Source organism: Kitasatospora sp. NPDC001603, from assembly GCF_040298365.1.
GTDB lineage: Bacteria > Actinomycetota > Actinomycetes > Streptomycetales > Streptomycetaceae > Kitasatospora.
In genome coordinates, this window is record NZ_JBEPAA010000032.1 from 1 (window position 1) to 57027 (window position 57027).

At 74.4% G+C, this 57027-nt stretch carries 45 protein-coding genes and 3 pseudogenes (1 of these 48 only partly in view); 20 read left to right on the top strand and 28 right to left on the bottom strand.

Annotation, left to right across the window (positions count from 1 at the left end; genetic code table 11):
• Window positions 1-80 precede the first annotated feature (80 nt).
• From ABT263_RS20625 to ABT263_RS20645, 5 genes are all read right to left on the bottom strand, one after another.
• Complete coding sequence (locus tag ABT263_RS20625) at window positions 81-437, bottom strand: hypothetical protein (RefSeq protein ID WP_352291954.1); 357 nt, start codon at window positions 435-437, stop codon at window positions 81-83.
• A gap of 132 nt (window positions 438-569) precedes the next feature.
• On the bottom strand, window positions 570-731 hold the full coding sequence (locus ABT263_RS20630; protein ID WP_352291956.1) for a hypothetical protein: 162 nt from the start codon (window positions 729-731) through the stop codon (window positions 570-572).
• A 286-nt stretch (window positions 732-1017) separates the two neighbouring features.
• Window positions 1018-2238, bottom strand: a complete 1221-nt coding sequence (locus tag ABT263_RS20635) for a cytochrome P450 (RefSeq protein WP_352291958.1) — start codon at window positions 2236-2238, stop codon at window positions 1018-1020.
• Window positions 2239-2501: 263 nt separating this feature from the next.
• Window positions 2502-2741 carry a ferredoxin gene (locus ABT263_RS20640; protein WP_352291960.1) on the bottom strand — a complete coding sequence of 80 codons (240 nt, stop codon included), beginning with the start codon at window positions 2739-2741 and terminating at the stop codon, window positions 2502-2504.
• A gap of 181 nt (window positions 2742-2922) precedes the next feature.
• Entirely contained in the window at window positions 2923-4491 is a 1569-nt protein-coding gene (locus ABT263_RS20645) for an ATP-dependent DNA ligase (RefSeq protein WP_352291962.1), read from the bottom strand.
• Window positions 4492-4813: 322 nt separating this feature from the next.
• Between ABT263_RS20645 and ABT263_RS20650 the strand changes: the two genes are divergently transcribed.
• The 3 genes from ABT263_RS20650 to ABT263_RS20660 all read left to right on the top strand — a co-directional run bounded on the left by ABT263_RS20650 (window position 4814) and on the right by ABT263_RS20660 (window position 7857).
• Complete coding sequence (locus ABT263_RS20650) at window positions 4814-4981, top strand: hypothetical protein (protein ID WP_352291964.1); 168 nt, start codon at window positions 4814-4816, stop codon at window positions 4979-4981.
• A 161-nt stretch (window positions 4982-5142) separates the two neighbouring features.
• Window positions 5143-6135, top strand: coding sequence for a CAP domain-containing protein (locus ABT263_RS20655; RefSeq protein WP_352291966.1), 993 nt, complete (start codon window positions 5143-5145; stop codon window positions 6133-6135).
• 123 nt (window positions 6136-6258) lie between these two features.
• The gene (locus ABT263_RS20660; protein ID WP_352291968.1) at window positions 6259-7857 is read left to right on the top strand and encodes a sigma-70 family RNA polymerase sigma factor; all 1599 of its coding nucleotides are present in this window, start codon (window positions 6259-6261) and stop codon (window positions 7855-7857) included.
• A 49-nt stretch (window positions 7858-7906) separates the two neighbouring features.
• Here the strand turns inward: ABT263_RS20660 and ABT263_RS20665 are convergent, their stop codons facing one another.
• Window positions 7907-8158, bottom strand: a complete 252-nt coding sequence (locus ABT263_RS20665; protein ID WP_352291970.1) for a hypothetical protein — start codon at window positions 8156-8158, stop codon at window positions 7907-7909.
• 50 nt (window positions 8159-8208) lie between these two features.
• Window positions 8209-8502, bottom strand: coding sequence for a hypothetical protein (locus ABT263_RS20670; RefSeq protein WP_352291972.1), 294 nt, complete (start codon window positions 8500-8502; stop codon window positions 8209-8211).
• A gap of 254 nt (window positions 8503-8756) precedes the next feature.
• On the opposite strand from ABT263_RS20670, the gene ABT263_RS20675 reads away from it, so the two are divergent.
• Window positions 8757-9857 (top strand): baeRF3 domain-containing protein, encoded by a 1101-nt coding sequence (locus ABT263_RS20675; RefSeq protein WP_352291974.1) that lies wholly within the window; start codon window positions 8757-8759, stop codon window positions 9855-9857.
• A gap of 481 nt (window positions 9858-10338) precedes the next feature.
• On the opposite strand, the gene ABT263_RS20680 is transcribed toward ABT263_RS20675, so the two are convergent.
• The 4 genes and pseudogenes from ABT263_RS20680 to ABT263_RS20695 form a co-directional block, all read right to left on the bottom strand.
• On the bottom strand, window positions 10339-11286 hold the full coding sequence (locus tag ABT263_RS20680) for a hypothetical protein (protein ID WP_352291976.1): 948 nt from the start codon (window positions 11284-11286) through the stop codon (window positions 10339-10341).
• Window positions 11273-11794: pseudogene (locus ABT263_RS20685) on the bottom strand (SigE family RNA polymerase sigma factor). The gene ABT263_RS20680 and the pseudogene ABT263_RS20685 overlap by 14 nt, the downstream one beginning before the upstream one ends.
• Before the next feature lie 463 nt (window positions 11795-12257).
• Window positions 12258-13778, bottom strand: a complete 1521-nt coding sequence (locus ABT263_RS20690) for a M1 family metallopeptidase (protein WP_502885832.1) — start codon at window positions 13776-13778, stop codon at window positions 12258-12260.
• A gap of 491 nt (window positions 13779-14269) precedes the next feature.
• Window positions 14270-14794, bottom strand: a complete 525-nt coding sequence (locus ABT263_RS20695; protein WP_352291978.1) for a GNAT family N-acetyltransferase — start codon at window positions 14792-14794, stop codon at window positions 14270-14272.
• Between the two features lie 210 nt (window positions 14795-15004).
• Between ABT263_RS20695 and ABT263_RS20700 the strand changes: the two genes are divergently transcribed.
• A complete protein-coding gene (locus tag ABT263_RS20700; RefSeq protein ID WP_352291980.1) occupies window positions 15005-15949 on the top strand; it encodes a polysaccharide deacetylase family protein in 945 nt (314 codons plus the stop codon).
• Window positions 15950-16009: 60 nt separating this feature from the next.
• Here ABT263_RS20700 and ABT263_RS20705 read toward each other — a convergent pair whose 3' ends face one another.
• Complete coding sequence (locus tag ABT263_RS20705; protein WP_352291981.1) at window positions 16010-16447, bottom strand: YchJ family protein; 438 nt, start codon at window positions 16445-16447, stop codon at window positions 16010-16012.
• A 608-nt stretch (window positions 16448-17055) separates the two neighbouring features.
• Between ABT263_RS20705 and ABT263_RS20710 the strand changes: the two genes are divergently transcribed.
• Both ABT263_RS20710 and ABT263_RS20715 read left to right on the top strand, forming a co-directional pair.
• Window positions 17056-22005 (top strand): non-ribosomal peptide synthetase, encoded by a 4950-nt coding sequence (locus ABT263_RS20710; RefSeq protein WP_352291982.1) that lies wholly within the window; start codon window positions 17056-17058, stop codon window positions 22003-22005.
• Entirely contained in the window at window positions 22002-27572 is a 5571-nt protein-coding gene (locus tag ABT263_RS20715) for a non-ribosomal peptide synthetase/MFS transporter (RefSeq protein WP_352291984.1), read from the top strand. The genes ABT263_RS20710 and ABT263_RS20715 overlap by 4 nt, the downstream gene beginning before the upstream one ends.
• A 55-nt stretch (window positions 27573-27627) precedes the next feature.
• Here the strand turns inward: ABT263_RS20715 and ABT263_RS20720 are convergent, their stop codons facing one another.
• Window positions 27628-28284, bottom strand: a complete 657-nt coding sequence (locus ABT263_RS20720) for an NADPH-dependent F420 reductase (protein WP_352291986.1) — start codon at window positions 28282-28284, stop codon at window positions 27628-27630.
• Between the two features lie 175 nt (window positions 28285-28459).
• On the opposite strand from ABT263_RS20720, the gene ABT263_RS20725 reads away from it, so the two are divergent.
• Entirely contained in the window at window positions 28460-30052 is a 1593-nt protein-coding gene (locus ABT263_RS20725; protein ID WP_352291988.1) for an outer membrane protein assembly factor BamB family protein, read from the top strand.
• 3 nt (window positions 30053-30055) lie between these two features.
• Here ABT263_RS20725 and ABT263_RS20730 read toward each other — a convergent pair whose 3' ends face one another.
• The 4 genes from ABT263_RS20730 to ABT263_RS20745 form a co-directional block, all read right to left on the bottom strand.
• On the bottom strand, window positions 30056-30388 hold the full coding sequence (locus ABT263_RS20730) for a hypothetical protein (protein ID WP_352291990.1): 333 nt from the start codon (window positions 30386-30388) through the stop codon (window positions 30056-30058).
• A gap of 72 nt (window positions 30389-30460) precedes the next feature.
• Window positions 30461-30775 carry an aldehyde dehydrogenase family protein gene (locus ABT263_RS20735; RefSeq protein WP_352292078.1) on the bottom strand — a complete coding sequence of 105 codons (315 nt, stop codon included), beginning with the start codon at window positions 30773-30775 and terminating at the stop codon, window positions 30461-30463.
• A gap of 110 nt (window positions 30776-30885) precedes the next feature.
• A complete protein-coding gene (locus ABT263_RS20740) occupies window positions 30886-31971 on the bottom strand; it encodes a polyprenyl synthetase family protein (RefSeq protein WP_352291992.1) in 1086 nt (361 codons plus the stop codon).
• The gene (locus ABT263_RS20745; RefSeq protein ID WP_352291994.1) at window positions 31968-32387 is read right to left on the bottom strand and encodes a hypothetical protein; all 420 of its coding nucleotides are present in this window, start codon (window positions 32385-32387) and stop codon (window positions 31968-31970) included. The genes ABT263_RS20740 and ABT263_RS20745 overlap by 4 nt, the downstream gene beginning before the upstream one ends.
• 423 nt (window positions 32388-32810) lie before the next feature.
• On the opposite strand from ABT263_RS20745, the gene ABT263_RS20750 reads away from it, so the two are divergent.
• Complete coding sequence (locus tag ABT263_RS20750) at window positions 32811-33215, top strand: cytochrome C oxidase subunit I (RefSeq protein WP_329485947.1); 405 nt, start codon at window positions 32811-32813, stop codon at window positions 33213-33215.
• Window positions 33216-33318: 103 nt separating this feature from the next.
• Here ABT263_RS20750 and qcrB read toward each other — a convergent pair whose 3' ends face one another.
• Window positions 33319-34971, bottom strand: a complete 1653-nt coding sequence (gene qcrB / locus ABT263_RS20755; protein ID WP_352291996.1) for a cytochrome bc1 complex cytochrome b subunit — start codon at window positions 34969-34971, stop codon at window positions 33319-33321.
• Between the two features lie 376 nt (window positions 34972-35347).
• On the opposite strand from qcrB, the gene ABT263_RS20760 reads away from it, so the two are divergent.
• From ABT263_RS20760 to ABT263_RS20785, 6 genes are all read left to right on the top strand, one after another.
• The gene (locus tag ABT263_RS20760) at window positions 35348-35755 is read left to right on the top strand and encodes a hypothetical protein (protein ID WP_352291998.1); all 408 of its coding nucleotides are present in this window, start codon (window positions 35348-35350) and stop codon (window positions 35753-35755) included.
• A 582-nt stretch (window positions 35756-36337) separates the two neighbouring features.
• Window positions 36338-37432: a sugar ABC transporter substrate-binding protein gene (locus tag ABT263_RS20765; RefSeq protein ID WP_352292000.1), complete on the top strand. Its 1095-nt coding sequence runs from the start codon at window positions 36338-36340 to the stop codon at window positions 37430-37432.
• Window positions 37433-37539: 107 nt separating this feature from the next.
• The gene (locus ABT263_RS20770; RefSeq protein WP_329485943.1) at window positions 37540-38328 is read left to right on the top strand and encodes an ATP-binding cassette domain-containing protein; all 789 of its coding nucleotides are present in this window, start codon (window positions 37540-37542) and stop codon (window positions 38326-38328) included.
• Window positions 38325-39587, top strand: coding sequence for a sugar ABC transporter permease (locus tag ABT263_RS20775; protein WP_329485941.1), 1263 nt, complete (start codon window positions 38325-38327; stop codon window positions 39585-39587). The genes ABT263_RS20770 and ABT263_RS20775 overlap by 4 nt, the downstream gene beginning before the upstream one ends.
• A gap of 199 nt (window positions 39588-39786) precedes the next feature.
• A complete protein-coding gene (locus tag ABT263_RS20780) occupies window positions 39787-40023 on the top strand; it encodes a hypothetical protein (RefSeq protein ID WP_352292002.1) in 237 nt (78 codons plus the stop codon).
• A gap of 184 nt (window positions 40024-40207) precedes the next feature.
• Window positions 40208-41605 (top strand): pyridoxal-phosphate dependent enzyme, encoded by a 1398-nt coding sequence (locus tag ABT263_RS20785; protein WP_352292004.1) that lies wholly within the window; start codon window positions 40208-40210, stop codon window positions 41603-41605.
• A 24-nt stretch (window positions 41606-41629) separates the two neighbouring features.
• Here ABT263_RS20785 and ABT263_RS20790 read toward each other — a convergent pair whose 3' ends face one another.
• The 4 genes from ABT263_RS20790 to ABT263_RS20805 form a co-directional block, all read right to left on the bottom strand.
• Entirely contained in the window at window positions 41630-43135 is a 1506-nt protein-coding gene (locus ABT263_RS20790; protein WP_352292006.1) for a GH1 family beta-glucosidase, read from the bottom strand.
• 85 nt (window positions 43136-43220) lie between these two features.
• Window positions 43221-44162, bottom strand: coding sequence for a carbohydrate ABC transporter permease (locus tag ABT263_RS20795; protein WP_352292008.1), 942 nt, complete (start codon window positions 44160-44162; stop codon window positions 43221-43223).
• A 1-nt stretch (window position 44163) separates the two neighbouring features.
• Entirely contained in the window at window positions 44164-45168 is a 1005-nt protein-coding gene (locus tag ABT263_RS20800; RefSeq protein ID WP_380383733.1) for a carbohydrate ABC transporter permease, read from the bottom strand.
• Between the two features lie 83 nt (window positions 45169-45251).
• Window positions 45252-46580: an ABC transporter substrate-binding protein gene (locus tag ABT263_RS20805; RefSeq protein ID WP_352292010.1), complete on the bottom strand. Its 1329-nt coding sequence runs from the start codon at window positions 46578-46580 to the stop codon at window positions 45252-45254.
• 660 nt (window positions 46581-47240) lie between these two features.
• On the opposite strand from ABT263_RS20805, the gene ABT263_RS20810 reads away from it, so the two are divergent.
• Window positions 47241-48302 carry a LacI family DNA-binding transcriptional regulator gene (locus tag ABT263_RS20810; RefSeq protein ID WP_352292012.1) on the top strand — a complete coding sequence of 354 codons (1062 nt, stop codon included), beginning with the start codon at window positions 47241-47243 and terminating at the stop codon, window positions 48300-48302.
• A gap of 182 nt (window positions 48303-48484) precedes the next feature.
• Here the strand turns inward: ABT263_RS20810 and ABT263_RS20815 are convergent, their stop codons facing one another.
• The 3 genes from ABT263_RS20815 to ABT263_RS20825 all read right to left on the bottom strand — a co-directional run bounded on the left by ABT263_RS20815 (window position 48485) and on the right by ABT263_RS20825 (window position 53382).
• Window positions 48485-50521 carry a glycoside hydrolase family 6 protein gene (locus ABT263_RS20815; protein ID WP_352292014.1) on the bottom strand — a complete coding sequence of 679 codons (2037 nt, stop codon included), beginning with the start codon at window positions 50519-50521 and terminating at the stop codon, window positions 48485-48487.
• A gap of 395 nt (window positions 50522-50916) precedes the next feature.
• Window positions 50917-52800: a cellulase family glycosylhydrolase gene (locus ABT263_RS20820; protein WP_502885831.1), complete on the bottom strand. Its 1884-nt coding sequence runs from the start codon at window positions 52798-52800 to the stop codon at window positions 50917-50919.
• 342 nt (window positions 52801-53142) lie between these two features.
• Window positions 53143-53382 (bottom strand): hypothetical protein, encoded by a 240-nt coding sequence (locus ABT263_RS20825; RefSeq protein WP_352292016.1) that lies wholly within the window; start codon window positions 53380-53382, stop codon window positions 53143-53145.
• A gap of 69 nt (window positions 53383-53451) precedes the next feature.
• On the opposite strand from ABT263_RS20825, the gene ABT263_RS20830 reads away from it, so the two are divergent.
• Window positions 53452-53964: an isochorismatase family protein gene (locus tag ABT263_RS20830; protein WP_352292018.1), complete on the top strand. Its 513-nt coding sequence runs from the start codon at window positions 53452-53454 to the stop codon at window positions 53962-53964.
• 183 nt (window positions 53965-54147) lie between these two features.
• Here ABT263_RS20830 and ABT263_RS20835 read toward each other — a convergent pair whose 3' ends face one another.
• Window positions 54148-54792 carry a class I SAM-dependent methyltransferase gene (locus ABT263_RS20835; protein WP_352292020.1) on the bottom strand — a complete coding sequence of 215 codons (645 nt, stop codon included), beginning with the start codon at window positions 54790-54792 and terminating at the stop codon, window positions 54148-54150.
• Between the two features lie 176 nt (window positions 54793-54968).
• Here ABT263_RS20835 and ABT263_RS20840 point away from each other — a divergent pair, with 176 nt between their 5' ends.
• The gene (locus tag ABT263_RS20840) at window positions 54969-55400 is read left to right on the top strand and encodes a VOC family protein (protein WP_329485931.1); all 432 of its coding nucleotides are present in this window, start codon (window positions 54969-54971) and stop codon (window positions 55398-55400) included.
• Window positions 55401-55469: 69 nt separating this feature from the next.
• Here ABT263_RS20840 and ABT263_RS20845 read toward each other — a convergent pair.
• Window positions 55470-55757: pseudogene (locus ABT263_RS20845) on the bottom strand (transposase family protein); the annotation flags it as partial.
• 11 nt (window positions 55758-55768) lie between these two features.
• Here ABT263_RS20845 and ABT263_RS38915 point away from each other — a divergent pair.
• A pseudogene (locus ABT263_RS38915) lies at window positions 55769-56002 on the top strand (barstar family protein); the annotation flags it as partial.
• A 66-nt stretch (window positions 56003-56068) separates the two neighbouring features.
• Here ABT263_RS38915 and ABT263_RS20850 read toward each other — a convergent pair.
• The gene (locus tag ABT263_RS20850; protein ID WP_352292022.1) at window positions 56069-56488 is read right to left on the bottom strand and encodes a MerR family transcriptional regulator; all 420 of its coding nucleotides are present in this window, start codon (window positions 56486-56488) and stop codon (window positions 56069-56071) included.
• Between the two features lie 52 nt (window positions 56489-56540).
• Between ABT263_RS20850 and ABT263_RS20855 the strand changes: the two genes are divergently transcribed.
• Window positions 56541-57027 carry the 5' portion of an SDR family NAD(P)-dependent oxidoreductase gene (locus tag ABT263_RS20855; protein ID WP_352292024.1) on the top strand. The gene runs 467 nt beyond the window's last position, so only the first 487 of its 954 coding nucleotides appear in the window; the start codon lies at window positions 56541-56543; the stop codon falls past the right edge of the window.

The window sequence follows — 57027 nt, forward strand, 5'->3', positions numbered from 1 at the left end:
GGCCGCCCGCCCCCCCCCCCCCGCGGCGCCCCCCCCCCCCCCCCCCGCCCCGCGCCCCCCCCCCCACCCCCGTGTGCGCCTCAGACGCCGGGCGCCTGCGGGGCGGAGGCCCCGCGCCCGGTCTTCACGGTGTTGACCATGGCCTGGTGGATCGCCCGCGCCGTGATCTCGTCCGTCGCCGGCACGGGGCTGCCGGCCACGGTGTACCAGTCCAGCGCCCCGGTGTACTGCACGGTCAGCCGGGCCTCGCCGTCCACCCACGTGGTGTGCACGGTGAGGTCGCCGGAGATCGGGCCGACCTCGGCGGTGGTGACTCCGCCCGGTCCGCTGATGATCGACTGAGTGGTCCAGGTGGCCCAGGACGCCCGCGGGTCCCCGGGCCTCCCGGTCGGCCGTCCGCCCTGCGCCGCTGATGCGCTCTGCTGCTGCTCGCTCATGCGCCCATCCTTCCCCGCCGGGCCGCCGCCGAGCGGGCAGCGACACCCGCGGTCGCTGAGGCCGCCCGTCCGGCGGGCGGCCTCGTGGAGATCCTTCGTCCTGGAAGGTCAGAGATCCTTCGTCCTGGAAGGTCAGCTGTACGCCTCGGGCTCCTCCAGAGGTGCGCCCTCCGCCTGCGAGGTGTCCTGCGCGTGCTGGTTCTGCATCGAGGTGATGCCCTCCTCGGGGTCGGCCGCGCGGATGTCCTCCTCCCGATCGACGCTCACCTCGGACCGTGCGCTCATATCGGTCATCGCGGGCTCCGTCTCCTCGGCCGGCCGGGGTCGCCCGAGAGCACCACAGCCTGCCGTGGTGCGGGCCGGCCGCCGGGCCGGGCTCCTGCTTCGCCCCTCCAGCCTGCCTCGGTGCCCGCGCCACGGCCAACCGAGCCCGGGAGCCCGTGCGCCGGGGCCGACCGGGCTCCGCGGTCGCGGCCGACCGGATCGGCCGCGACCGGACGGGTGCCTGCGTCACCCCTTCTGCCCGGCCGAGCCCGCGTCATGCCCGTTCCGGGGCGTGGATCCGCTCCGGTGGCGGGTCTCACCAGGCGATCGGCAGTGCCTTCAGGCCGTAGATGAACGCGTCCGAACGGAAGGTGAGCTCGCTCTCCGGCACGGCGAGCCGCAGCCCGGGCAGCCGGTGGAAGAGCGTGGCGAGGGCGATCTGGAGCTCCGCCCGGGCCAGCGGCTGGCCCAGGCACTGGTGCACGCCGAAGCCGAACGCGAGGTGGCGCCGGGCGTCCCGGTCCACGTCCAGCTCGTCGGCGGGGAGGTGGCCGGGGGCGCCGAAGAGCTCCTCGTCCCGGTTGGCGGTGGAGAGCATCGCGACCACCCCGTCGCCGGCCCGGATCCGGACGCCGCCCAGCTCGACGTCCTCCAGCGCCAGTCGGGGCAGCCCCATGTGGATGATGGTGAGGTGGCGCAGCAGCTCCTCGACCGCGCCGGGGACGGCCGCCGGGTCGGTCAGCCGCGCGGCCTGCGCGGGGTGGCGCAGCAGCAGGAGGGTGGAGAGTCCGATCATGTTGGCGGTGGTCTCGTGGCCGGCGACCAGCAGCAGCATGCCGGTGGCGGCGATCTCGCGGAGGCTGAGGTCGTCGCGGGCGGCGAGCCGGCTGAGGATGTCGTCGCCGGGGCGGCGCCGCTTCTGCGCGGCGAGGCCGCCGAGGTAGTCGAGCAGCTCGGTCTGGGCCCGGCGCACCTCGGCCTCCGCCACCGTGGTGCTGACCAGGACGCGGCTGAGTTCCTGGAACATCTGCCGGTCCTCGTACGGGACGCCCAGCAGCAGGCAGATCACCAGGGAGGGCACCGGCAGCGCGAAGTCGCCGACCAGGTCGGCGGGGGCACCGGACGCGGTCATGCGGTCGAGGGCCTCGTCGACGATCTGCTGGACCTCGGGGCGCATCGCCTCGACCCGCTTGACCAGGAAGTCCCCGGTGACCATGCGGCGCAGCCGGGAGTGCTCGGGGTCGTCGAGGCGGAGGAAGTTGGGGTTGGCGGCGAGGATCGCCCGCCGGCCGGGGGTGAAGGACGGGAACTCCGGACGGCGGACGTCCGCGCTGAAACGGCGGTCGGAGAGCAGCGAGCGGACCTCGTGGTAGCCGGTCACCAGCCAGCAGGAGGAGCCGTCCAGCAGCGCGGCGCGGGTGACGGTGCCCGCGCGGGCGGCCTCGGTGTAGACGGGGGGCGGGCTGAACGGGCAGACGCCGTCGTGCGGGGCGGGCAGCAGCGGGGCGGGGGCGGGGGCGGTGGGCGTGCTCGTCAAGGTGGGGTCTCCTCGCGTGGCGGAGCGATGGGCGGCAGGGCGGGCGGCAGCGGACGGGCGGCGGGCCCCGGGGGGTGGACACGCGGGCCCGTCCGGCGGCCGGGAACCGCACGCCGGGTGACGTGGGGAAGGCCGCCGTGGGCGGCGGCCGGTGGGGGCGCCGGACCGGTCGGGCCCGGCGGGTGGTCAAGGAGGGCGACGGACGCTCAAGGAGGCCGGCGGGCGGCCCGCGGCGGGCGGGAGCACCGGCCCGGCGGCGGGCCCTAACCGGCCGCGGGGCCCGTCTGCTCCCGGTCTCTCTCCGGAGCCTCCTCGGCGACGGTGATCGCGCCGCCCGGGCAGAGCTCGGAGGCCAGCCGCACGTCGGCGAACCGCGCCGGCGGCAGAACGGTCAGACGGAGCCTCACCAGGCCGTCGTGGTCGTCCTGTTCGAAGACCTCCGGCGCCGTGACGACGCACTGGCCGGAGCTGCAGCAGCGGTCCTGGTCGATGCTCACCTGCATGTACGGACACCTCTCAGTGGTGTGGCACCGGATCGCCCGGGCCGGCCGCCCCCCGCCGTCCACGCCAACGTAGCCGTCGCTCTGTCGCACACGAAGGGTGCGTCGCCATACTCGTGCAGAATGGCCGATTCCACACTCAACCCGAACAAAGCTCTGGCAAAGGCGGTTTGACCGACCGTCATCACCCTTCCGAGGCGGGGCCGGCCCCGCTGAGCCCCTCCGCCGCGGCGATCTCCCGGACGGTGGCCACGGTGTCCGCCTCGTCCGCGCTCTTGTCGGGCCGGTAGCGCAGCACCCGGGCGAACCGCAGGGCCAGCCCGGCGGGATAGCGGGGGCTGCGCTGGACGCCGTCGAAGGCGATCTCCACGACGAGTTCCGGCCGTACCCGCACGGTGTACGAGTCCCGTTCGACCTCCCGGGCGAGGAGTTCGGTGGTCTGGCGGGCGAGCGTCTCGTCGGTCAGGCCCTTGAAGGTCTTGCCGAGCATCACCCAGGGCCCGAGGCCGGGCTCGCCGGCGGCCCGGGCGCCGAGGTGCAGGTTGCTGAGGAAGCCGTGCCGTCGGCCGCTGCCCCACTCGGCGGCGAGCACCACGAGGTCCAGGGTGTGCCGGGGCTTGACCTTGATCCACCCGGCTCCGCGCCGGCCGGCCGCGTAGCCGGCCGCGGGGTCCTTGGCCAGCACGCCCTCGTGGCCCAGCGCCAGGGTGTCCCGGAAGAAGGCCAGGGCGGCCTCGCGGTCCGCCGTCCCGGTGCGCGCCACCCGCAGGGCGGCCGGCACCGACTCGTCGAGGGCCGCCCAGCGGTCCAGCCCAGGCCGGTCCACGAAGTCCACGCCGTCGCGGTGCAGCAGGTCGAAGAAGTAGGCGTTGAGCGGCACTTCGGCGCGCAGCCGGTCCGGGTCCTGCCGGGAGGCGGTCCGCGCGGCGGTCTCCTGGAACGGCCGGGGGCGGCCGTCGGGGCCGAGCGCGATCGCCTCGCCGTCCAGCACCGCCGAGCGGACCGGCAGGGCGAGGGCCGCCTCGACCACCTCGGGCACCCGGGCGGTGATGTCGTCCAGGCTCCGGGTGAACACCGCGACGTCCCGGCCGTCCCGGTGCACCTGGATCCGGATGCCGTCCAGCTTCCACTCCAGCGTGGCCGGGCCGATCCGGTCGAGCGCGGCGGCGACGTCCGGAGCCGAGGCGGCCAGCATCGGCCGGACCGGGCGGCCGACCTCCAGCCGGAACGCCTCCAGGGCGGGCACGCCGCCGGTCAGCGCGGCCTCGGCCACGGCGCGGGCCGAACCCCGGAACATCAGCGCCCGCCGCACCGCCGCCGCCGGGACGCCCGCGGCCTGGGCGACGGCGTCGGCCACCACCGCGTCCAGCGCGCCCTGGCGCAGCTCGCCCACCAGTACCGCCCGCAGGAACGCCTGCTCGACCTCGGTGGCCCGCCCGAACAGCTCGGCCAGCAGCCGCTGCCGCTCGGCCCTGGCGCCCGGGCCGTGCACCGCGGCGATGGCCTCCAGGGCCTGCTCGGTCTCCCGGACGCCCCAGGACGGCTCGGCGACGGCGGGCGGCAGGTCGCGCAGGGCCGCCGGTCCGATGCCGGTGCGCAACCGGTGGGCCTCTCCGGAGAGCAGGGCCACCGCCGCCGGGGCCTCGGCCGGGCCGAGTTCGCGCAGGCAGTCCGCCAGCAGCGTGGTCTTGGCCCGGCGACCGGGCTCGCCCGCCACGGCGCGGGAGGTCAGGGCCAGGTGCCGGAGCAGCATGGGGGCTCCTCGATGGGGGCTCGGCGCCGGTCGGACCCGAGAACCGGGCGGACCCGAGAACCGGCCGGACCCGAGCGCGGGCCGGAGGTCGTACCGGGGCCGACCGGGACGCGGGAGGCACGGATCGGACCGGCGAACGGATCGGGCGGGGAGGCTCCAGCATCCGCGACGCGGCCCGTTCCGGATCGCAGGACACGCCCCGGGCGCGGCCGGAGGGATTGCGCCACCGCGTAGCGCACCGGCCGGGCCTCGTGGCCGTACCGTCCAGTGGACGGGATCCGACGGCCCGTCATGCCCCGCGGACGTCCGGGTCGGCGCTGCGGTGGAGGCGCCGCTCGCCCGGCTCAGGGCGATCGCCGCCGGGCGCGGCCGGCACGCCGTCCGGTGGAGCACCGGCGACGACGGCCACCGGGCCCGCGGCACGGACGGCCAGGTCCCCATCCGGACCATGTTCGTGACCTACGCCATGGCGCCGGACGCCGCCGGCTGACAGGCTCCGGAAGCCTCGGTCCCCCCCGGTCCGACCGGCCCGATCGGTCCCAGGCCGGAGCATCGGAAATTCGTTCGTACTTTCTGTTATCGGCGCGCCGCCGGGGGGTCTCCCAGGTGTCGGCACCCGTACCGGCCGGCCCGAACAGGAAGTGTGCCCAGGTGAACAGCGAAGACAGGACGACGATCCTCCCCGCCGTCGGGGGCCCGGACGCCTCCGACGGCGGCCGCGCGGCACGGCGCGCGGCCGACCGCCACCGGGGGCGCGGCCGTCGGGGCCGCCGCCGTCGCAGCGTCGGCCCGGTGGTGGCCGTGGTCGCCGCGGTGGCGGGTACCGGGGTGATCGCCGCGCTGGCCGGCGCCGGGTACGGCTACTACCACGGGTCCGCCGACCGGGACGGGCAGTGGACGGTGGCCCTGGACCCGCAGATCGCGGCGGAGGCCGGGGACCACAACGGGATCCAGATCCCCGGGTCCGGTGTCATCGACCCGGCGCTGAAGCCCTCGCCCACCGACAGCCCCTCCGCCGCCGACCCGGCCCACGCCGCCACCGCGACTCCGGCGCCGTCCGACCCGGCCGCCGCGGGCCAGAGCCCCTCGGCCGGTGCCGCCGCGACGACCGCGTCCGCCCCGGCCACGGCCTCGGCGACCGCCAAGCCGACCTCCACCGCGAGCGCCGGCACCGCCCCGAAGGCCTCGACGAGCGCGGCCGCGACGCCGCCCCGGACCACCGCGGCCCCCGCGAGCGGCGCCCCCGCGGGTGGCACCTCGGCCCAGTACGTCCAGCAGGTCGTGGACCTGGTCAACGCCCAGCGCGCCCAGAACGGGTGCGGACCGCTCACCGCCGACTCCCGGCTGGCCACCGCCGCCCAAGGCCACAGCGAGGACATGGCGGCCCGCAACTACTTCGACCACGCCAGCCCCGAGGGTCGGCACGCGGACTACCGGATCGAGGCGACCGGCTACCGCTGGAGCAGCTGGGGCGAGAACATCGCCCGCGGTCAGAAGGACCCGGCCGCCGTGATGGACGCCTGGATGAACAGCCCCGGCCACCGCGCCAACATCCTGAACTGCTCCTTCAAGCAGATCGGCGTCGGTGTGAAGACCGGCTCCGGCGGCCCCTGGTGGACCCAGGTCTTCGCCTCCCCGTCCTGATCTCCGCGCCCCCGCTCGAACCCCCGTTTCCGAATCCGCGCGAATTGTTGTTATCTGAGCACTTCCCCGAGGTCTCCCAGGAGGCAACGGCGGACGGATGACGGCAAGACGGAGTGCGTACCCATGAACGTTGACGTGCAGAGCAGGACCGGGACGACCCTGGTGCTGGCGGCCCAGTCCGGCGACCGGCAGGCCCAGGAGGCGCTGGTCGCCGCCTGGTTGCCGCTGGTCTACAACGTCGCCGGCCGTGCGTTGAACGGCCACGCCGACGTCGACGACGTGGCCCAGGAGACCATGATCCGGGCGCTGGACGGCCTGGACGGGCTGCGCGACCCCGAATCCTTCCGCTCCTGGCTGGTCGCGATCACCATGAACCAGGTCCGCCGGCGCTTCACCGGCCAGCAGCAGAGCACCGTCGGCGGCCTCGACGAGGCGTGGGAGCTCGCCGACCCGCGGGCCGACTTCACCGACCTCACCATCCTGCGGCTGGGGCTGTCCGGCCAGCGCCGCGAGGTCGCCGAGGCCACCCGCTGGCTGGACCCGGACGACCGGGAGCTGCTCGCGCTCTGGTGGCTGGAGGCCTGCGGCGAACTCAGCCGGGCCGAACTCGCCGAGGCGCTCGACCTGACGCCGCAGCACACCGCGGTCCGGGTCCAGCGGATGAAGAAGCAACTGGAGGCGGGCCGGGTGGTGGTCCGCGCGCTCACCGCCTACCCGCGCTGCGCGGAGCTGGTCGAGCTGACGGCGGGCTGGGACGGCACCCCGGACTCGGTGTGGCGCAAGCGCATCGCCCGGCACATCCGGGGCTGCGCCGGCTGCGACGGGCTCGGCCGGGACCTCTTCCCCGCCGAGGGCCTGCTGGCCGGCCTGGCGCTGGTGCCGATCCCGCTGGACTCGCCCACCGGGCTGCAGCTCCAGGCCGCGGCCGCCGCGGCCGGCTCCCCGCCGCCGGGCTCCGCCGGCGGGCCGGGGGGCGGTGCCACGGGCTCCGGGGGAGCGTCCGGACCGGGGGGAGCGAAGGGCCGGTTCGGCCCGATCCGGCGCCGGACGGCCGTCGCGGGCGGTACGGCCGCGGTGCTGGCCGTCGCGACCCTCGCCCTGGTCTGGCCGCATCCGCGACCCGAGCACGCCGCGCCCGAACCGACCACCCCGAGCGCCGCGCCCGACACCCTGCCCGACAGCCTGCCGGTGCCCGCGATACCCGTGCAGTCCGTACCGGAACCGCCCGTCACCGAGACCCCGGCGGCCCCGCCGGCGCCGACCTCGACACCCACCGAGCCGCCGGTGGCCGTCACCCCGCCGCCGTCCCCGGTGACCGCGCGCCCGGCCACGCCGCCCAGCCCGGAGCGCCAGCTGGTCGACCTCGTCAACGCCGAGCGTGCCAAGGTCGGCTGCGCCCCGCTGCGGATCGACCCCAAGCTGCACGCGGCGGCGCAGAAGCACTCGGACGACATGGTGGCCCGGAGCTACTTCGACCACGTCAACCCCGACGGCGCCCGCGCGGACGCCCGGCTGTCGGCGGCCGGCTACCGCTGGTCCCAGTGGGGCGAGAACCTCGACCGGGGCCCGACCGCCCCCGCCACCGTGGTCTCCCGCTGGATGGACGGCGGGATCCACCAGTCGAACATGCTGGACTGCGGCTTCAAGGACGTGGGCATCGGCGTGACCACCGGGCCCGGCGGCCTCTACTGGACCCAGGACCTCGGCGCCCCGCTCGGCTGACCACCGAGCGCCGGTACCGCCGGGACGGCCGCTACCGCCCGGACCGGCGTCAGGACGGCAGGCCGATCAGGCCGTCCGCCTGACCGGTCACGTGACCGGTGGCCTCGCCGAGCACCCCGCCGGCGTCGCCGACCTGCCCCGGCAGGGCGTCCGGCGCGGCGTTCAGCGTGCCGCCCTGCTGGAGCGGGCCGGACAGGTCCCCCTGGCCGCCGATCGCGCCCGCGTGCGCGCTGGGAGCGGTGAGGGAGGCCACGACACCCACGGCGAGCGAGGCGACGGCGAGCAAGCTGCGCTTCTTCATGCCCCGCCCAACGACACTGCGCCACCCGGGTTACGGCCGGGCCGCCGGCTTCACCCGTCCTCGTCACGCGGGCGGGGGCCGAGTCCGGCGAGCGCGGCGTCGATCGGTACCAGCCGGGGGTGCTCCGGGCCGAGCCGGGCGGCCAGCACCGCCCGTGCCTCGACGAACAGCCCGCGGGTCCGCGCGTCCTGTCCGGCGGCCGCCACCACCCGGCCCAGCCGCCACCGGTTCTCCGCCCACGCGGGGTGGTCGTGGCCGTGCACCCGCCGGTGCAGCTCCGCCGCCTCGGCCGGCGCCCGCCGCGCGTCGCGCTCAGCGTAGGGGCTGGGCCCGCCGTACGGCATAACTATCCGCCGATCAGAGGGTTCTGATTACGACTCAGCTGAGCGGCGGATCCTCCGCGAGCGGGGGCGGGCCTCCCGGTGGGTCCGGTGCGCCCGGTCCCACCGTGGATACGGACACCTTTTCGGTGGCGGCGGGCATAGGAGCGGGTTTGGATGGGGAGGGGTGGAGAGGCAAATCCGGCAAAGCTGGCAAACCATAAGAGAATCTGATTCTGCCGAGCATGTCGAGGCAACCGCGACAAGAAGGGCATCCGATGCACGCAGCCGAGCTCACGCCTGCCGTCCTCGCCGAACTGCGCCGCCCCCGGCGCTACCCGGCCGTCTCCATCCTGCTGCCCACCCACCGAAGCGAGCCCGACAACGCCCAGGACCCGGTGCGCCTGCGCAATCTGATCGCGGAGGCCAAGAACCGGCTGCACGCGGACGAGGCCGTGTCCCGGGCGGACCGGCTGGACGTGGTGGAGCAGTTGGACCGGGCCCTGCGGGAGATCGACCTGGTGCACGCCGAGGACGGTCTGGCGATCTTCGTGGCGCCCGGCGAGCACCAGGTCTGGTCGCTGCCCCGGAGCGTCGCCGCCCGGGTGGTGTTCTCCGAGACCTTCCTGACCCGCAACCTCGTCTCCGCCTACGCGGCCGGCGCGCCGTACTGGGTGCTGACGGTCGCCGCCGACCGGGTCGCGCTGTTCGGCGGTACGGCGTCGCGGCTGGCCGAGCACACGGCGGGCGCCTTCCCCCTGGACCAGGTCGGCCCGGACTGGGACGTCGAGCGCAAGGAGCGGATCGGCGACGTGCCGAGCACCTTCCGCGACGAGGAGACCAGGCGCTTCCTGCGGGACGCGGACACCGCGCTGGCCGCGGTCCTGGAGGCCGACGCGCGCCCGCTGTACGTGCTCGGCGAGGCCGCCGCGCTCGCCCTGCTGGACGAGGTCGGCACCGCCGTGAAGCGGGCCGCCGCCCAGGTGCCGCGCGGCGGCCTGGGGCACGCCTCGGCCGCCGCCGTCGCCGAGGCCGTCCGCCCCATCGTCGCGAAGCAGGAGCAGCAGGCCGTCGCCGAACTCCACGCGCGGCTCGACTCGGCCCAGAGCGTCAAGGCGCTGGCCGCCGGCATCGACGAGGTCTGGCAGAACGTGAACGAGGGCCGGGCCGCGCTGCTGGCGGTCGAAGAGGACTACTGGGAGCCGGTGCGGGTCACGGACAGCCACCTGGTGCCCACCACCGCCGACGAGCCGGACGTCCGCGACGACATGGTCGACGAGATCGTCGAGCGCGCCCTGGACACCGGCGCCAAGGTGCAGTTCGTCCCCTCCGGCGAGCTCGCCGGCCGTGACCGGATCGCCGCCGTGCTGCGCTACTGACCACCGTCCGCCCCGGGCCCGGTCGGTCACCCCGGCCGGGCCCGGGGCTGTCTGCCGCCCGCGACCCGCGGTCCCGCCGCCGTCGGAGGACGGATGTCCGGCCCGCCGCCGAGGACGTCGAGGGGCGGGCGGCCGTCAGCGGGATCCTTCGCCCGGCGGCGGCGTTCCGGTCACCACCAGGGCCTGCCGGGCCGCTGCGGTGAGCCGCCCCGGTCGGGGGCCGGACCGGCGGCCCGGCAGGCCCGCCGGGGCCGGTTCGCGGGGTGTCGGCGGCGCCGGGTGCACCGGGGCGGGGGCTCGGCCGCGGCCCGGGTCGCCGGGGGTCCGGGCCGCGGCGGCGCGGACGGGGCGGCCGCCGGGCCCGCGGTGGCGGGCGCGCAGCCCAGTAGGAGCAGCATCAGGCCGACGAGGGTGCGACGGGGCAGGGCCATGGTGGGACCGCCTTCGGGATGCGGGGTGGGCGGAGCGGGGCCGGGCGCGTTCAGTCGACCAGGCTGCCGTCGGCGACCCCCGAGGCGCCGCCGGTGATCCGGACGGAGTCGACGATCTTCTGGACCAGGCCCAGGGTCCGGGTGGACGCGTGGTTCAGGCAGGCGGTCAGCTCGACCACCGCCACGGCGTCGCCCAGCGCGATGGTCCGGTGCCCGGTGAGCTGGCTGGTGCCGCCGCGGAGGCTGCACTCCTTGTCGATCGTGGAGTCCTGCACGGCCATCGTGGTCCCCGCGATCTTCCCGAGGTAGGCCGGGTCCCTGAGCAGGGTCATGCTGACGAGTGCGCCGTCGGTCGCCAGGGCGGTGAGGGGCGTGCAGTAGCCCGGCTCGGACGCGCACTCGGGCCCGCCCGCCAGCGGTTGGCTGGCCGTGTACCCGGTGGCGCGCAGCGGGTCGGGGGAGCGCACGACCAGGGTGGACCAGCCCGGCGGCACCCGGATGATCACACTATTGAGTTCCGGGTACCGGACGGCCTGCCAGTCGTCCTCGGCGACGGGCAGGGAGCTCGGGGAGACGCTCGGCGCCGGGCTCGCGCCCTCCGGTGGCAGGCTCGGCGACGGGGCCCCGTTCCCGGGTGCGTCGGCGGCCGGTCCGCCCGCCGAGGGGCGCAGGGCGGTGTGCGTCGGCGCGGGGGCGATGGCCGGGGCGGCGGCCAGCGCGGCGGCGAGCAGGCCCCCGGTCAGCCCGACCCCGAGCCCGGCCGCCCGGCGCCGGCGGCGGTTGCGGGCGGCGAGTTCGCGGATCCGGTCCATCCGGTCGGCGGGCGCGGGCAGGTGCGGGGCGGCCCGCTGCAGCAGCACGCGCAGCTCGTCCTCCACCTCGGCGTCCGCCATCGAGAGGCCGTCGGGGGCGCCGAGCACGGGGTCGCCGAAGCCGGGGTGTCCGGGCCAGGGGTGTCCGGGCCGGCGGTCGGGGCGGTCGGGGTCAGACCAGGTCACGGCGTCCCCCCTCCAGCAGCAGCTCCCGGGTGGGCATCTTGCCGCGCAGGGCCTGCAGCGCCCGGTGCGTCTGGCTCTTGACCGTGCCCGTGGTACAGCCGAGTGCCTCGGCGGTCTCCTCGACGCTCAGGTCCTCGAAGTACCGCAGCACGACCACCGCGCGCTGCCGCGGCGGGAGTGCCCGGACGGCGGCGGCCACCACCTCGCCGACCACCAGCTCCTCGAACGGGTCCGAGGTCACGGGCTGCTCCGGCAGTTCGCCGTGCGGCAGTTCCCCGTGCCAACGGCGCCGCCACCAGGAGACGTGCGAGTTCACCAGCACCCGCCGGACGTACGCCTCCGGCCGGTCGATCGCGATCTACTCCCACCGGGGCCAGACCTTGGCGAGCGCCGTCTGCAGCAGGTCCTCGGCGAGGTGCGGATCGCCGGTCAGCAGCCAGGCCATCCGCAGCAGGCGCGGGCTGCGGGCGGCGACGAACTCCTCGAAGTCCGGTGTCGCATCCCTCATCGTGCCGCCCCCGCCATGGTGCTCCCGTCGGTCCCGCCGTCATCGCCGGCCGTGGTGGCCGTGCCGTCGTCGTCCTACTCACGGCTGCTGAACGCGATGGGAGGTCGAACGGGTTGCCTGCCGGAAGGGCACATCTTCCAGCAGTGCGTCGCGGACCGGCGCCGCGGCCCCCGCCGGGCGTCGCGGGCGGGGCCTCGGCACCGTCCGGAGCGGGTCGGCGGGGCCGGCCACCGCGCGGAGCTTGGACGGCCCGCGAGCCGGCCGGAACTCGGCCGGGCGGCGGGCGGGCCGTGTGACCACGATGCGCCCGCGGACCCCCGTCGTACAGGGCGCGCGATGGGCGCCCGAGCGCACCGGACCGGCGCGCTCCGGCGTACGGCGGGGCGGTGGCGACGGTGGCTGGCCGGGAGGCGGGGAGGGGAGCCCGCCTTCCGGCCGGCCGGCACCCCGGAGGGGAACCGGCTCAGAGCGTCCCGCTGCCGCGCGTCGCCGGGGCGGACCGGTCGGCGGCGCGGTCGGTCGGCGTGACCGGCGTGACGGTCCAGTCCGGGTGGCCCGGCATGGCCGGGGTCCGGTCGCCGTAGAGCCACTCGGTGAGGAAGGCGGTGAGGTCCTGGCCGGACACCTCCGAGGCGGTCCGGATGTAGTCCGCGGTGGTGGCCGTGCCGTCCCGGTGCTGTCGGAGGAACGTTCGCTCGATCCGGTCGAAGGCGGCCGCCCCGACCCGCTCGCGCAGGGCGAACAGCACCAGGGCCCCGCCGGTGTACCGCTGGCTGTCGAAGAGGTCGGCGGCGGTCGGCGCGGCGACCGGGCCGGAGTCGTGGCGCCACTGGTCGCCCTTGGCGTACACGTCGCGCATCCGGTCGGTGAGGGTGGCGAAGCCGCCCGAGTCCGGCCAGCCGCGCTCGTAGCGGTACATCAGGCCGTAGAAGTCGGCGTGGCCCTCGTTCAGCCAGAGGTCCGCCCAGGTGCGCGGCGAGACGCTGTCGCCGAACCACGAGTGCACCAGCTCGTGCATCATGTGCGAGCCGATCAGGGGCTCGGGCTGGCGCAGGAAGTTCGGCTTGTAGAGGGTGAGGGTCTGCGTCTCCAGCCCGGTGAAGCCGAAGGCCGCCGGGTCGTCGGTGTTGGCGGGCAGCAGCCCGTACGTCTCGAACGGGAAAGCCCCGAGGTGCTGCTCGGCCCAGGTCAGCTGCCCCGGGGTGAGCGCGAGGGCGGGCTCCAGATCGGCGGCGCGCGCGGTCGGGACGACGTCTCGCAGGGGCAGCCCGTCCGGGCCGGTGCGCTCGCGCACCGTGTAGTCGCCGACCGACACCTGCACCAGCTCGGTGGCCATCGGCTCGCGCGAGACGTACCGGCGGGTGGTCTGCCCGCCGTCGCGCCGCTCGGTCGTGGTGAGCCGGCCGTTGGCCACCCCGTACAGGGCGTCCGGCGCGGTGACGGCGATGGTGAAGCGGGCCTTGTCGCTCGGGTGGTCGTTGCACGGGAACACGGTGTGCGCGCCGTCCGGCTGACCGGCGACCGCGAAACCGTCGGGGGTGGGGACCCAGCCGGTGTGCGGCAGCTTCGCGGCGGGGTCGGCCGAGTAGTCGACCGTCACCCGGAGCGTGGCGTCGCGGCGCACCGGACGGGCCGGGACGACGGTCAGCTTCTCGTCGTGCGCCCGGAACGCGGCCGGCCGGCCGTCGACCCGGACGGCGTGCACGTCCAGGCCGAGCGCGTCCAGCTCCAGGCTGGGCAGGGCGGTGAGCGCCCGCGCCGTCAGCACGGCGGTGCCGTCGACCGTGCGGCTGTCGGGGCGGTAGCGGAGGTCGAGGTCGTAGCCCTGCACGTCGTAGCCGGCGTTCCCGAGCCGGGGGAAGACCGGGTCACCGACGCCGGCGGCCGGAGCGTCCGCCGCGGCCGCGCCGGGCGGCACCGCGGCGCCGAGCACCGCCGTCGCGAGTGCCAGGGCGAGGACGAGGGTGGAGCGCGGCCTGGCCAGGGTGATCACCGCTTTCGTGTCGTGTCCCGGAGTGCGGCGGCGAGGTCCGCCGGTGTCGCAGGGCGACCTTTCGAGCACGGATCGTAGCGGATCGGTCGGACGGTCCGGGCGGCCGCGCGACACGCGGCGTCCCCCGGACGGCCCACCGTGGTAGCCGAGTGGCTGCGGACTGCCATAGCGTTCGAAGTGCTCCGCCCCCTGACGGACGGGGCCACGGCCGTCGGAGCACCTGGCCAGGTCCGGCGGCCGTTCTTCATGCTCTCACCCCCGCCCGCCACGCGACTCCTGGGCGGGGGCGGGAGCTGGGGACGGGAAACCGCCCCGCCGAGCCCGCTCGCCGCGAGCCGTCGCCCCGCGCGAGCCGAGGGGCGCGACGAATCTCCGGTGTGGATGCGCCGCCCGGGCTGGACTTCGGGCCCGCCGCGCGTGCTGCCCCCTCCAGCCCCCGCCCCGCCGGCCGGGGGGTGCGACCGGCGTCAACCGCCTTGCCCCTACTGCTCGGTGAGGTCCTTGCCGTACCAGACCTCGGCGTACGCCCCGCTGCTGTACGCCGGGATCTCGCGGTACCCGTGCCGGGTGTAGAGCGCCCGGGCCTCGACGAGGTCGAGCCGGGTGTCGAGCACGACGCGCTCGGCACCGAGCGCTCGGGCGCCCTCGTCCACGGCGGCGAGCAGGAGCCCGCCGCCGCCGGTGCCGCGGGCCGCGTGCCGGACGAAGACCCTGGTCAGCTCCACCGTGCGGTCGTCGAGCACCCGCAGGCCGGCGCAGGCCTGCGCGGCCCCGCCGAGGCGGCCGAGCAGGAAGAGGCCGGTCGGCTCCGCGAGGTCGTCGCTGGGGGAGTCGGCCAGACCGGTCTCGATCTCCTCGGGCGTGCCGTCCCGGCCCAGGTACAGCCGGTAGTACCGGTTGGCGACGTCGATGTAGTACGCGCGCAGCAGTGCCTGCGCCTCCTCGGAGTTCACATCGGCCCGTTCGATGGCCCAGAGGTCGTTCACGCGCGGGGTGGTGGTGGTCATGCGCCGGATTATCGGCGTCGGACGGTGCCCGGCGCGAACGGTTATCCGGGCTGGACGGCCCGGTGACCTGCGCGGACCGGTGTTGCGCCGGGTGGGTGACGGTGGGATTGGCCGGTGGGCGTGGCGGGGGAGCAGTGCTCCATGGACACACCATCAGATCATCGTATTAATGGAGGGTTGAGGGGGGGTCGCCGGGCCGGAACCGGACTCGTGGCGGCGGTCTGCCTGGCGGCGGTGATCGCCGGCTGCGCCGCGCCGACCGGACACCAGGCGCCGTCCTCGCGGGCCGGTCTGAGCGCCGCCCCCGCCCCGGCCGATCCGGCCGCCACCTCCACCGCCGAGCGGGGCGGACCCCGGCCGCCGGCCGTGCCGCTGGCGCTGCCCGGCCTGGCGCGGGCGGAGGAGGAGACCAGCAGCGAGGCGGTGGCGCGCCGGGAGACGGCCGTCCGCGAGGCGCTGGAGACCGCGCGGCGCTGGGGGGTGGACCGGCTGCCGCTGCGGGCGCCGCGGCCACCGGTGTCCAAGCCGGAGCTGAAGCCGGTGCAGGGGGTGCGGCTCCAGGACGGGCGGCCGCCGGTGGTGTACCGCGTCCCGACCGACGAGAAGATCGTCTTCCTGACCGTCGACGACGGCGCGGAGAAGGACCCGGAGTTCTCCCGGATGGCGGCGGAGCTCGGAATCCCGCTCAGCACCTTCGTCGCCGACTACCTCGCGCGCGCCGACTACGGCTACTTCCGCGACCTCGCCGCCCAGGGCGACGCGGTGAACAACCACACCATCAACCACCGCAACCTCAAGGTGCTCGGCTACGACGTGCAGCGGGACGAGATCTGCCGCCAGCAGGACCAGCTGGAGGGGCAGATCGGCACCCGGCCCCGGCTGTTCCGGCCCCCGTACGGCGAGTACAACGACGACACCCTGCGGGCCGCCGCCTCCTGCGGCATCGAGGCGGTGCCGCTCTGGAACGAGGAGGCCTTCCCCGACCACATGGAGTACCGCTACGACGACCAGCGGCTGCACGCGGGGGACATCATCCTCACCCACTTCCGGGGCCCCGACCTGTGGCCGGGCACCATGCCGGACCTGCTCCGCAAGGTCGTGAACGACGTCACCGCGCAGGGCTTCGCCCTCGCCCGGCTGGACGACTACCTGTAGCCGCCGCCGGTGCGCCGCCGGCGGCCGGTCGGGTCCGGTCCGGCCCGGTCCGGGGGCCGGTCAGTCCACCGAGAGGGCGTCCAGGTACACCCAGGCGCCCTCGTACCGGACGAAGCGGCTGTGCTCGGTCAGGATCCCCTGGTCGCGGCCCTCGGTGTAGTGGGCGCGGAAGGCGACGGTGCCCTCGGCGTGGAACCGGCCGCCGTCGGTGGTGGAGAGCACCTCCAGCGCGGTCCAGCGCAGCGTGGGATCGACGTCGATCGCGTCCGGCCGGGTGTCGGGGTGCCAGGAGCGGAGCAGGTACGCCTCGTCGTGGGCGGCGAAGGCGCTGAAGCGCGAGCGCATCAGCGCCTCGGCGGTCGGCGCGGCGGCCAGGCCCCGGTGGTAGCGGCCGCAGCAGTCGCCGTACGCGGCGGACAGGCCGCAGGGGCAGGGCGAGGAGGGCAGCAGGCGGGGTGCGGGGGTGGCGGCGCGGGGCGCGGAGCGGCGTCGGGACATGGCGTCCATTCTCACCCCTCGCGGGGCCGCCGCCGCCGCGCCCCTTCGCCCGGGCGCAGGGGCGGGTGAAGGGGCGGGTGCCGATCCGGGGGCCGGGGCGTGGCCGGGCCGGCCCGGTCCGCCGGAATCCGGGCGAAGGGCCGGACCCGCTACGGACATGTGCGTACCGCGTGAAGGCGGGCCGGATCGAGCGGTCGCGCGGCGGTGGTGCGGCCGGCCGCGTACGGCGGGCGCCGCCGAGGGGGTCGTGAGCCTTCGGAGGTGGCCGGCTGACTCTGCTTCAGGCACCGAAATGACGGGTTCAGGTCAAGACATCCGAGGTCGAAGGCCCTTTGCCGCCCCGGAGCTGATGCTCCGTCGGCTGCTGGGGAGACCGTATCGGCACCGCGCGCCGATGTCACGGGCTTCGGCAGCCGGTAGGAATCGTCGACGAACCGTCACGTACCCGTACCGCTCCGTGGTGATGGGCAGGTGATCTTTCCGGCATATCGAACGAGTGATGGAGATGTGCTGGTCATCCGCAGACCGTTACCCCACCATCTCCGAGGGCACACCGCCCATTTCCAGCCGACCACAAGTCGGCGCAGGGCCATCCCTCAGGAGAGTTGATGAGTTCGACGGGACTTCCTCCACTGGCTCCACCGGACCCGACGGCCTCGCTGGCCGATCTGGTCGACGCACAGGTCGGCCGGACCCCCGGGGCGACGGCGGTGATCGACGGCGACCGGCGGCTGACCTACCGCGAGCTGGCCGCCGCCGTCGACGCGATGGCCGGCCGCCTGGCCGCCGCGGGGGTACGCGCCGAAACCCTGGTGGCGGTCTGCCTGCCGCGCACGGCGGACCTCGTGATCGCCCTGCTGGCGGTCCTGCGGGCCGGCGGCGCCTACGTGCCGCTCGACCCGGCCTACCCGCGGGACCGGCTGGAGCTGGTGATCGGCGACGCGCAGGCGCCCGTGGTCCTCACCGACCGCGCCCACGAGCACCTGCTGGCCGGCGCCGGCGCGACCCTGCTGTACACCGACGCCGAGAGCCCCCGCGCACCGCTCGCCCCGGGCGGCGGCGCCGACTCCCTCGCCTACGTCCTCTACACCTCCGGCTCCACCGGCCGGCCCAAGGGCGTCGCGGTCACCCAGCGCGGCGTCAACGCGATGCTCCGCTGGGCCGCCCGGACCTACGGGCCGGCCGACGTCGCGGGTGTGCTGTTCGGCACCTCGGTCTGCTTCGACATCTCGGTCTACGAGCTGTTCTTCCCGCTCGCCGTCGGCGGCACGGTCGTGGTGGCGGAGAACGTCCTCGCCCTGCCCGAGCTGCCGGCCCGCGACGAGGTGACCCTGGTCAACACCGTGCCGAGCGCCATGGCGGCGCTGCTGCGCGGTGGCGCCCTTCCCGGCGGCAGGGGCCTGCCGGGCGGCGTCCGCGTGGTCAACCTGGCGGGCGAGGCGCTGCCGCGCCGGCTGGCCGACCAGGTCTACGGCGAACCGCGGGTCGAGCGGGTCTACAACCTCTACGGGCCCACCGAGGACACCGTCTACTCCACCTGGTCGCTGGTCGACCGGGGCGGCAGCGAGGAGCCGCTGATCGGCCGCCCGCTGCCCGGCACCACCGGCCACGTGCTCGACGAGCGGCGGAGCGCCGTACCGGACGGCGGCATCGGTGAGCTGTACCTCTCCGGCGAGGGCCTCGCCCGCGGCTACCACGGCCGCCCGGACCTCACCGAGGAGCGCTTCGTCACCGTCGACGGCGAGCGCTGCTACCGCACCGGGGACCTGGTGCGCCGCCTGCCGGGCGGGGAGCTGGAGTACCACGGCCGGGTCGACCACCAGGTGAAGGTACGCGGCTTCCGCGTCGAGCTGGGCGAGATCGAGGCGGTGCTCGCGACCCACCCCGCCGTCGAGGCCGCCGCCGCCGTGGTCCAGCGGGACGAGGCCGGCGACTACCTCGCCGCCTTCGTCCAGCCCGGGCCCGGCGTCGCCGACCCCACCGCGGCCGAGCTGCGCGCGCACTGCGCCGCGGCGCTGCCCGGCTACATGGTGCCGCTGGCCGTCGGCGTGCTGGCGCGGCTGCCGCTGACCCCCAACGGCAAGACCGACCGCAGGGCGCTCCCGCCGGTCGCCCGGAGCCGGGGCGACCAGGAGCTGTTCGTCGCGCCCCGCACCCCGGTCGAGACCGGGATCGCCGAGCTCTGGCAGCAACTGCTCGGCGTCCCGCAGGTCGGCGTGCACGACGTCTTCCTCGACCTCGGCGGGCACTCGCTGCTCGCCGCCGGACTGCTCGCCCGGATCGAGCGCGCCTACGGCACCCGCGTCCCGCTGGCCGAGTTCTTCGCCGCGCCGACCGTCGCCGCGCTCGCCGTCCGGGTCGCCAAGGGGGGCGGCGGCCGTCCGTCCGTCGCGCCGCCCGTGCGGGAGGCCGCGCTGCCCGCCCGCCCCACCGGCTTCCAGCGCGAGCTCTGGCTGCACGAGTCGCTGGAGCCCGGAAGTCCGCTCTACAACGTGCCGCTGCGCTTCCGCGCCGTCGGCACCCTGGACCGGTCCGCCCTCGGCCGGGCGCTGAGCGAGGTGGTCCGCCGGCACGAGGTGCTGCGCACCGCGTTCGCCGACCGCGACGGCGAGGTGACCGCGGAGATCCGCCCGCCGTACCCCGTCGACGTGCCGCTGCTCGACCTCGCCGGCGCCGGCGAGGAGGAGCTGGACGCCGCGCTGCGCGCCGAGGCCGCCCGGGCGCTGGACCTCGCCGGGGGGCAGCTGCTGCGCGCCCTCGCCGTGCGCACCGGGACCGACCGGCACGAGCTGCTGATCACCGTCCACCACGCCGCGATGGACGGCTGGGCCGCCGGGCTGCTGCTGGCCGAACTCGGCCGCGCCTACCAGGGCGGGGAACTCGCCGAGCCTCAGCTGCAGTTCTCCGACATCGCCCGCTGGGAGGAGCGCGCCCACGCGGCCGCCCGCGACGGCGCGCTGCGCTGGGGCGACGGCCTGTTCGGCCTCGACGCCGATCAGCACCTGCCCGGCGACCGCCCGCACCCCAACCCGTACGACACGGCCGGCCGGCGGATCGCCCGCCGGCTCGACACCGAGCTGATCCGGGCCACCGAGCGCTGGGCCGCGCAGGAGGGCGCCAGCCTCTACATGGCCGTGCTGGCCGCGCTCGGCGGAGTGCTGCACCGCTACAGCGGCCGCACGGACCTCGCGGTGCTCAGCCCGTTCGCGGTCCGGCCGGTGCCCGAGCTGGAGCAGGTGCTCGGCTCGCTGATCAACACCGTCGCGCTCCGCTTCGACGCGGCCGGCACCGACACCTTCCGCGAACTGGTCGCCCGCGTGCGTCCGGTGGTGCTGGAGGCCGCCGAGCACAGCGGCTACCCGTTCCTGGAGCACGTCCGCCGGGTCGGCGGCTCCGCCGGGCTGACCGCCTCACCGATCGCCCAGGTCCTGCTCGCGGTCCAGAACCACCCGGTGGCCGGCCTCGAACTCCCCGGCCTCAGCCTGCAGTTCGTCGCCGAAGTGTGCAACGGCACGGCCAAGACCGACCTGTCGCTGTTCCTGGAGTTCCCGGCCGAGGGCCCGCTGCTCTCCGCCGAGTACCGCACCTCGCGCTACGACGAGCGGTCCGTCCGGGCCGCGCTGGACCACCTGGTGGCCCTGCTGGCCGCCGCCGTCGCCGAACCGGACCGCCCGCTCGGCGAGCTGGCGATGCTCCCGGCCACCGGGCCGGACGCCGTGGCGCCCGCCGAGGGCCCCGCGGCGGCGCTGCCCGACCTCCGTCTGCACGAGCTGGTCGCCGCCCAGGCCGCCCGCACCCCGGAGGCGGTGGCCGTCTCCGCCGCCGACGGCGTCCTCGACTACGCCGGACTCGACGCCACCGCGGGCCGGCTGGCCCATCTGCTGGCCGGGCACGGGGCCGGCCCCGGCACCCTGGTGGCGGTCGCCGTCCGGCGCGGCCGGCTGCTGCCCGCCGCCCTGCTCGGCGTGCTGCGCAGCGGCGCCGCCTACCTGCCGCTCGACATCGACCAGCCGCTCGCCCGCAACCGGGCGGTGCTCGACGACGCCGGTGTCACCCTGCTGGTCGCCGAACGGTCCACCGCCGGGGACGCGCTGCTCGACGGGCGGGCCGTCGTCCTGGTCGACGGCCCGCAGGCGGCCGCCGCCCCGGAGCTGCCGGCCGTCCCGGTCGGGCCGGAGGACCGCGCCTACCTGCTCTACACCTCCGGCTCCACCGGCACGCCCAAGGGCGTGGCCGTCCCGCACCGCGCGATCGTCAACTTCCTCACCTCGATGGGCCGCGAACCCGGCCTCACCGCGAGCGACGTGATGGCCGCCGTCACCACCGTGACCTTCGACATCGCCGGCCTGGAGCTGTGGCTGCCCCTGGTCACCGGCGCCCGGGTGGAGATCGCCGACCGCGCCACCGCCACCGACGGCCGTGCGCTGGCCGACTGGCTGGAGCGGCGCGCGGTCACCCACCTCCAGGCGACCCCGGCCACCTGGCGGCTGCTGCTGGAGGCCGACTGGCCGGGCAGACCCGGGCTGACCGCGCTCTGCGGCGGCGAGGCGCTCACCGCCGACCTCGCCGGGGCCCTGCTGAAGCGCACCGGCGAGCTCTGGAACCTCTACGGCCCCACCGAGACCACCGTCTGGTCCGCCATCCAGCGGGTCACGCCCGAACTCGTCGCCCACGGAGGGGTGGTGGCGCTCGGCGCGCCCGTCGCCAACACCCGGCTGCACCTGCTCGACACGGCCGGGCGGCCCGTCCCGGTCAACGGCATCGGCGAGCTCTGCATCGCCGGCGACGGTGTCGCGCTCGGCTACCACGGCCGCCCGGACCTCACCGCCGAGCGGTTCGTCCCCGAGCCCGGCCGCCCCGGGGGCGCGCCGATGTACCGCACCGGCGACCTCGCCTGCCGCCGCGCCGACGGCCGGCTGGAGTACCACGGCCGCACCGACGCCCAGGTCAAGCTGCGCGGCTTCCGGATCGAACTCGGCGAGATCGAGGCCGCGCTGACCGCCGTCCCCGGTGTCACCGCCGGCGCCGCCCGGCTGGCCGACGGCCCGGCCGGTCCCGTCCTCGCCGGGTACGCCGTCACCGACGGCACCGTCGGGGAGGACGCGCTGCGCACCGCGCTCGGCGCCCGGCTGCCCGACTACATGGTGCCCGCCGCGCTCGTCCTGCTCGACCGGCTGCCGCTGACCCCCAGCGGCAAGGTCGACCGGGCCGCGCTGCCGGTGCCGCCCTCCGGCGGTGCCGGCGCCCCGCCGGAGGGCGACTGCGAGGAGCTGCTGGCCGACCTCTGGCAGGAGGTCCTCGGCGTCGAGCGGGTCTCCCGGCACGACGACTTCTTCTCGCTCGGCGGCCACTCGCTGCTCGCCACCCGCATGGCCGCCCGGGTCCGCGACACCTTCGAGATCGACCTGCCGCTGCGCAGCGTCTTCGAGTCCCGCACCCTGGCCGCGATGGCCCGCCGAATAGAGGAGCGACTGCTCGACGAGATCGACGAGATCGACGGCATGGACGGCATGGACGCCGAGGACGGCATCGGCGCACTGACGGGGGAGACGGTATGAGCGACCAGCACACCACCGGCGGCCGGCCGGACCGGGAGGCGAGACGCCAGGAGCTGCTCCGCCGTCGGCTCGCCGCGGCCAAGGCCGCGAAGGCCGCCCGGGACGCCGGCACCGCCGAGCCCGCCCGCCGGGGCATCGCGCCCCGCCCCGAGGGCGCCCCGGCCCCGCTCTCCTCGGCCCAGCGCCGGATGTGGTTCCTCGCCCAGTACGAGCCGGACAGCGCGGCCTACCACATCCCGCTCGCCCTCCACCTCGCGGGCGAGCCGGACCCCGCCGCACTGGCCGCCGCGCTCACCGACGTCCTCGACCGGCACGAGGTGCTGCGCACCGTCTACCCGACCGTCGACGGCGAGGTCCGGCCGCGGCCGCTGACCGCCACCCCGCCGATCCTCGCCACCGCCGACGTCCCCGCCGACGAGGTGGACGCCCGGCTGGAGGAGGACGCCCGCCGCCCGTTCGATCTCGCGGCGGACCTGCCGGTCCGGGCCACCCTGCTGCGCACCGCCGAGGGCGCGGTGCTGAGCCTGGTGCTGCACCACATCGCCGCCGACGGCTGGTCGATCGGCGTGTTCTTCGCCGACCTCGCCACCGCCTACGCGGCCCGCCGGGAGGGCCGCGCACCGGCCTTCGAGCCGCTGCCCCTCCAGTACGCCGACGTGGCGTACTGGCAGCAGACCGAGCTGGCCGACGAGCTGGCCCGCCAGCAGGCCTGGTGGCAGGAGCGCCTGCGCGGCGCCACCGCCACCGTCACCGTGCCCACCGACCGCCCGCGTCCCGCCGTGGCCGGCACCGACGGCCGGCGGATCACCGTCGAGTTCGGCGCCGAGCGCACCCGCCGCATCCGGGCGCTCGCCGAGCAGACCGGCGGCACCGTCTACATGGTGCTGCTCGCCGCCCTGCAGACCGTGCTGTCCCGCTACACCGGCGCGCAGGACGTCGTGGTCGGCACGCCGGTCGCCGGGCGCACCCGCAGCGAGACGGAGCCGCTGGTCGGCTGCTTCGTCAACACCCTGGCGATGCGCACCGACCTCTCCGGCGACCCGAGCGTCCGGCAGTTGCTGGAGCGGGTCCGCGAAGGCACCCTGGGCGCCTTCGGCCACCAGGACCTGCCGTTCGAGCGGCTGGTCGACTCCCTCGGCCTGGAACGCGAACTCGCCCACACCCCGCTCTTCCAGGTCATGCTCAACGTCCACAACCAGGACCGGGCCGACCTCGACCTTCCCGGGCTGCGGGCCGACTGGCGGCCGATCGGCACCGACACCGCGAAGTTCGACCTCTCGGTCGCCGTCGTCGACCACGGCGGAGAGCTCTGCGCCGACCTGGTCTGGCGCGCCGAGCTGTACGACGAGCCGACCGTGCGACGGGTCTTCGGCCATCTCAGCACCGTGCTCGACGCGATGGCCGGGGCCCCCGACCGCCCGCTCGCCGAGCTGCCGCTGCTCACCCCCTCCGAGCAGCGCCGGCTGGCCGAGTGGGACGGCGCCCCGCGCGACTGGGACCTCGGAGCCACCCTGCACGGCCTGGTCGAGGAGCAGGCCCGCCGCACCCCCGGCGCGCCCGCCGTCCGCGGCGCCGACGGCGTCCTCGACTACGCCGAACTGGACAACCGGGCCAACGCGTTGGCCCACCGGCTGCGCGCACTCGGGGTCGGTCCGGACCGCCCGGTCGGGCTGCTGGTCGAACGCTCGGCCGCGCTGGTCGTCGGCATGCTCGGCATCCTCAAGGCCGGCGGCGCCTACCTGCCGCTCGACCCGGTCTACCCGGACGAGCGGATCCGGGCGCTGCTGGCGGCCGCCGGGGCCGCCGCCGTGGTCACCACCGACGACCTGGCCGACCGGGTGGCCGGCACCCCGGTCGTCGTCCCGGAGCCGCTGGACGCCCCGGTGGCGCCGTGCCCGGCCCCCGAGGCCGGGGCCGGCCCGGAGAACCTCTGCTACCTGATCTTCACCTCCGGCTCCACCGGGGCGCCCAAGGGCGTCGCCGTCGAGCACCGCAACGTCCGCAACTACCTGCACGGGCTGCGCGAGCGGATCGGCGGCGACCAGCGGGGCTGGGACTGGGCCCTGGTCTCCACCTTCGCCGCCGACCTCGGCACCACCAACGTGTTCGGCGCGCTCACCGGCGGCGGCTGCCTGCACCTGCTCACCCGTGAGCAGGCCACCGACCCGGACGCCTTCGCGGCCTACACGGCCGTCCACCGGATCGACGCGATGAAGCTCGTCCCCAGCCACCTGGAGGGCCTCGCGGCCCACGGCGCCGGGCTCGCCGGGATCCTGCCCGGCCGGCTGCTGATCTGCGCCGGCGAGGCCCTGCGGCCCGACCTGGTGGCCCGGATCCGGGCCGCCCGCCCGGACCTGCTGCTGCACAACCACTACGGCCCGACCGAGACCACGGTGTCGATGCTCGGCGCCGCCGTCCCGGCCGACCTCGGGGACGCCGCCACCGCGCCGCTCGGCCTGCCGTTCGGCAACGTCGGCGCCCACGTCCTGGACGCCCGGCGGTGCCCGGTGCCGGTCGGCGTCCCCGGCGAGCTGTACGTCTCCGGCGCCGGCGTGGCCCGCGGCTACCTCGGCCGGGACGACCTCACCGCCGAGCGGTTCGTCCGGGTCGACGGCCGCCGGAGCTACCGCACCGGAGACCTGGTCCGCCGCCGGGAGGACGGCGCCGTCGAGTTCCTCGGGCGGATCGACCACCAGGTGAAGATCCGCGGCTTCCGGGTCGAGATCGGCGAGGTGGAGGCCGAACTCACCGGCCGCCCCGAGGTGCGCGAGGCCGTGGTCGTGGCGCGCGGCGAGGGCGCCGCCCGCACCCTCGTCGGCTACCTGGTGCCCGCCGACCCGGCGGCCGCCCCCGACCCGGCCGCCCTGCGCGCCGCGCTGCGCACCCGGCTGCCGGACTACATGGTGCCCGCCGCCCTGGTCGTGCTGGACGCCCTGCCGCTGAACGCCAACGGCAAGGTCGACCGGGCCGCGCTGCCCGAGCCGGCCGCCGCCCGCCCGGCCGAGGGCGGGGGCGCGTTGTCCTCCGCCACCGAGCACGAGGTGGCCGCCGCCTACCGCACCGTGCTGGCCGTCGACGAACCCGGCCCGGCGGACGACTTCTTCGCGCTCGGCGGCGACTCCTTCTCCGCGGTGCACGCCGTCCGCCTGATCGGCCGGGGCCTCTCGGTGATCGACCTGTTCCAGCACCCCACCGTCCGCGAACTCGCCGCGCTGCTCGACGCCCGGGCCGCCGGCACCGGGGACGAGGGACCGCGCACCCTGCTGCACCGGCTGACCCGCGGCACGGCGCCCGCCGAGGTGAGCGTGGTCTGCGTGCCGTACGGCGGCGGCAGTCCGATCACCTTCCAGCCGCTCGCGGACGCGCTGCCGGCCGGCCACCGGCTGTACGCCGTCGAGCTGCCGGGGCACGATCCGAGCAGGCCCGACGACGAGCTCGTCGAACTCGGCGCCCTGGCGGACCACCTGGTCGAGCAGATCACCGAGCGGATCGAGGGCCCGGTGCTGCTCTACGGCCACTGCCTCGGCGGTGCGCTCGCCACCGCGCTCGGCTCCCGGCTGGAGGCGGCCGGCGTCGACCTGCGCGGCGTCGCCCTCGGCGGGACCTTCCCGGCGGCCCGGCTGCCCGGCCGGTTCGCCGAGTGGATGGCCAAGCGGCTGCCCGGCGACCGGATGCTCTCCAACCGCTCCTACCTCGACTACCTGCGCGCCATGGGCGGCTTCACCGACGTCTACGACCAGGAGGAACAGGACTTCCTGGTACGGGCGTTGCGCCACGACGTCCGCCAGGCGGAGGACTTCTACACCCAGGCGTACGGGGACGCCCGCCCGGCCCGGATCGCGGCGCCGATCCTCTGCGTGGTGGGCGAGAAGGACCGTGCCACCCAGCTGTACGAGGAGCGGTACGCCGAGTGGGAGCACTTCGGCGAGGCCGTCGACCTGGCCGTCATCCCCCGGGCCGGGCACTACTTCCTCAAGCACCAGGCCGGGGAACTCGCCCGGGTGCTGGCCGAGTTCACCGCCACCGGGGCGGTGGCCGAGCAGGTCGCGGCCAAGCGGCCGGCGGCCCGGGCCGAGCTCGGCACCTTCGCCAAGGTGGCGATCGGCCAGTTCGTCTCGATGATCGGCACCAGCCTCTCCACCTTCGCCCTCGGCGTCTGGGTCTACCAGCAGACCGGCTCGGCCTTCGACTTCGCGATGATCTCGGTGGTGGCGGTGCTGCCCGCCGTGCTGCTGCTGCCGATCGCGGGCGCGCTGGCCGACCGGATCGACCGCCGCAAGATCATGATCGTCACGGACACGGTGGCCGCGGCCGCGATGCTCTCGCTCGGTCTCCTGCTCTGGGCCGACCTCCTGGAGGTCTGGCACATCTATCTGGTGGCCTGCGTCGGGGCGGTCTGCTCGGCCTTCCAACGCCCGGCCTATCTGGCCGCGATCACCCAGCTGGTGCCCAAGCGCTACCTCGGACAGGCCAACGGCCTCGCCCAGCTCGGCACGGGTGCGGGCGACATGATGGCCGTCCTGGCCGGTGGCGTGCTGGTCTCGCTGATCGGCCTGCACGGTGTGGTGCTCTTCGACATGGCGACCTTCCTGACCGGGGTCACCTGCCTGCTGCTGGTCCGCTTCCCGGACGCGCTCTTCGACCGGCAGGAGGAGCCGCTGCTGCGCGAGGTGGTCACCGGCTGGCGCTACATCGTGCGCCGGCACAGCCTGGTGGCGATGGTGGTCTTCTTCGTGGTCTTCAACTACCTGTTCGCCGTCGCGACGGTGCTGGTCACCCCGATGGTGCTGGCCGGCGGCTCGGCCGTGCAACTGGGCGTGATCACCGCCGTCGGCGGCGTCGGCGCGCTGACGGGCGCGCTGGTGATGGCCCTGTGGGGCGGCACCCGGCGGCGCGCGGTCGGCATGATCGGCTTCACCTCGCTGGTCGGCGTGGCCGCCGTCGTCACCGGCTGCCGGCCGCAGGCGGCCATCACCGCCTGCGGGCTCTTCGGCCTCTGGGCGGCGTTGATGATCCTCAACTCGCACTGGATGGCGCTGATCCAGACCAAGGTCGGGATGGAGCTCCAGGGCCGGGTGCTGGCCACCAACCAGATGCTCGCGATGTCGATGATGCCGCTCGGCTTCCTCACCGCGGGGCCGCTCTCCGACCACGTCTTCGAGCCGCTGATGCGGCCGGGCGGCGCGCTCGCCGACTCCGTCGGCCTGGTGCTCGGCACCGGCCCGGGGCGCGGCGCGGGCCTGCTGCTCGTCGTGGTCGGCGCCGTCCTGGCGGTCTGGGGCCTGCTCGGCCTCGCCTACCGGCCGCTGCGGCTGATCGAGGACCTGCTGCCGGACGCCCTGCCGGACGCCGAGATCGGTGACAAGGACGCCATCCAGGCCGAGGCGGACCGCCTGCTGGCGCTCACCGAGGCGGCCCGCGTGGCCGGTACCGCTGCCCCGGCCGGCCCGGGCGCCGTCGCCCCGGCCGGGGTACGGGTTCCCCGGCCGGCCCGGGGCACCCCGGAGCCGGTCGAGGACGAGCCCGAGAAGCGCGTCCCCGCCGGAGCCGGACCGGGCTCCCGGTAGCGGCGTGCCCCGTCCCCCGGAGACCCGGGGGACGGGGCACGGGCCTCCCGGCGCGCTACCCGGCGCGCCTGATGGAGTAGTTGAACTCGGCCGTGCCGTAGGCCCGCATCAGGCGGAGCCAGAACGGCATCATCATCTCCATCGCCCGGGCACCCGCGATGTCCCCGAGGTCGACGACCGACTCCGCCGGCCAGCCGAACTCGCCCAGCAGCGCGACCGTCTCGGCCTTCGCCCCCGCGTCGTTCCCGGCGACGAAGACGTTGTGCTCACCCGGGAGCCGCCCCGGGTCCACCATCAGCGGCGCGGTCAGGGTGTTGAGCGCCTTCACCACCCGGGCCTCCGGGAACTCCCGCTGGATCCGCTCGCCCACACTGTCGGTGTTCACCGGATCCAGCGTCACCTCGCCCTCGGCGGAGAAGACCAGCGGGTTGGAGATGTCCACCAGCAGCTTCCCGGCCAGCCGCTCGGCGCCCGCCGCCCGGAGCGCCTCCAGCGCGACCGTCCCGCCGGTGGCGTTCAGCACCACCTCGCCGAAGCCCGCCGCGTCGGCGAAGGTCCCGTGCCGCCCGTTCGGCCCCGCCTGCTCCGCCCAGCCGACGGCCGTCTCGTTGTCCTTGTTCCGGGAGCCCAGCGTCACCTCGTGGCCGAGCGCCACCAGTTTGTCCGCGAGCGTCCGCCCGACCGTCCCTGTGCCGATGACTGCGAACCGCACCGTGCCTCGCCCTCCGTCGTCGCGCGCCCCGTGACGCGTGCAGCGACGACGATAGATCACCGGGCCCCCGCCGTCGGGCGAATGACCGCCTTCGGCGGCGGCCGAGCCGCTCCGGGTGCGCCGACTGGACCACGCCCGCTGGTGGCCGTGCCGCCACCGCCGAAGCATGGGCGCCATGAACCGAACCAACAGACCGTACGCCCGGGCGGCCGCCCTGCTCACCGGCATCGCCCTGCTCGCCCCGGCAGCGGTCGCCCGCGCGGACGTCACGACCGTCTCCGTCACCACCGAACGCACCGCCTGGGACCAGGCCGAACCGGGGCTCGCCCCCGGCGAGGTCGACGCCTCCGACTTCGGCATCCGCTTCAGCACCCCGCTCGACGGCCAGGTGTTCGCCCAGCCGCTGGTCATCGGCCCGACCGTGGTCGTCGCCACCGAGACCAACCACGTCTACGGGGTCGACGCGGCCACCGGGAAGGTCCGCTGGCACCGGACGACGGGCGCCCCCTGGCGCTCCGCCGCGATCGGCTGCTCCGACCCCGGTCCCAACGTCGGCACCACCTCCACCCCCGTGTACGACCCGGCCACCGGCACCGTCTACCTGACCGGCAAGGTCGACGACGGCCCGGACGACCGGCACCCGCACTACTACGTGCACGCCATGGACGCGCAGACCGGTGCCGAGCGCAGCGGCTGGCCGGTGACCGTCCAGGGGGACCCGGTGAACGCGCCCGGCAAGCCGTTCAACGCCTACCGCTCGCTCCAGCGGCCCGGACTGCTGCTCCTCGACGGGCGGCTCTACCTCGGCTTCGGCTCGCTCTGCGGCATCGGCGACTACATCGGCACCCTGGCCGGCCTCGACACCCGGACCCGCAAGCTCACCCTCTGGTCGACGGTGGCCGGCTCCGACACCCAGCGGGCCTCCATCTGGATGGCCGGCAGCGGGCCGGTCTCGGACGGACCCGGCCGGATCATCCTCACCACCGCCAACGGCCAGGGCGCCGGCGCCTCACCCGCGCGGGGCCCCGGCTCCAGCCCGCCCGGCGGCCTCGGCGAGTCGGTGATCCGCTTCGCGGTCGACGACGACGGCGGCTTCACCCCGCGGGACTTCTTCAGCCCCAGCAACAACGCGACCCTCGACAAGCGGGACACCGACCTCGGCTCCGGCGGCCCGGTCGCCCTGCCCGCCGCCCACTTCGGCACCCCCGCCCACCCCCGCCTGCTGGTCCAGGTCGGCAAGGACGGCCGGATCTTCCTGCTCGACCGGGACGACCTCGGCGGCATGGGCCAGGGCCCCGGCGGCACCGACCGGGCCGTCGGCGTCACCGGCCCGCACGGCGGCGTCTGGGGCCACCCGGCGGTCTGGGGCGGCGACGGCGGCTACGTCTACACCGTCGAGAACTACGGCAGGCTGCGCGCCCTCAAGTACTCCGTCACCGCGGCCGGTGACCCGCGGCTGACCAGCGCGGGCACCAGCGCCGAGGACTTCCTCAAGATGTCCGGCTCACCCGTCGTCACCTCCGACGGCACCCGGTCCGGCTCCGCCCTGGTCTGGGTGATCTGGTCCGGCACCGGCCAGTACGGCGAGGGCGGCGAACTGCGCGCCTACGACCCCGTCCCGGTCGACGGCACGCTGAAGCTGCGCCGCTCCTTCCCGATCGGCACGGTCAGCAAGTTCTCGGTGCCGGCCACCGACAAGGGCCGGATCTACGTCGGGACCAAGGACCACCGCCTGGTCGCCCTCGGCCGGCCCTCGGCCTTCGCCTGACGCTCAGGTGCCCGGGTTGATGGTGAAGATCGCGGCGACCACCGACAGCAGCGCCGCCATCGGTGCCAGCGCCGCCCAGACCCGGGCCGGCCGCAGCAGGTACGCCACCGGCCACTGCACCACGAGCAGTGCCGCCGTCGCCAGCAGCAGCCGGTCGGAGAGCAGCAGTTGGGCCTCGGTGGCCGGGCAGCCGCCCGGCCCCGGGCACGGCTCCGCGGCCAGCTGCGCCAGCACCCGCAGCGGGAGGACGAACAGCAGGCCGAGCCCCGTCACCCGGGTGGAGACCAGCGGGGCGCGACGCCAGTTCGCGCGGGGCCCGGAGGCGGTATCGGTCATCCTCCGATCCTGGCCGCCGGGCCCCGCCCGGGAGCAGGGGTCGGGTACTCGGATCCGGGTGGGCGGAAGTACTCAGGCGGGCCCGGTCAGGCCCGGCCACCCGGTGCCGTCAGAGCCTGACGGTGACGGTCTCGGGGCGCTGGTACTCCTGGAGGGCGAGGACGAGAGGTCGGTGCCGTGGCCGGAGGCGCCGCGGCCGCTGTGCGGGAGTTCCGCGCTCTGGGCGAGGTGGCAGTTGAGCCAGGTCTCCCCGGCGTGCAGGCGGGCGGTGAGGTCGAGGGCCGCGGTGAGGTCGGCGGTCCAGGCACTGGCGGCGAGGGCCTGCGGGACGCAGTTGGCGAGGGCGAGCGCCTCGTCCGGGCCGGCGGCGCGCTGGACCGTCCGCAGCGGGCCGAAGGCCTGGGACCGGTGGCGTGGACCTTACGCAGGCGAAGTGAACTCCGGGGCAACGGCCCCGGACGGCGCGGCCCCGGCGGGCTCCGGCCGGTCCGGTCGGCTCAGCGCCCGCGGGTGACCACGAAGTCGGGCAGGGCGGCCAGGAACTCCCGCGCCTCAGCGGCCTCCCCGGCCGGGTCGGCGAGGCCCGGCGCCGCCGCCAGCACCTCGGTGATCTCCCGCTCGGCGGCGGCCACCAGCCCGTCCGCCGCGTGCCGGGCGCTCTCCACGCAGTCGTACGCCGTCATCCGGTCCAGCAGCCAGCACACCTCCTCCGCGGCGCCGGGCCCGCGCTGCGCCCGGGTGCGGCCGAGGTGCCGCACGACGCGGGCGCGCTCGGCCGGGGTGCAGCGCTCCAGCAGGTGGATCAGCAGCAGGGTGCGCTTGCCCTCCCAGAGGTCCCCGGCGATCTCCTTGCCGTAGTCCGCCTCGGTGCCGACCAGGTTGAGCACGTCGTCCTGGATCTGGAACGCGGCCCCCAGGTACCAGCCGAACCGGTCCAGCCGGGCGGCGTCGGCGCCGGCGCCCTCGGCCACCAGCAGACCGCTGCGGCAGGGGTAGAGGAAGGTGTACCAGGACGTCTTCTTGAGGCACATCCGGTAGTAGTCGGCGGGCACCAGGTCGCAGGCGTTGTCGCGGATCCAGGCGATCTCCAGGGCCTGCCCCTCCAGCGACTGCCGGCACATCAGCTCGGTCTCCTCGAACAGCCGCCAGGCCAGTTCGCCGCCCAGCTCGCGCCGGTTGGCCATGAGGCGCCGGAGGCCGAGCAGGTTGGTCGCGTTCCCGACGTTCAGTGCGACCTCGACGCCGTGCTCGGCGGAGATCGTCGGCGCGCCCCGGCGCAGCTCGCTGCCGTCCTGGATGTCGTCGTGGATCAGGAAGCCGTTGTGGAACAGCTCGACCGTGACGGCGGGGTTCAGCGCCCGCTCGGGGTCGCCGCCGAACGCGGCGCAGGTGGCCAGGCAGAGCCCGGCCCGCAGTCCCTTGCACGGCCGGGCCGGGTAGTCGGCCGCCAGCTCGTACAGGTACGGCGGGCTCTCCTCGGGGATGTGGCGCAGCAGCTCCGCCACGGTGCGCTCGCGGTGCCGGGCGAGCACCCGCTCGACCAGGGTGGCGGCGCCGACGAGCGGCCGGGCGGTGGTCGTCACCCGTGCCGGCCGTCGGCCCCGCCGGGGCGCTCGGCCGGGCTCTGCCGGGGCCCGAAGGTGCTCTCCATGGTCCGGTTGGCGAGCGCCGGCGCCAGCGAGCTGAGGTTGAGCAGCAGATCGAGGACGTCGTGCGCGTCGGCGGCGAGGCGCTGGGTCTGGTCGGCGGCGTCGCCGGTGGTGCTGCCGAGCAGGCGGCTGCTGACGGCGTCGATCAGCTGGTGGGTGTTCTCCGAGACCCGGCGCACCAGGCGGTCGAACTCCTCCTGGTCGACGTGGTGTTCGCCGGTCAGCCGGTCGCCGGCGGCCTTGGCGTCGGTCAGCCCGGCGGACAGCTCGCGCTCCAGCACCGCGGCCGCCTCCATGACGGCCTGCGAGCCCTGCTCACCCAACTCGCTGAACCGACCGGCATCGGGCATGGCTGACCTCCTGGTGCGGACCCCGGGCGGACCGGGGCAGGCCGGACCGGCGGTCGGGCAGAGCGCCGCCGTGATCGCTGATCGTACACGCCTGGATGCGGAGCGTGTCCACCTGGTTTTCGGGGTGCGGGCGGGCGTGCCCGGGCGGGCCGCCGCGCCGGTCGTGCGGGCGTTCCGTGGGGCCGCCGTCGCACCGATCGGCCCAGCGCGGGCGGCCGGCCGGGCGCCCCGTGGTGCGGCCGGACCCGGCGAGTCGTCCCGCGGGCCGCCGTCGGTCACTGATAGTAGTTGCGTGGTTGCGGTGCGATCGACCGCCGGCTGCTGTCCTGGCCGGTGGAGCGTTCGGCCGGCCCAATCGACTGGTGCGCGCCGTTGCCGCAGTGCTGCTCGCCGCGGTGCCCGGGTGCTGGACAAGGAGCGGTCATGGGTGGCAGAGAGCGCCCGCCGAGAGCGCGGACCCCTCGGCCGGGCAAGGGCGGCGGCCCGGCCCGGCCCCGGGTGGACGCACGGGTGGAGATCGCCCGACTGGAGGGCTACCTGGCCTGGGAGGCCGAGGTGGCGGCGGCCGAGCGGGACGCCCAGGCGTTCGCGGGCCGGTTCCCCTGGCTGTCGCCCGCCGAACGGGAGGACCTCGAACGGGCCTACGCGGCCGACCGGTTGCGCTACGCCGAGGACGTCGTCGACCGGGCCGTGGAGCGGTGCCGCCAGCTGGCCGCGCGCTACCGCAGCGAGTGCCGGCGGATCTGCGCGCGCTGGGCGGCCGTCTGCCTCTCGGTGGCGCTCGCCGCGGCCCTGCTCGCGGTCGTGCCGGTCGCGCTGCGGGCCTGACCGGGGCGGCGGCCGCGCGCCGGAGTCCGCGGGGTGACCGCACGCGACGGGCCCGCCACGCGCTGGACGGCGTGGCGGGCCCGGTCGTGCGGGGGGCGGGAGGTCAGTGGTGGCCGTGGCCGCTGGTGATCTCCTCGTGCTCCTGCGCGGTCGGCTTGGCGATCTGGCTGCCCCGGCCGAAGAAGCCGCGCGAGAGCTGGGCCCGGGTGCGGGTGAGCAGGCCGGCCCGGCGGACCACGCCGTTCTCGTCCACCTCGGCCGGCAGCTCCACCGGCTGCGGCTGCTCGTGCGAGGTGAGCGTGTACAGCCGTCCCTGCGGGAGCGGGGCGTGCACCTCGACGAACTCGCCGTGCTGCAGCCGGTTGATGACGCCGGTCTCGCGGCCGTGCAGCACCTTCTCCTTGTCGCGCCGCTGGAGGCCCAGGCACCAGCGCTTGGTGATCACGAAGACCACCACCGGGAGGACGAAGAAGCCGATCCGGACCGCGTTGGTGATGGCGTTGATCGACAGGTGGAAGTGGGTGGCGATGAGGTCGTTGCCGCCACCGATCAGCAGGATCACGTAGAGGCTGACCCAGGCGGCGCCGAAGCCGGTCCGCACCGGCGCGTTGCGCGGGCGGTCCGCGATGTGGTGCTCGCGCCGGTCGCCGGTGACCCAGGCCTCCAGGAACGGGTACGTCCAGATGGCGAAGAGCACCAGCGGGAAGATCATCAGCGGCACGAAGACGCCCATGTTGAGGGTGTGCCCCCAGAGGCCGATCTCCCAGCCCGGCATGATCCGGATCAGGCCCTCGGAGAAGCCCATGTACCAGTCGGGCTGGGCGTCCGTGGACACCTGGTCCGGCCGGTACGGGCCGTAGGCCCAGATCGGGTTGACGGTGGCGATCGCCGCCATCGCGCTGATGATGCCGAACACCAGGAAGAAGAAGCCGCCCGCCTTGGCCATGTAGACCGGCATCAGCGGCATGCCGACGACGTTCTCCTCCTTGCGGCCGGGCCCGGAGAACTGGGTGTGCTTGTGGTAGAAGACCAGGATCAGGTGGGCCACCAGCAGGCCCAGCATGATCCCCGGGATCAGCAGGATGTGCACGGTGAACAGCCGGGGCACGATCACGAAGCCGGGGAACTGGCCGCCGTAGATGAAGAACTGCAGGTACGTGCCGACCAGCGGGACGGCCAGCACCGCGCCCTCCATGAACCGGATGCCGGTGCCGGAGAGCAGGTCGTCGGGCAGCGAGTAGCCCATGAAGCCGTCGAACATGCCGAGGAACAGCAGCAGCGCGCCGAAGATCCAGTTGATCTCGCGCGGCTTGCGGAACGCGCCGGTGAAGAAGACGCGCATCATGTGCACCAGCATCGCGGCGACGAACACGATCGCCGCCCAGTGGTGGATCTGCCGGATCAGCAGACCGCCGCGGATGTCGAAGCTGATGTCGACCGTCGAGGCGTACGCCTCGGACATCCGGATGCCCCGGAGCGGGATGTACGAGCCCTCGTACGTCACCTCGGCCATCGACGGCTGGAAGAACAGGGTCAGCCAGACGCCGGTCAGGATGATGATGATGAAGGTGTACAGGCAGATCTCGCCGAGCATGAAGGACCAGTGGTCCGGGAAGATCTTGCGCAGGTTGGCCTTGGACAGGGCGTAGATGCCGAGCCGGCCGTCGGCCCAGTCGGCGAGGGCCTCGCCCTTGTTCGCGGGCGCCGAGCGCGTGCTGGTGACCGGTCCCGGGCGCGACTGCTGGTGGGCTCTCACGACGGGCTCCCCGGCGTCCGCTGCGTACCGTCCGGGGAGCCCGCCTGCGGAGCTGCCGGCCGGCGGAGTGATGTGATCATGGGACCTCTCGATACGGGGCCGCCGGGGTCGCCGGCGCGCGGATCCGCCGACCCGCTGGCCCCGTTGCTCAAAGTGATGGAGCGCTTACTCTGTCATGCTGTCGGCAGGGGGCCGACTGTGCACGTCCATCGGCCCGGACGGCCGCTCGTGTCGGCCCGTCCGGGGGTGTGCGTGCCGCTGACCGGCCGCTTTCACGGCCGGGAATGGTGCGCCCGGGTGCTGTTGCCGGGGAGCCGAACCGTTTCGGCGCGCGCCGTGCGCGGGGAGGGTGCGGTCCCCGGCCTACGCTGCGCCAATGGTGGATCACCGGGAACTCTACGAGGACGTGACAGCGGCCCTGGCCCGTGCCGGGTTCGACACCGAGCGGGGCCCCTCGGGGCCCTCGGGCCTGCGGATCGCGGAACTGCCCCAGGGCGTGCTGGTCGGCTGGTCGCCGGGCGCTGACCAGGACGCCGGGCAGGGCGCCGAGCCCGGCGGGGACGGCGCCGGCGGGCCGGGCGACGCCGCGCCGCCGCCCGTCGAGGGCATCCGTACGGCGATGACCGGGGCGATCGCCGCGGTGCTCCGGGAGTCCGGCTACCGGGTGGCCGAGGCCGGGCCGGGTGAGCTGCTGGTGACGGCCGGCCCCCGGGCGCGGGAGGAGGCGGTGCGGTCCGGCGGTGCGCCGGAGGCGGTCGCCGTGCCGGAGCAGTGGTGGGGCTGAGCGGGCGGGGCGCCGGCGGACCCGGGCCCCGGGTGGGGGGTGCCGTCCGCCGGTAGGCGCCCCCTACGAGCACGTTCCCGAACACCGTGGACCCGTCGGACGATCACGTCCGGCGGGTCCACGCCGTTCCGGGGGTGCGCCGCGGCCGCCCCTCCTGTAGCACGTTCGGGCGCCGGTGGGCCCGCGCGGTGATCCCGGCCGCCGCCGACGGAACGTCAGATCCTCAAGCCTTCCGTCCTGTTGATCTAAGTCTTGAACGCACGAAGCATCTTGCTCTGTTCTTGTCAAGAGTGCGACGGCCAGGGGATCGGCGAGCGGCCCATGGGATTCGCGGATCGATTCTCACGTTCGCACCAGGTGGTGAACGTCGAAGCGAAACCATATGTCCGTTCTGTCATGTCCTGCCAGATTGATACTCGGAGGTTCCTCCAAGCTTCAATGACGAGTAGGCGTTCACGAAGATAACGAAAAGATCTGAATCGTGAGGGCTTGGATTTACTTATTGACGTCATATGCCGAAGACGGATTAACTCCTCCCACCCCGCCGCAGCGCTGCGGCACCGTCACGGAGGCACTCCCCACATGAACGCAACGATGCGTCGCGTCGTCATTGGCACCGCCGCGGTCTCGATGGCCCTTTCGATGGCCGCCTGCGGCAAGGCCGGCAGTGACAAGAAGGACTCCGCGAGCTCCGGGGACAGCAAGTCCATCGGCCTGCTGCTCCCCGAGAACGCCTCCTCCACCCGCTACGAGTCCTTCGACCGGCCGTTCATCGAGGCCAAGGTCAAGGCGCTCTGCTCGGACTGCAAGGTGCAGTACAGCAACGCCGAGGGCAGCGCCGCCAAGCAGAAGCAGCAGTTCGACACCCTGATCGCCCAGGGCGTGAAGGTGATCATCCTGGACGCCTTCGACGCCAAGTCCACCCAGTCCTGGGTGAAGGAGGCGGCGGGCAAGGGCGTCAAGGTCATCGCCTACGACCGGCTCGCCACCGGCCCGGTCTCGGCCTACGTCTCCTTCGACAACGAGAAGGTCGGCGAGCTGCAGGGCCAGGCGCTGGTCGACGCGCTCGGCGCCAAGGCGGCCGACGCCAACATCATCATGATCAACGGTGACGAGGCCGACCCCAACGCCGCGCAGTTCAAGTCGGGCGCGCACAAGGTGCTCGACGGCAAGGTCAAGAAGGTGGTCTACGAGCAGTCCGGCGAGTGGAAGCCCACCGTCGCCGGCCAGAAGACCGGTGCCGCCATCACCCAGCTGGGCAAGGACGGCTTCCAGGCCGTCTACTCCGCCAACGACGGCATGGCGGGCGCCATCATCACCCAGCTGAAGGCCGCGGGCGTCAGCGTCCCGGTCGGCGGTCAGGACGCCGGCCTCGACGCCGTCCAGCGGATCGTCGCCGGGGACCAGGCCTACACCATCTACAAGGCCTACAAGCCGCTCGCCGACAGCGCCGCCGAGCTGGCCGTGAACCTTCTGCAGGGCAAGGACCTCAAGGCCGCGGCGCCGTCCACGGTGGACAGCGACACGGACAAGGGCATCCCGGCCAAGCTGCTGGAGCCCAAGGTCGTCACCAAGGCCAACATCAACGACACCGTCATCGCCGACGGCCTCTACAAGGCCGCCGACATCTGCACCGCGGACTTCGCCGCCGCCTGCACCACCGCCGGCGTCAAGTAGCGCGCCCGCCGGGCTCGAAGGCCACGGCGCTCCCCGTACCGCCCGGGGAGCGCCGGCCCTCCTGCCCGCAGGAACCCCACCCCACCCCACGCACTACCCCGCAGGAGATGGTTCACGTGACAGGCGCACCCGTACTGGCGCTGCGCGCGGTCTCCAAGCGCTTCGGCGCTGTCCAGGCACTCACCGATGTCGACCTCGACGTCCACGCCGGCGAAGTCGTCGCGCTGGTCGGCGACAACGGCGCCGGCAAGTCCACCCTGGTCAAGACGATCGCAGGAGTTCACCCGATCGACGAGGGTGAGATCACCTGGGACGGGCGCCCGGTCCGGGTCACCCGCCCCCAGGAGGCCCAGGCACTCGGCATCGCCACCGTGTACCAGGACCTCGCGCTCTGCGACAACCTCGACGTCGTCGCCAACCTCTTCCTGGGCCGCGAGCTGCGCCGCTTCGGCACGCTGGACGAGGTCGCCATGGAGCGGCGCGCCAAGGAACTGCTGGACACGCTCTCGATCCGGATCCCCAGCGTGCGGATCCCGATCGCCGCGCTCTCCGGCGGCCAGCGCCAGGTCGTGGCGATCGCCCGCGCCCTCGTCGGCGACCCGAGGATCGTGATCCTCGACGAGCCGACCGCGGCGCTCGGCGTCGAGCAGACCGCGCAGGTCCTCGACCTGGTCGAGCGGCTGCGCCAGCGCGGCCTCGGCGTGATCCTGATCAGCCACAACATGGCGGACGTACGGGCGGTCGCCGACACCGTCGCCGTCCTGCGCCTGGGCCGCAACAACGGGGTCTTCCCGGTCGCCGGCACCTCGCCCGAGGAGATCATCTCCGCCATCACCGGCGCCACCGACAACGCCGTCACCCGGCGTCAGGCACGTATCGCGGAGGAAGCGAAGTGAGCACCAGCCAGACCACCCCCACCAACGCCCCGGCACCGGTGGCCGACCCGCGTCTGCTGGTCCGCCAGGGCGGCGTCGCGGGCTACGTGGAGGAGTTCCGCCGCAAGATCAAGAGCGGGGACCTCGGCTCGCTGCCCGTCGTCATCGGCCTGGTCCTGATCGCGGTCATCTTCCAGAGCGTCACCGGCCACTTCCTCCAGGCCGACAACCTGACCAACATCACCAAGTGGATCGCCGGTCCCGGCCTGATCGCCGTCGGTGTCGTCTTCGTCCTGCTGCTCGGCGAGATCGACCTCTCGCTGGGCTCCATCGCGGGCGTCACCTCGGCCATCACCTCCGTCCTGGCGGTCCGTCAGGGCCTCAACGAGGGCCTGGCGATCCTGCTCGCCCTCGTCGCTGCGGTGGCCATGGGCGCCCTGCACGGCTTCTTCTTCGCCAGGATCGGCGTCCCCGCCTTCGTCGTCACCCTGGCCGGCATGCTCGCCTGGAGCGGTCTGCAGGACTACGTCCTCGGCAAGCTCGGCACCGTCAACAACATCAACGACGGCGTCGTCGCCAACCTGGACACCTACTTCCTGGGCGACGGCGACATCGCCTTCGCCTGGCTGGCGGCCGTCCTCGCGATCGTGCTGTTCCTCGGCGGCCAGCTCCTGGACGCCCGCCGCCGCACCACCGCCGGACTGCCCGCCCGCACCACCGGCGAGATAGCGCTGCGCACCGGCGCCCTCGCGGTGCTCGCCCTGGCCGGCGCCTACACCCTCAACCAGGACAGCGGCCTGCCGCTGCCGCTGGTCATCCTGCTCGGCGTCGTCGTGCTGACCGACTTCGTGCTGCGCCGCACCTCCTACGGCCGGCAGATCTTCGCCGTCGGCGGTGGCATCGAGGCCGCCCGCCGCGCGGGCATCAACGTCGCCTGGGTCCGCATCTCGGTCTTCATGATCTCGGCCGGCCTGGCCGGTCTCGGCGGCCTGTTCATCGCCTCCCAGCAGGGCTCGGCGGACAAGACGCTGGGCAGCGGCAACGTGCTGATGAGCGCCATCGCGGCCGCCGTCATCGGTGGCACCAGCCTCTTCGGCGGGCGCGGCAAGACCTGGTCGGCGCTGCTCGGCATCCTGGTCATCCAGTCCATCACCACGGGCCTGGACATGGTGCACGCCGCCCAGGCGATCCAGTACATGATCACCGGCGCCGTGCTGCTGGCCGCCGTCGTCCTGGACTCGGTCTCCCGTCGCACGCAGAAGTCCTCGGGCCGCGGCTGACCACCGCCCCTCGAACGGCCCGGTACCCACCCCCACGGGTACCGGGCCTCCGGCGTTCCCGGGCCCGGGCGGGCGCCGGACGGGCCGGGGCGCGGGACGTTCGTCCCTCCCGTCCGGGTCGGCCGCCCCGCACCCTGGAAGTGGAGCGCCGGCCCGTGGAGGCCGGCCGCACGCACCGAGAGAGGGAAACGCGGCCTTCATGTCCGACGAGCTGATCGTGCACCGCATGGTGGACGCCTTCTTCACCCACTGCCACGACTGTGACGAGCCGCGCGACCCGAACTGCCACACCCGGGCGCACTGGCGCCTGTACCTGGACCTCGATCCGGAGACCGTCGGGCGGATCCGGCACTGGCTGCTGGACCCGGCGAACCCCACCGGCACCGTCGCCGACCGCGCCGTCCTGCTGAACTGGCTCGACACCCAGGAGGCGTGACCCGCCCGGCCGGGCCGGACCCTCGCGCGCCGGTCCTCGCGCCGGGTCCTCTCGCGCCGGGTCCTCTTGCGTCGGGCGATCGTGCGGTGAAAGCCTTTCGTCCCAGCGGTCGCAGGCGTTCGCCCGGGGCCGTGGCGTACGCGGCAGCGGCCGCGCGCGGCGGGGTACCGGGGCAAGGAGTCGCATGACGGTTCACGAATCGGTGGTCGACGCGATCGGCGGGACGCCGCTGTTCCGGCTGGCCCGGCTCGGCGCCGGCCTCGCGACCCCCGTCTACGCCAAGGCCGAGTTCCTCAGCATCGGCGGGAGCGTGAAGGACCGCGCCGCGCTGTCGATGGTCCTGGCGGCCGAGCGGGACGGCCTGCTCCGGCCCGGTGGGACGATCATCGAGGCGACCTCCGGCAACACCGGGATCGGCCTCACCATCGTCGGCCGCCGGCGCGGCTACCGGGTGATCGCCTGCGTGGCCGACCGGTCCGCCGTCGAGAAGTCGGACATCCTGCGGGCGTACGGCGCCGAGGTGGTGCTCGCCCCGACCACGCTGCCGGCCGAGCACCCGGACCACCTGTTCAACGTGGTGCGCCGGCTCGCCGAGGAGATCCCCGGCGCCTGGCTGGCCAACCAGTACGACAACCCCGCCAACCCCGACGCGCACGTGCGGACCACCGGTCCGGAGCTCTGGGAGCAGACCGGGGGCCGGGTGACCCACTTCGTCGCGGGGGTCGGCACCGGCGGAACGATCAGCGGCACCGGCGCCTTCCTCAAGAAGGCCTCCGGCGGCGGCGTCACGGTGGTCGGCGCGGACCCGGAGTCCTCCCGCTACGGCGGTGGCGACGGCAGCCCCTACTTCGTCGACAGCATCGGCCACTTCCTGCACCCCGGCACGGCGGAGGACCGCTGGCCGGAGTCCTACCACCGCGAGGTCGTCGACCACGTCGAGCGGATCCCTGACCGCGAGTCCCTGCTGACCGCACGGCGGCTGGCCCGTGAGGAGGGACTGCTGGCCGGCCCCTCCTCGGGCACGGCGGTGGCCGCCGCGCTCCGGGTCGCGCGCGGACTCGGCCCCGACGACCTCGTCGTGGTGCTGCTGCCCGACTCCGGCCGGTCCTACCTCTCCAAGCTGTACAGCGACGACTGGCTGCGCCGGTGGGGGTTCCTGGAGGAGCCGCGGGGCGCCGACCACACCGGGCCGACCGTCCGGTCCGTGCTGGACGGTCGGACCGGCGGGCCGGTCACGGTCGCCTCGGACGCCTCGGTGGCCGAAGCCCTGGCCGTGCTGCGCGAGGTGCCCGGCGGCGTCGCGCCGGTGGTACTGGCCCGGCCGGAGCGCCCGTACGGGGTCAGCGCCACCGAGGTGCTCGGCTCCCTCTCCTCGGCGGCCGTCGAGCGAGCGGTCACCGAGGGCCGCGCCGCGCCCGACGGCCCGGTCACCGCCCTGCTGGGCCCCGCCCTGCCGACGGTCGGCGTCGGCCAGTCGCTCGCCGAGGCCCGGGAGTCGCTCGGGCCCGGCCAGGACGCCGCACTCGTCCTGGCCGACGGCCGGGCCGTCGCGCTGGTGCGGCGCGCCGAGCTGGCCGGCTGAGGCCCGGGGCACCCGGCCCCTCGCTCAGTCGATCCCGCCCCGGCGGATCACCTCCGCGTACCAGTGGGCGCTGGCCTTCGGGGTGCGGGCGAGCGTGTCGTAGTCGACGTGGACGGCGCCGAAGCGCTTGGCGTAGCCGTAGGCCCACTCGAAGTTGTCGAGCAGCGACCAGAGGTAGTAGCCGCGCACGTCGGCGCCGGCTTCGAGGGCGTGGTGGACGGCGGCGAGGTGGGCGCGGATGTAGGCGATCCGCCGGGGGTCGTCGACGCTGCCGTCGGGGCCGACCACGTCCTCGAAGGCCGCGCCGTTCTCGGTGACGAGGAGCGGCAGCCCGTGCTCCCGGTGCAGCGAGGTCAGCAGCTCGGTGAGGCCGGTCGGGTCGATCGGCCACCCCATGGCGGTGAGTTCGCCGGGCGCGCGGTGGAAGGTGACGTCGTCGGCGCCCGGCCAGGGGGAGTGCGGGCTCGCGCCGTGGCCGTCGTGGCGGGCCGTCGCGGCCTCGCCGTCGCGGGCGGCGGAGACCACCGTCGGCGTGTAGTAGTTCAGCCCGAGCAGGTCGACGGGCCGGGAGATCTCGGCGAGGTCGCCGTCGCGCACCAGGTCCGCCCAGTCGACCAGGTGGGCGGTGTCGGCCAGCAGGTCGTCCGGGTAGGCGCCGGCGAACATCGGACCGGTGAAGATCCGGTTGCCCACCGCGTCGATGCGCCGGGCCGCGGCGAGGTCGTCGGGGTGGCCGGTGACCGGGCGGACGGCGTGCAGGTTGAGCGAGACGGCGATCTCGGCGGTCGAGGGCAGGGCGGCGCGCAGGGCGCCGACGGCGAGGCCGTGCCCGAGGTTGAGGTGGTGGGCGGCGCGGAGCGCGTCGGCCGGGCTGGTGCGGCCGGGGGCGTGGACGCCGGAGCCGTAGCCGAGGAAGGCGCTGCACCATGGTTCGTTGAGGGTCACCCAGGTGTCGATCCGGTCGCCCAGGGCCTGCGCCGCGAGGGCCGCGTACTCGGCGAAGCGCTCGGCGTTCTCGCGCACCGGCCAGCCGCCGGCGTCCTCCAGGTGCTGCGGGAGGTCCCAGTGGTAGAGGGTGGCGACCGGCCGGATGCCGTGCTCCGCGAGCTCGTCGGCCAGGGCCCGGTAGAAGTCCAGGCCGCTCTCCAGGGCGGGGCCGCGGCCGGTGGGCTGGATCCGTGGCCAGGAGAGCGAGAACCGGTAGGAGGTGAGGCCGAGCCGGGCCATCAGCCGGACGTCCTCGCGGAACCGGTGGTAGTGGTCGACCGCCACGTCGCCGGTCTGCCCGCCGGCGGTCCGGCCGGGGGTGTGGCTGAAGGTGTCCCAGATCGACGGCGTCCGGCCGCCCTCGGCGGCGGCGCCCTCGATCTGGTAGGCGGCGGTGGCGGCGCCCCAGCGGAAGCCGGGCGGGAAGGCCAGGGCGGGGGGTTCGGCCGCGGTGCGGGCGGCTGGGGTGGAGGCGGGGGTGCGGGCGGAGGTGCGGGCCGCGGGGACGGCATCGGTGCGGGCGGGCGGCACGGTGGAGGTCATGGCGGGGATGCTCCCGGAGGTGGTGGGCGGGGCGGGGGTCAGCGCTCGACGGCGGTTCAGCTCTTGACGGCGGCGTGGGGCGGGTTCAGCTCTTGACGGCGCCGGCGGTGATGCCCCCGACGATGTGCCGGCCCAGGACGGCGAAGAGCAGCAGCAGCGGCAGCGTGCCGACCAGGGCGCCGGTCATGATGACCGCCTGGTTGACTTCGTAGGCGCTGCCGCCGCCGATGGCGGACAACGCGACCTGGACGGTCGGGTTCTGCTGGGTCAGGACGACGAAGGGCCAGAAGAAGTCGTTCCAGGACTGCACGAAGACCAGCATTCCCAGCACGGCCATCGCCGGCCGGGCCACCGGCAGCACGACGTGCCAGACGATCCGCAGACTGTGCGCGCCGTCCACCCGGGCCGCCTCGATCAGCTCCACCGGCAGCGCCTCGGCGAGGTACTGCCGCATGAAGAACACCCCGAAGGCGGCCACCAGGGAGGGGAGTACGACGGCCTTCAGCTGGTTGCCCCAGCCCAGGTCGGTGATGATCCGGTAGAGCGGGATCACGCTGAGCTGCGGGGGGATGGTCATGGTGGCGACGACGACGGTCAGCAGGGCGCCCCGGCCGCGGAACGCCAGCTTGGCGAAGGCGAACCCGGCCAGGGTGGAGAACGCGACCGTGCTCAGTGCGACGCAGCCCGCCACGACCGTGGAGTTGAGCAGCGCCCGGCCGAGGTCGGCCTGCTCCCAGGCGGTGGTGATGTTGGTCCACAGCGATCCGCCGGGCAGCAGCGGCGGCGGTGCCTGGGCCACCCGCTCCCCGGTGGAGGAGGCGGCGACGAAGGTCCAGTACAGGGGGAACAGCGAGAGCACGGCGGCGGCCACCAGGACGGCGTAGGTCAGCGGCCCGGCCTTGTCCTGCTCCCCGGCACCGGGCCGCAGCCGGCGCCGGACGGCGCGCAGCGCGGCCGCGAGACGGCCGGGGGCACGGCCGGCGGTGGACGGCCTCGCCGTCGGGGTGGGTTCGAGGGTGGTGGTCATCTCAGCGCCCCTGTCCGGCACGGCCCCGGCGGGCGAGCAGCAGTTGGACGGCGCCGATCAGCAACAGGATCAGCAGCATCGTCCAGGCGACGGCCGACGCACGGCCCAACTGACGGCTCGGCCAACCGAGTTCGTACATGTAGAGGCTCAAGGTCTGGAACTGGTGGGCCGATCCGCCGCTGACCCCGACACCGCCGCCGAAGAGCAGCGGCTCGCCGAACAGCTGGGTGGCCCCGATGGTCGAGACGATCACCGTGAACAGGATGGTGGGCCGGATGGACGGCACGGTGATCCGGGTGAACTGCTGCCAGCGGGAGGCGCCGTCCAGGCTCGCGGCCTCGTAGAGGTCCTTCGGGACGGCCTGCATCGCGGCCAGGTAGATCAGCGCGTTGTAGCCCGTCCAGCGCCAGGTGACGATGGTGGCGACCGCGATCTGGGCGGGCCAGGTGTCGGCGTACCAGTCCGTCCGGCCGACCCCCACCAGTGAGAGCAGCCAGTTGACCAACCCGTAGTCGGGGTTGAACAGTTGGACGAAGACCAGGGTCGCCGCCGCGATCGAGGTGGCGTAGGGCGCCAGGACCGCCACCCGCAGGAAGCCGCGGCCGCGCAGCCGGTAGTTGAGCAGGTGCGCCAGCCCGAGCGCCATCAGCAGCTGCGGCACGGTGGACAGCACCCCGATGGTGAAGGTGTTGAGCAGCGCGGTGCGGAACTGCTCCGTGCCCCAGAGCCGGGTGTAGTTGCCCAGCCCGCGCCACTCCATCACCCCCGGGTCGAGCAGGTCGACCCGGTGCAGCGAGAGCCAGCCGGTCCACAGCAGGGGGAACAGGCCGAAGGCCGCGAAGCAGAGGAAGAAGGGCGCGATGTATGCGTAGGGCGAGGCCTTGAGGTCGAGTCGGTGCAGGCGCGAGCGCCAGCTGGGGGGCGGCGCGGCGGGGCCGGAGCGGCGCCCTGCGGGCGCGGGCCGGGGCGGGCCGCTGTCCGTCGCGGGCCGGTGGGTGGTGGCCACGGGGGAGTCCTTCCAGGGGTGGCGGGCCGGGCCGGTCCGGGCCGCGGACGGGCCCGGCACCGGAACGGCCGGAGGGGTGGCGCTCAGCCGTTGACCTTGTCGTCGATCAGCTTGGTGACGTTGGTCCAGGCCTTGGCCGGGTCGGTGCCGTGCTGCTCGATGTCGAGGATCCCGTTGTCCGTGATGACGGTCTTGACCGTGCCGTCCTGCTCACCGATCGGTGCCGGCGCGATGTTCTGTGCGGTGGCGGCGAAGATCTTCCCGGTCGGGGTGGTGCCGAAGTAGTCCAAGGTGGCGTTCTGGACGGCGGGTTGAGCCAGTGCCGCGGTGGTCGACGGCAGGTTGCCGACCTTGGCGAAGACCTTGGCCTGCTGCTCGGGCGCGGTCAGCCAGGCGGCCAGCGCGGCGGCTTCCTTCTGGTGCTTGCCGGCCTTGGGCACCGTGAGGAAGGCGCCGCCCCAGTTGGAGGCCACCGGCGCCTGCGCGATGTCCCACTTGCCCTTGCCCGGGTCGCCGGAGTACTTGCTGATGATGCCGGTCATCCAGGACGGGCAGACCACGGTGGCGAACCGGGCGTTGCTGAAGGCGGTGTTCCAGTCGTAGTGGAACTGCCGCAGACCGGCGCTGATACCGGCGCGGGACGCGTCCACGGCGGTCGTCCAGGCCTTCTTCACCCCGGGGCTGTCCCGGTAGACGAGCTTGCCGGAGGCGTCCGAGTACTGCTGGGACTCCGCGGAGAGGGCCGCGTTGAAGAGGCCGCTCGCCGAGTCGGTGAAGAAGGTGCCAGCCGGGGCCTTGGCCTGGTACTGCTTACCGGCGTCGACGAACTTCGCCCAGTCCCCGCTCCACAGCTTGCCGACGGCCTCGCGGTCGGTCGGCAGTCCGGCCTGCTCGAAGAGGTCCTTGCGGTAGCAGACGGCCATCGGGCCGATGTCGGTGCCCAGGCCGATCAGGGCGCCCTTGGCGGTGGTGGCCTGCTTGGCCTTCCACGGCAGCCACGCGTCGGCCCGGACGCCCTCCGCCTTGGAGAGGTCGGTGAACTTGTCGCCGAGCGTGCCGGTGGCCTGCGCGATGTAGCCGACCTCGACGGCCTGGATGTCGTTGAGGCCGCTGCCGGAGGCCAGGTGGGTGGCCAGGGCGTCCCAGTACTTCTGACCGTCCTGGACGGTCTCGTACCGGATGGTGATCGAGGGGTGGGCGGCCATGTACTCGTCGTACAGGCCGGCTTCGCGGTAGCCGAAGGTGCCGAAGTCGCCGACGGAGAGCGTGACTTTGCCACCGCCGTCGGCGGCTGCGCCGGTGGCGGGATCGGCGTCGGAGCCGCCGGCGCAGCCGGTGAGCAGGAGGGCCGAGAGGGTCAGTGCGGTGGTGACGGGGACGGCCCGGCGGCGTGCGCGGGTGGTGGGACGCATGGGGGTTCTCCTCGGTGCCTGTGCGTGGTGGGTGTGGCGGGTGTCTGGCGGCCGGTGTCCGGTGCTCCCGGGTGGCCGGGTGGCCGGGTGGCCGGGTGGCCGGTGCTCCCCGGGTGGGCCGGGTCGCCGGTGCTCCCCGGGTGGCCGGTGCTCCCGGGGGCCGGGTGCGGGTTCGCTCGGGCTTCGGCTCGGGCTCTCCGGTTCCGGCTCGGGCCCTTGGTCCCGGCTCGGGCCCTTGGTTCCGGGTCGGGCTCTGGTTCCGGCAGTACTCGGCGGACGCGTGCGTGGTGCCCGGCCGGGGTTGATCAGTCAGTGATCCGACGGCCGACCCGGCTCACTGGCGAGCTTGTTGATCGAGTGTCGGACAGCCCCTCCGGCTCCGTTCGGGCGTCGGAGGCTGGCCCCGGTGGCGGCGGGCCGCTAGGGTGGGCGCATCGTCGTGGGAGCGCTCCCAAGCACTAGGGGAAGGTTGCTGGGTGATCGGGTCGGGTGTCAAGGCGGATCGCGCCATCCGTTGCGGGAACGTGTCCTGCGGCGGGCGGCCCACCGGGCCGGCACCCGCCCCCTCGCGCCCGCGCCGCGTCCCGGTGGAGGAGGATGGTCTCCGGGGCGCCCGCCCGGCGCGGCGGCCCCCGTGGCGAGGTCTTGGAGAGGTGGACGATGGCACAGGCGGCGAGTGGGACGGCCGGCGCGTCGGGCAGTGGGTCACGGGGCTCGGCACGGCCGACCCTGGAGGAGGTGGCCGCCCTCGCCGGCGTGGGCCGCGGCACGGTCTCCCGGGTGGTCAACGGCTCGCCCCGGGTGAGCGACAAGGCCCGGGAGGCGGTCCAGGCCGCGATCGCCGAACTCGGCTACGTGCCGAACCGGGCGGCGCGGGCCCTGGTCACCTCCCGGACGGACGCCGTCGCCCTGGTCGTCCCGGAGGCGGAGACCAGGCTCTTCTCCGAGCCCTACTTCTCCGACATCATCAGCGGCGTCGCGGCCGAACTCAGCGAGACCGACATGCAGTTGCTGCTGATCCTGGTCCGCAACCAGCGCGAGCGCGACCGGCTGGCCGCGTACCTGTCGGCCCAGCGGGTGGACGGCGTGCTGCTCGTCGCGGTGCACCGGGACGACCCGCTGCCCGGCCTGCTGGAGAGCCTGGAGATCCCGTCGGTGCTGGCCGGCCGGCGCAACGACCACGAGGTCCTCAGCTATGTCCACGCCGACAACGCCGGCGGTGCGCGGATGGCCGTCCGGCACCTGCTGCGGCGCGGCTGCGGCCGGGTGGCCACCATCACCGGCCCGCTGGACATGGAGGTGGCGCTGGCCCGTCTGGACGGCTACCGCCGGGCCCTGGAGGAGGCCGGGCAGACGTACGAGGAGGACCTCGTCGGTCTGGCCGACTTCACCGAGGAGGGCGGGCGGCAGGCGATGCGGGCGCTGCTGGAGCGGCGGCCCGACCTCGACGCGGTGTTCTGCGCCTCGGACGTGATGGCCGCCGGGGCCATGCAGGTGCTCCGGGCGGCCGGCCGGCGGATTCCGGAGCAGGTCGCGGTGATCGGGTTCGACGACTCGATCGTGGCCCGGCACACCGAACCGGCGATGACCAGCGTCCGCCAGCCGATCGAGGAGATGGGGCGGACCATGGCCCGGCTGCTCCTGGAGGAGATCGCCGGGCGGCACCGGGGCAGCCGGCAGGTGGTGCTGGCGACCGAGCTGGTGGTCCGCGACTCCGCCTGACGGGGGCCTGCCCGCGTCCCTGGCGGGAGTACCGGCTTGGCGGGAGCCTCCTGTGCGGCGGGAGCCCCCTGTTTGGCGGGAGCCCCCTGTGTGGCGGGAACCGCTGACCGGCCGGAACGCTGGGGACGGCACCGGTGCCGGCCCCGCCGTCGTGGCGGAGCCGACACCGGGCCGGTCGGGCGTCAGCTCGTCGTGCAGCTCAGCGTGGGCGCGGTGTTGCCGCCGGAGTAACCGGCGCCGAACCCGAAGGCGGTGCTCGCGCCCGCCGCCAGCGCGCCGTTGTACGGGGCGTTGGTGACGGTCACGCTCGGGCCGGACTGCGCGAGGACGCCGTTCCAGAGGTTGCTCACCTGCTGGGTACCGCCCCAGGTCCAGGTCACCTTCCAGTGCGTGGCGGCGGCCGTACCGGTGTTGGTGACGGCGACGTCGGCGTTGAAGCCGCTGCCCCAGTCGCTGCCGACCCGGTAGGTCGCGGTGCAGCCGGAGCTCCCGCCGCCGCTGCCCGCGGCGGTGGTGACGGTGAGGGCCGCCGAGGCCGTCGAGGCGTTGCCCGCCGCGTCACGTGCGACCACGGTGTAGCGGTAGGCGGTCGAGGCGGTCAGCCCGCCGTCGGTGTAGGTGGTGCCGCCGGCGCCCGTGGTGGACCCGACCGCCGTGCCGTTGCGGTAGACGTCGTACCCCGTGACCCCGACGTTGTCGGTCGAGGCCGTCCACGCCAGCGAGACGGTGGCGGCCGTGGTGGCGGTGGAGCGGAGCCCGGCCGGGGTGCTCGGCGGCGTGGTGTCGCCGGTGCCGCCGCCGGTCACCGGCGGGTAGGCGTTCTTCAGCAACTCCTGGAACTGGGCGGAGAACCAGGCCCCGGCCAGCGGCGCGCCCGGCAGGGCGCCGGAGAGGTGGAAGTTGTTGCGTGCGTTGCCCGTGTACGTCGGGTCGCACATCCGGTCGAAGCCCTTCCCCTCGTCGTTGGGGACGTACTGGCTGGCGCCGTCCGACTCGCCCGGGGGCTTCACCCACACGTAGGCGTCGATGCCCGGCTCGGGTGCGGTCCGCGGACGCTCGCCGAGGCCGGCCCCGGACTGGTTGCACCAGTTGCCGGTCTGGAACCGCCGGTCGGTCCGGCCGCCGTCCACGTAGCTGTCCACGCTGGTTCGGGCGCCCGGCCCGGTCGGGCGGGCCGCCCCGCCCCAGCCGTTGCGCGAGGTGTCGATCAGCATGCCGATGGCCGGGTCGAAGCCGGCGCTGACGGCCTTCTGCCGGAAGGCCTGGGCGTAGGAGAGCTCGTCGACGTAGCGGTTCCAGTCCACCCAGGCGCTCTGGCGCACCGAGGTGCCGTTCACCGAGTCGTCGATGGTGTAGTAGGGCTCCTTCAGGGCCGAGTAGTTGGCGGTGTTGACGATGAAGCCGTGCACGTTGGCGGTGGTGGAGCCGGCGGCCGTCGCGGCCTGGCGGAGGACGTCGACGGCCGGGCCGAGGTTGGAGTCCCAGCCGAGCCAGCCGTGGTGGCCGGCATCGACGTAGTTGTAGACGTTCGGGACGGCGCCCAGCTTGGCCAGTGCGTAGCCGACGCCGTTCACGTAGTTGCCGTTGGCCTTCATGGTGTCGCACTGCGGGGTGGCGGTGGCGGTGCCGCCCGCGTTGGTGACCAGGTTCGGCAGCGAGTCGATCTCGACGGTGGTGACGATCCGCAGCCCGGCGTAGGCGGGATCGGCCAGCACGGCGGCGATCGGGTCGATGAACTCGGTCCGGTAGCGGCCGATCTCGGTCGGGCCGAGTTCGCCGTTGGAGGCGAGGGCGGCGCAGTCGCGGCCGGGGAGGTCGTAGACGACGAGCTGGACGACGAAGGGCTTGCCCGCCGCCTGCCGGACGGCGCTGTCGAGGTGTCCGCGCAGGCCCAGGTGGCCGGCGGTGCCGTTGATGGCGGCGATGCGGTCGAGCCAGACGGCGGTCGGCTGGCCCGCGACGGCGCTGCCGCCGGGTTCGGCGGCGGCGTTCGCGGCCCACTCGGGGTTCACGTAGACGCCCGCGCCGGCATAGGGGTTGTCGACCCGGGCGGCCGACGTTGAGGCCTCCGCCGCAGCGGCTGAGGCGGGGGTGGCGGAGGCGGTGGCGACGGGCAGGAGGCTGGTGGCGCCGAGCGCCGCGACGGCGGCGAGGGTGCGCAGCCGGTGGAGCACGGGCCTGCGGCGGGTGCGTCCGCCGTTGTGGTGGCCGGAAGGCATGGGGGAGTCCTTTCGGGTGGGGGACCCAGGGGTAAGGGCGCCGGTCCGGGGCGCCGGAGTGGGATCGCTCCCATCAGAGGTGAGAGCGATCCCGGTGCAGGTCTCCGGCGGGTGGGCCGGGATAGTTGCCGAACTGCGGGAAGGCCATCAATTCGGCTGCTGTGCGGGTGAGATGGAGTCAGACTCCGGCTCCCCGCTATCAACCCATGAACGCTCGGGGGCGTCAAGGCGTTCGACGCAAATGCGTGGGAGCGCTCCCGCAATGAGTCGGTGATGGGCCTCGGCGAGCGTCGGGTGGGACTGGGTGGGCTGTCTGCGGTACGGCCTGGTGTCTGGTGTCTGGTGTCCGGTGCCCGGTGGCTGGTGATGCCGGGTGGGCGGAGGCCCTGCTGCCGTCAGGGCGTGACGGTGCACGTCGGCACCGGCGGGGAGGCGCCGAGCCGGCCGCTGCCCTGAAGGCCGAAGGTCGTCGAAGCGCCGGGCGCCAAGGCGCTGTTGTACGCCAGGCCGGTCGCGGTGACCGTGCTCGCCGACTGGGTGACGGCGGCGTTCCAGGTACCGGTCGGCTGCCACCCGGAGGGCCGGTCCCAGGCGGCCGTCCAGGTGCTACCGGCCCGGCTCCCGGTGTTGGTGACCGTCACGGTCGCGGTGAACCCGTTGTCCCACTGGCTGTCCGTGTGCCAACTGGCCGTGCAGCCGGTGGTGCCGGCAGGCCCCGCGGTGGTCACGGTCGTCGCCCCGGAGGCGGCCGAGACGTTCCCGGCGGCGTCCCGGGCGGTGACGGTGTAGGTGTAGGCGGTCGCCGGGGCGAGGCCGGTGTCCGTGTACGTGGTGCCCGTGACCGTGCCCACCAGCGTGGCGCCCCGGTGGACGTCGTAGCCGGTGACGCCCGTGTCGTCCTGGGAGGCGGCCCAGCCGAGGGTGGCGGAGGTGGCGGTGACAGCGGTCGCCGTGAGACCGGTGGGGGCCGTCGGCGACCGGGTGTCGCCGGCACCGCCGCCGGCGGCGAACCCCGGGGCCTTGACGGCGGTGAGGTAGCCGTCCTTCACCGTGTCCACGGTGGTCCAGTCGTCCTTGAGGATCCCGCCGGTGTCGCCCGAGTTCGGGTTCCAGGACCAGAACGTCCAGGAGAAGGCGTCCGCGCCCGCCTGCGCGGTGGGCCGCAGGTACTGGGTGAGCGCGGTCAGCCAGGTCCGGTCGGCGGCTGCTTGCAGAGTGGAGCCGAACTCGCCGATCCACACCGGCGCGATGTTCTGTCGGAACAGGTAGCCCCAGTTGGAGTCCCACACCGCGGGCAGGTTGGCGGGGAACGCCGGGTCGTCGAACCACGGTTGGCGCGCCACGCTCGTGGCGTACTCGTGCGCGGAGTAGACGAGGCGGTTCGGCACGCCCAGCCGGACCGGGTACGCCGCCGCACCGCGGAGGTTCCCGCCCCACCAGGTCGAACTGCCCTGGAAGCTCTGCACGCCCTCGACGAGGACGAGCAGCGAGGGGTTGGCCCCCAGGACGGCCTCGCCGCCGCGCTCGGCCGCCAGGCGCCAGTCGAGCGCCGGGTCGCCGCAGCCCCAACAGGCCGGATCGTGCGGCTCGTTGTGCAGGTCGATGCCGATGACGGTGGGGTTGCCGGCGTAGCGCGCGGCGATCGCCCGGAGGTCGGCGAGCCAGGTGCTCTCCGGGACGGCGCTCGTGTACCAGAGCGCCGACTGCCCACCGGCGTCCGGGCGGTGGCGGTCGAGGATCACCTTGAGCCCGGCGGATCCGGCCCGGTCGACGATCCGGTCCATCACCTGGAGCGAGGTCAGGCCCTGGAGGTCGGCGTTCATGCCGCCGGAGTGGTTGACGCCGGTCGGTACGGAGCCCCGGAAGAGGTCGTCGCTGTAGGGCAGGCGGATGGTGTTGAAGCCGAGGGCGCGCATCTGGTCGATCATGCTGCCGTAGTCGCGGGCCCAGAGGCCGTGCGGAACGTGGTCGGCTGTTTCGAAGCCGAACCAGTTGACTCCGGCGATCCGGACGGGTCGGCCGGCCTCGTCGAGCAGTTGGCGCCCGCTGGTGTGCCAGTAGCCGGAGCCCGGGGCGGTGGCGCCGGTTGCTCCCGTCGCTGCGGTTGCTCCCGTCGCTGCGGTCGCTCCCGTCGCTGTGGTCGCTGCGGTCGCTGCGGGGGCGGGGGCGCTGGTCGGGGTGGTGGGGGCGGCGTGCGCGGGTGGGGCCGACAGGAGCACGGCCGCGGTGAGAGCGAGCGCTGTCACGATCCTGCGTAGGCGGCGTAGGGGGTGGGACACGTCGGTCTTCCTCTCCGAGGAGTGCGGCGGCGGTCCGGGCGGGCCTCCGCCGGTGGGCACCGGCCGGGGCAGAGCGGATGGTTCTTGTGCTCTTGCGGGGCGGGGTGGGGCGGGATGAGCAGCGCGGGAGCGCTCCCACCTTCAGGTACGGGGAAGCTCCGGTGTTCTCGGGGTGGGGCGGCCGGTGCGGTGTCGTCGCTGGGTAGTGCGTCGCGGACGGGGGTGGGGACATCACCCCCTTGGGGCGTGAGGCACCCACATTGCCGTCGATGCTCGGGACCGGGCGACGTTCACACCATGAAATCGACAACCCGTCGAGGGCGTCAAGGACGGCGTTGGCGTTCAACTCTTGTCGGCGGCCTGGCGGATGCCGTCCGACGGCGCGGCCGGACGGCGTTGCGGCGGTCCGATCAGTTGCCCGGTTGCCTGGTCGGAAGGCATCTTGTCCGGCCTTGTTCGGCCGTCGCTCGTCAGGGCTCGTGTCGTGGCGTCGCGCGGCCTGCCGCTGTTGAGCGAGGCCGCCGACATCCTGCGGATGACCGACCACGACGCAGACGTCGAGTACGGGCGGTGGGTGCTCATCGAGGATTCCGGAGCGCGACCGCCCAGGAGCAGGCATCCGGCCACGGTGATCCGCTACCGTGATCCGCCATGCGAACCCTTGATCGCGGCCGGACGGCGCTCGTCCTGGTCGACCTGATGGACCGGATCGTCGCCCTGCCGCTGGCACCGCACGCGGGGACCGAGGTGCTCAGGGCGTCGCTGGAACTGGCGGCTGCCTTCCGGGCAGCGGGTGCCCCCGTCGTCGCCCTGCGCGTCGAGCGCCCGAACGTCGCCGAGCAGCCGCCCGGCAGTGGGCTGGTCGCGGAGGTGGCGGCGACGGCCGATGCCGTATTGGTGAAGCGCACCATCGGCGGGTTCCAGGACACCGGGCTGCACGACCTGCTCCAGGGGCGCGGCGTGGACACGCTGGTGTTCGCCGGCATCGCGACCAACCTGGGCGTGGAGTCGACCGCTCGGGCAGCCGCCGACCACGGCTACGAGCTGGTGTTCGTCGAGGATGCGATGGCGGCCCTGACGGAGGCGGAGCACCGGTCGGCGGTCGACCTCGACCTGCCCCGGTTCGGCGAGGTGGTGGCGCGGGAAGCCGTCCGTCTCTCGTGACCGCCGGGTGAGCCCCGGGCGGGGTCCGGTCGCGTGGCGGGCGGCCTTCCCACCGTTCGGCGTACCGCGGAGGGGGCCCGCCACTGCCCGTGCCGAGCTTTGTGTGTACCCGGATCCGTGCCGGGGAGTGGCCGCGGCGCGTCTCAGCTCTGCGCCGCCGGTATCAGGCCGCGCCGGACCGGATCACGACCAGCGAGCCTTCGTGGAAGGGTTGTTGCCGCCGAGCGCCGAACCGGGTGTCCCTTGCTCCGCTGTCCAGGTCGGCCCGCAGATTCGCGGCGAACCGTTCGCGCGACTGCTCGTCGACGAAGCTCCACGCCGAGCACGCCTGTCGAGCACCGGGGTCGAGCAGCATCTCGGGGCGCGCGTAGGTCGCCTCGTTGCAGCCGTCGGTGCAGTCGACGGGTATCGGCACCCGGGCACCGACGCGGGTCCGCCGAGAGCCTCGGTCAGATCCGCGATCGCCGGGTAGCGGCGCGCCTCGGTGTCCAGCACCTCCGGCGCGTACTCGTACAGCCAGAGGTCCCGGACGAGAGCGGGGTCGCAGGTCAACACGACGAGGGGGCCACGCGCAACCCGCCGCACCTCGCGCAGGCCCGTCGTGAGGTCCCTCCACTGGTGCACGCCGAAGGCGGTCATCGCCGCGTCGAACGCGTCGTCGCCGGACGGCAGCTTCTCGGCCACGGCATCGACGGCATCGACGGCGGCCGACAGGTGCGCGGGGCGCTGGGCACGCATCGACGCCGACGGCCCGACCGCCGTCACCTCCAGCGTCGCCGACTCGTACGAACCCGCGCCGGCCCCGACATTGACCGCGGCGCGCCCCACCCAGGGTGGCGGAGATCGCCTGCTCGATCCTCGGCATCCGGCCGCCGGTAGGTGGCGTACCCGCCGCCTACCGTGCCGTAGTCCGCACCCCCGGCGCTGCCGTCCACCCCGCCGCCTGACCACCTGTGGACCCCCTGACCTGCGGAGATGAGCAGAGCCACTGTTACTGTGCGCCCATGTCAACGATCAAGCAGTTCCAAGTGGCCTTCGACTGCGCGGAGCCTGTGCGCCTCGCCGCCTTCTGGTGCGAGGTGCTGGGATACGTCATGCCGGCGGTCCCGGAAGGCTTCGCCACGTGGGAGGAGTGCTTCCGCTCGCTGCCGCCCGAGGACGCGATCTACTTCGCGTGCACTGATCCCGCGGGTGTGGCTCCGCGCCTGCTCTTCCAGCGAGTCCCCGAAGGCAAGGTCGTCAAGAACCGGGTGCATCTCGATGTGCGGGCCGGCACCGGGCTCGTGGGCGACGAGCGCCTGGCCACACTCGAGGCCGAATGCGCACGGCTGATGGCGCTCGGCGCGAAGCACGTGCTGACGCAGCGCGCCGATGGCGTCAACGAGTCGTGCATCACGATGCAGGACATCGAGGGCAACGAGTTCTGCCTCGCCTGATTTCTCCTCCGAGACTGCGAGGTGGGGAGCCCTCTCCCGGGAACCTTCAGGTCGCGCATGCGGCGGGAGTCATCCCGTGGGCGCGAGGTTGTGCAGACGGGCAACGCCGTGCATCGCGTGGCGCACACCATCGCCTCTCAGGCGGCGGTCGCGCAGGATCGTCCAGGTCTTCATCCTGGCGAAGGCGTGCTCGACGCGGGCGCGGACCCGTCTGTGACCGTGGTCGTGTTCGGCCTGCCAGTCGGTCAGTTCGCTGCCTCGGGGCCGGCGGTGCGGGATGACGAGGCCGGTTCCGGGGTAGCCGCCGTCGGCGATCGTGGTTGTCCCGCCGACGGCGGCCTTGGCACCCCGCCCTTCTTGGCGCGGGGGCGGTGAACGGGCCGGGCGCTACTTCGGTGGCTGCCCGGACACCTTGACGACTGCCTGCGTGGCACCTTCGGCTCCGCAGCCCCCGCAACCCTGCTGAGGCGAGACGCCGCGACCGCGCGCGAGTATCAATCCGCTATCCCACGCCCTGACGACGGGTGGCCTAGCCGTACAACCCGTTCGCCGAGGCCCTCGACGTCCTGGCGGAGGGCGGCATGCACGTCACCCTGGCGTGATCCGGGATTCCGCGAAAGGCGCCTTTGCGATAGAGGTGCGCCTCACGCCCTGAGCAGCGGGAAAGTCTACCGAGGCAGTGTCGGCGACCAGAGCCCGACGGCTGTCCCGCCGCGAAGATGCTGCTCGTACGTCACGACCTTGCCGTGGATGACGTCGAGGCTCGCGATCAGGGCGTCGATCCTGGCGCGTACGGCGCGCTCGTGTTCGCGCAGCAGGGCGAGGCGGTCCGGCTCGTTGCCGGGGCCCGACCGGACCAGTTCCGCGAACCTCTTGATCGTGGCGATGGGCATGTCCGAGTCGCGGAGCCGACGGCACAGTACGAGCCAGTCCACGTCCGCCTGTTCGTAGATCCGCTGCCCTCCGCCGGTGCGCGGGATCTCGCGCAGGAACAGGCCCTCGCGCTCGAAGAACCGCAGCGCGTGCACGCTCATTCCGGTCAGCTCGGCGACTCTTCCGATGGGCAGGCCACCCGCGTCTTCGCTCATCGCTGCACCGTACCTTGACCTAGCGCGCGGTCTAGGTCTTAGCGTCTTGAGCATGATCACAAAGCAGCTCGGGACCGGTACCGGATTCGGTGCCCACAGCACGGCCGGCGATGTTCTCGCCGGGATCGACCTGACCGGCACGACCGCGCTGGTCACGGGTGGCTACTCGGGCCTCGGTCTGGAGGCCGCGCGGGCGCTCGCCCGGGCCGGAGCACACGTCGTCGTCCCCGCCCGCCGCCCCACCACCGCAGAACGCGCTCTGCGCGATGTCCCCGGGACGGAGGTGCACGCACTCGATCTGGCCGACCTGGAGAGCGTCCGGGTCTTCTGCGACGGCTTCCTGGAGACCGGCCGTCCGCTCGGCGTCCTCATCAACGGCGCGGGCGTGATGGCCTGCCCGGAGACACGGGTCGGCCCGGGGTGGGAGGCACACTTCGCGGTCAACCACCTCGGCCACTTCGCGCTGGCCCAGCGTCTTCGCCCGGCCCTGGTCGCCGGAGGGGCCCGGGTGGTTTCCGTCGCCTCGTCCGGGCACTTCC

What these genes read in the sequence shown, in the direction of transcription:
- ABT263_RS20795 (WP_352292008.1), bottom strand. Translation starts at nt 44,162, where the DNA reads ATGACCACCACCCTCGAACCCACCCCGACGGCGAGGCCGTCCACCGCC.
- ABT263_RS20765 (WP_352292000.1), top strand. Translation starts at nt 36,338, where the DNA reads ATGAACGCAACGATGCGTCGCGTCGTCATTGGCACCGCCGCGGTCTCG.
- ABT263_RS20715 (WP_352291984.1), top strand. Translation starts at nt 22,002, where the DNA reads ATGAGCGACCAGCACACCACCGGCGGCCGGCCGGACCGGGAGGCGAGA.
- ABT263_RS20725 (WP_352291988.1), top strand. Translation starts at nt 28,460, where the DNA reads ATGAACCGAACCAACAGACCGTACGCCCGGGCGGCCGCCCTGCTCACC.
- ABT263_RS20630 (WP_352291956.1), bottom strand. Translation starts at nt 731, where the DNA reads ATGACCGATATGAGCGCACGGTCCGAGGTGAGCGTCGATCGGGAGGAG.
- ABT263_RS20760 (WP_352291998.1), top strand. Translation starts at nt 35,348, where the DNA reads ATGGTGGATCACCGGGAACTCTACGAGGACGTGACAGCGGCCCTGGCC.
- ABT263_RS20625 (WP_352291954.1), bottom strand. Translation starts at nt 437, where the DNA reads ATGAGCGAGCAGCAGCAGAGCGCATCAGCGGCGCAGGGCGGACGGCCG.
- ABT263_RS20670 (WP_352291972.1), bottom strand. Translation starts at nt 8,502, where the DNA reads ATGCCGTACGGCGGGCCCAGCCCCTACGCTGAGCGCGACGCGCGGCGG.
- ABT263_RS20730 (WP_352291990.1), bottom strand. Translation starts at nt 30,388, where the DNA reads ATGACCGATACCGCCTCCGGGCCCCGCGCGAACTGGCGTCGCGCCCCG.
- ABT263_RS20825 (WP_352292016.1), bottom strand. Translation starts at nt 53,382, where the DNA reads ATGAGCACCCACCGCCCGTACTCGACGTCTGCGTCGTGGTCGGTCATC.
- ABT263_RS20640 (WP_352291960.1), bottom strand. Translation starts at nt 2,741, where the DNA reads ATGCAGGTGAGCATCGACCAGGACCGCTGCTGCAGCTCCGGCCAGTGC.
- ABT263_RS20830 (WP_352292018.1), top strand. Translation starts at nt 53,452, where the DNA reads ATGCGAACCCTTGATCGCGGCCGGACGGCGCTCGTCCTGGTCGACCTG.
- ABT263_RS20785 (WP_352292004.1), top strand. Translation starts at nt 40,208, where the DNA reads ATGACGGTTCACGAATCGGTGGTCGACGCGATCGGCGGGACGCCGCTG.
- ABT263_RS20805 (WP_352292010.1), bottom strand. Translation starts at nt 46,580, where the DNA reads ATGCGTCCCACCACCCGCGCACGCCGCCGGGCCGTCCCCGTCACCACC.
- ABT263_RS20790 (WP_352292006.1), bottom strand. Translation starts at nt 43,135, where the DNA reads ATGACCTCCACCGTGCCGCCCGCCCGCACCGATGCCGTCCCCGCGGCC.
- ABT263_RS20770 (WP_329485943.1), top strand. Translation starts at nt 37,540, where the DNA reads ATGGTTCACGTGACAGGCGCACCCGTACTGGCGCTGCGCGCGGTCTCC.
- ABT263_RS20710 (WP_352291982.1), top strand. Translation starts at nt 17,056, where the DNA reads ATGAGTTCGACGGGACTTCCTCCACTGGCTCCACCGGACCCGACGGCC.
- ABT263_RS20750 (WP_329485947.1), top strand. Translation starts at nt 32,811, where the DNA reads ATGGGTGGCAGAGAGCGCCCGCCGAGAGCGCGGACCCCTCGGCCGGGC.
- ABT263_RS20705 (WP_352291981.1), bottom strand. Translation starts at nt 16,447, where the DNA reads ATGTCCCGACGCCGCTCCGCGCCCCGCGCCGCCACCCCCGCACCCCGC.
- ABT263_RS20780 (WP_352292002.1), top strand. Translation starts at nt 39,787, where the DNA reads ATGTCCGACGAGCTGATCGTGCACCGCATGGTGGACGCCTTCTTCACC.
- ABT263_RS20840 (WP_329485931.1), top strand. Translation starts at nt 54,969, where the DNA reads ATGTCAACGATCAAGCAGTTCCAAGTGGCCTTCGACTGCGCGGAGCCT.
- ABT263_RS20675 (WP_352291974.1), top strand. Translation starts at nt 8,757, where the DNA reads ATGCACGCAGCCGAGCTCACGCCTGCCGTCCTCGCCGAACTGCGCCGC.
- ABT263_RS20810 (WP_352292012.1), top strand. Translation starts at nt 47,241, where the DNA reads ATGGCACAGGCGGCGAGTGGGACGGCCGGCGCGTCGGGCAGTGGGTCA.
- ABT263_RS20815 (WP_352292014.1), bottom strand. Translation starts at nt 50,521, where the DNA reads ATGCCTTCCGGCCACCACAACGGCGGACGCACCCGCCGCAGGCCCGTG.
- ABT263_RS20745 (WP_352291994.1), bottom strand. Translation starts at nt 32,387, where the DNA reads ATGCCCGATGCCGGTCGGTTCAGCGAGTTGGGTGAGCAGGGCTCGCAG.
- ABT263_RS20645 (WP_352291962.1), bottom strand. Translation starts at nt 4,491, where the DNA reads ATGCTGCTCCGGCACCTGGCCCTGACCTCCCGCGCCGTGGCGGGCGAG.
- ABT263_RS20665 (WP_352291970.1), bottom strand. Translation starts at nt 8,158, where the DNA reads ATGAAGAAGCGCAGCTTGCTCGCCGTCGCCTCGCTCGCCGTGGGTGTC.
- ABT263_RS20660 (WP_352291968.1), top strand. Translation starts at nt 6,259, where the DNA reads ATGAACGTTGACGTGCAGAGCAGGACCGGGACGACCCTGGTGCTGGCG.
- ABT263_RS20695 (WP_352291978.1), bottom strand. Translation starts at nt 14,794, where the DNA reads ATGACCACCACCACCCCGCGCGTGAACGACCTCTGGGCCATCGAACGG.
- ABT263_RS20850 (WP_352292022.1), bottom strand. Translation starts at nt 56,488, where the DNA reads ATGAGCGAAGACGCGGGTGGCCTGCCCATCGGAAGAGTCGCCGAGCTG.